Origin of the sequence: Mycobacterium sp. IEC1808 (assembly GCF_002101935.1) — a bacterium.
GTDB lineage: Bacteria > Actinomycetota > Actinomycetes > Mycobacteriales > Mycobacteriaceae > Mycobacterium.
In genome coordinates this window covers 1-56,364 of sequence record NZ_LQPV01000021.1, presented here as the reverse complement: position 1 = coordinate 56,364, position 56,364 = coordinate 1, and the positions used below count along the sequence as shown (strand labels likewise).

Genomic DNA, 56,364 nt, shown 5'->3' with positions numbered 1-56,364 from the left:
AGGCGCATCCCAGCGAGCCCAACTACCTGGCGCTGTTCGCCGGCAGCACCCTTGGGGTGACCAAGGACTCGTGCCCGGTCGACGGCGGCGCCACCCCCAACCTGGCTTCCGAACTGCTGGCCGCCGGGTACAGCTTCGCCGGTTACGCCGAGGGCCTGCCCGCGCCGGGTTCGACGGTGTGCAGCGCCGGCAAGTACGCGCGAAAGCACGTGCCGTGGGCCAACTTCAGCAATGTGCCGGCCGCCAACTCGCTGCCGTTCTCGGCCTTCCCGATGGGCAACTACGCCGCGCTGCCGACGGTGGCGTTCGTCATTCCCAACAACGACGACAACATGCACGACGGCTCGATCGCGCAGGCCGACGCGTGGCTGAGCCGCGAGCTGTCGGGCTACGCCAACTGGGCGGTGGCCAACAACAGCCTGCTCATCGTGACGTGGGACGAGGACGACGGCGGCCCCCGCAACCAGATCCCGACCGTGATCTACGGCGCGCACGTGCAGCCGGGAAACTACAACGAGCAGATCAACCACTACAGCGTGCTGTCCACGCTGGAGCAGATGTACGGGCTGCCGAAGACCGGCTACGCGGCCGGCGCCGCGCCGATCGCGACGATCTGGGCCTAGATCGATTGCCCGGGGCCGGGTGGCCGCGCCGCCCGTCGCTATTGTGTGCCGCATGGCTGCTGACCTCGTGCCGATCCGCCTGAGCCTGTCCGCCGGTGACCGCTACACCGTGTGGGCGCCCCGCTGGCGCGACGCCGGAGACGAGTGGGAGGCGTTCCTGGGCAAGGACGAGGACCTGTACGCGTTCTCCTCCGTCGCCGACCTGGTCGCGTTCGTGCGCTCCGGCGCCGACAACGACCTGACGGACCACCCGGGCTGGGCGGACCTGACGTCGGCGCACGCGCACACCTTCGAGCCCGGCGAGGACCGGCAGTTCGATCTGGTCGTCGTCGAGGAACTGGTGTCGGAGAAGCCGACCGAGGAGTCGGTGAACGCGCTCGCCGGCGTGCTGGCGATCGTGTCGTCGATCGGATCGGTGTGCGAGCTGGCGCCGGTGTCGAAGTTCTTCAACGGCAACCCCAACCTGGGCACGGTGGCCGGCGGCATCGACACCTTCACCGGCAAGGCGGGCCAGAAGCGCTGGAACGCGATCGCCGAGGTGATCGGCCGCAGCTGGGACGACGTCCTCGCCTCGATCGAGGAGATCATCAGCACGCCCGAGGTCGACGAGGACGCGTCGGCCAAGGCCGCCGAGGAACTGGCCGAGGAGCGCGAAGAGCCCGAAGAGGAGGCCGAGGCCGACGAAGAGGAAGCCGTCCAGGACGAGGACACGGGCCTGGACGAAGACGACGCCGAAGACGAAGAGGTCGAAGAGGAAGAGCCACAGGAGGCCGAGGAGGAAACCCGCGCGCCCGGCGACACCGTGGTGCTGGGCGGCGACGAGGACTTCTGGGTGCAGGTCGGCATCGATCCGATCCGCATCATCACCAGCTCCGGGACGTTCTACACGCTGCGCTGCTACCTGGACGACCGGCCGATCTTCCTGGGCCGCAACGGGCGGATCAGCGTGTTCGGCTCGGAGCGGGCCCTGGCCCGCTACCTGGCCGACGAGCACGACCACGACCTGGCCGACCTGAGCACCTACGACGACATCCGCACGGCCGCCACGGACGGCTCACTGGCGGTGGACATCACCGACGAAAACATCTACGTGCTGAGCGGGCTGGCCGACGACTTCGCCGAGGGGCCCGACGCCGTGGACCGCGACCAGCTCGAGCTGGCCGTCGAGCTGCTCCGCGACATCGGCGACTACTCCGAGGAGAGCACGGTGGACAAGGCGCTGGACACCGCCCGGCCGCTGGGCAAGCTGGTGGGCCACGTGCTGGAGCCGGACTCGGTCGACAAGCCCACACCCCCGTACGCGGCCGCCGTGCGCGAGTGGGAGAAGTTGGAGCAGTTCGTCGACGGGCGGCTCCGGCGGGAGTAAGCCGCCAAAAAGGCGCGAAATGCGCCGCGTTTGACGGGCCACCGAGACTGCTCTTTACTGGCGCAGGTGTCGCTTCCCGGCATCGGCCCACTGCCCCTGTACGGATTCCAGCGTCCGGGCCTGCTGCTCTTCGGTCTGATCCCGCTGGCGCTGCTGGCCGTCTACGTCGTGGTGCAGGCCCGCCGCCGGCAGCGGCTGCGCCGCTTCACCGAGGCCGAGGTGCCGCAGTCGTGGTGGCGGCACGTTCCCATCGCGGTGGCGCTGCTGTCGCTGTTCCTGTTGACCGTCGCCCTGGCCACGCCCACGCACGACATGCGCATCCCGCGCAACCGCGCCTGCGTCGTGCTGATCATCGACATGTCGAACTCGATGCGCGCGACCGACGTCGAACCCAACCGGCTCAAGGCGGCCGAGCAGGCGGCCAGCCAGTTCGCCAGCCAGCTGACGCCGGGCATCAACCTCGGGCTGGTCGGCTTCGCGGGCACGCCCTACCTGCTGGTGCCGCCAACCCCGCAGCACGAGGCCACCCTCGAGGCCTTGAAGAAGCTCGAGTTCGCCGACGGGACGGCGACCGGGGAGGCGATCTTCACCGCGCTGCACGCGGTCGGCGCCGCGGCCATCACCGGCGGGGACACGCCGCCGCCCGCGCGGATCGTGCTGCTGTCCGACGGCGGCGAGAACAAGCCGACCGACCCCAGCGACCCGCACGACGGCGCCTTCACCGCGGCGCGGCTGGCCAAGGACCAGGGCGTGCCCATCTCGACGATCTCGTTCGGCACCAAGGGCGGGGAGATCGAGATGAACGGGCAGCGCGTCGCCGTCCCGGTGTCGACCGACCAGATGCGCAAGATCGCCCAGCTCTCCGGCGGGCAGTCCTACACCGCCACCAACATCGGCGAGCTGAACAAGAGCTACAACGCCATCGAGAACGACATCGGCTTCCGCACGGTGCCCGGCCCCGGCAGCGCCGGCTGGCTGCGCCTGGGCGTCGTCGTCGCGCTGATGGCGGCGGCGCTGGGGTTGCTGATCAACCGGCGCCTGCCGGTCTGAGCGATCAGGCGGGCAGCCGCCGGTTGAGGAACAGGCCGGCCAGGACGGCGCCCGCCAGCAGCACCGCGCCCAGCATCATCCAGGCCAGGCTGGCGTCGCCCTTGACGGTCTGGTAGCCGATCTGGCGCTGCAGCGTCGAATAGACGCTCTCCAGCGATTCCAGGCTGTCCGCGTGGAACGCCTGGCCGTCGGTGATCTTGGTGATCTCCTGCAGCGTCTGGTCGTCGACGGGGACCGGGATGGTGGCGCCCTCGTACTCGACGGTGCCGTAGGGCGTGCCGAAGGAGATCGTCGAGATCTGCACCTCCTCGGCCTTGGCGGCCCGCGCCGCGGTGAAGGCGCCCTGCGGCGCGTTGGGGTCCAGCGGCACGTTTTCGGCGCCGTCGGATTCCAGCACGATCCGCGCGGGTGGCGGCCCTTCGCCGCCGCCCATCACCGAGCCGACCGTGGCAATCGCCTGCAGCGCCGTGAAGATGCCCTCCCCCGTCGCGGTTTTCGGCGCCGGCTTCAACCCGTCGATCGCCGCCTTCACCGCGGCGCGGTTCGTCGTCGGCGACACCAGCAGCGAGGCGTTGGCGGCGAATTCGACCAGGCCCAGGTTGATGGCCGGCGTCAGCTCATCGGCGAATTTCTTGCCGGCCTCCTGCGCGGCGGCCAGCCGGTTGGGGGCGACGTCGGTGGACGCCATGGATTCCGAAACGTCGATGACCAGCACCACCACCGCCCGGTTGAGCGGAATCCGGATGTCCGACGTCGGCCCGGCCATGGCGGTGGTCAACAGCACCAGCGACGCGGCGAGCAGGATCGTCGGCACGTGCCGCCACCGGCCGGAGCGCAGCGGCGCGACCCGCTCCAGCACCTCCATGTTGGCGAACCGCAGCACCCGACGCCGACGGGCGAACTGCACCACGACGTAGATCCCGGTCAGCAGCGCCACGGCCAGCAGGAACAGGAAGAACCAGGCGTTCTGGAAGCCCGTCAGCGACACGGGTCCCAGCAGCGGCAGCTTCATGTCCAGCCACCCTATTCGTCAAACGACGAGGCTGCATGGACTCAGCCGGCGACCAGATCCCGGCGCTGGGTGAACTTGATGTCCAGGCTGCGCAAGTGGGTCTGTAGCCCGGCGTCCTGGATCGGGATCAGGTGGGCGGGCGTGTCCGTCTCGTTGTAGTGGGCGTGCCACATGCCCGGCGGGGTGGTGAAGGCGCCGCCGGCCTGCCACTCCACCCGGATCGGGTCGACGATGTCGCCGCGCTCGTCGAGGCGGGTGCCGAGCAGCGTGTAGCAGCCGCTCGGGGGCGCGTCGAGGATCAGGTCCAGCGCGACCGACTGGTGCCGGTGTGGGCGCTGCTCCTGCTGCGGGGGCAGCACGCCGAACATCGCCCACAGCACGTGGGTGATGGTCATCGTCTGCTCCTGGTTGGCGTTGGCCAGCAGCACGCTGACCCGGCTCTTCTCGTTGGCGCCCGGCCGGGCGGCGATCTCCTCCAGCTTCGCCACCGCGTCGGACCGGCAGAACTTGGTGGGACGGAACCGGGGCTGGGTGGCCGTCACGCCGAGGTAGCGCAGCAGGGGCTCGTCGTGCACCCAGTACATGACGGCCTCGGCGTCGGCGTAGAACACCGAATCGTTGCCGGCGGGCAGGGTCAGGAAGTCGCCCTTCTCCCACTTGACGAGCCGGCCGTTGATCGCCGCGAAGCCCCGCCCGTACAGGACGTAGTACAGCTGCGAGGTGGCGTTCGGGCAGGCGTCGATCTGCTCGCCGGCGCGGATGCGGACGAAGTTGGCCAGCAGGGCGGGGCTGGTCGCCGGCCCGGTGTCGATGCCGAGCTGCCCCGACAGGTCCAGCGGGAACACGCCCGTCGGCCGGTCGAGGTAGACCTCCGGACCGAAGCGGGTAATCGGAACCTGCGGGGCATGTCCGGACCCGATCGGGTTGGCGGCCTTCGAGTACTCGAAATAGCAGGCGTCGTCGGCCCAGTCTTCGAACCGGCCCTCGAAGCCGAACTCGGCGACGTTCGTCATGGGCGCGGGGACGGTCGGGTCCAGGTTTGGGACCACCGATTGGTCTGTTCCCAAGGTCGACATGGCAGAAATCCTTCGGCTAAGGTGCGTCTTGTACCTCTAACGTATCTCTCTTGTATCTCAGTGGTCAAGCGAGGGCCCGGCGGCGTTCGTTTGGTGTACCTTCATGGGACACATCTGGGATACGACTTAGCTGCAAGAAAGGCCTCAAAGACGGCATGGTGGCTGTAACCAACCCGCGCGCCGGCACGGCCAAGGACCGCGCCCTCGAGTACGTCAAGGCGCAGGTGCTCACCGGCCAGTTTCCGGGCGGGGAGTTGATCAGCGAGGGCGACGTCGCCGCAGCGCTGGGCATGTCGCGCACCCCGGTCCGCGAGGCGTTCCTCCGGCTGGAGGCCGAAGGCCTGCTGCGATTGTTTCCGCAGCGCGGCGCCCTCGTCGTCCCGGTGTCCCCCGACGAGGCCCGTTCCGTGATCGAGGCGCGGCTGATCCTGGAACAGTTCGCGACGACGAAGGTGGTGGCGCGCGGCCCCGCCGCCCGCGCCGCGGTGTACGAGCGGCTGTCGGGCGAGCTGGAGCGGCAACGCGACGCCGCCACGGCCGGCGACTGGCGCGAATTCCTGGACGCCGACCGCGCCTTTCACACGGTCACGCAGGAGGAATCCGGCAACGCCATCCTGGCCGGGTTCTACTCGTCGCTGCGGGACCGCCAGATGCGGATGATCGGCGAATCGGCGTTCGGCGACCCGGGCCGGATGACGACGATCATGGACGAGCACCGCGTCATCGCGGAGGCGCTGCGCGACGGCGACCTGCCGGGCGCGCTGAGCGCCGTCCAGAGCCACCTGGCCAGCACCGTGCGGGCGATCGGCATCACCGTCGATCCGCTGTCGCCTTAGCGATAAACATCAGCCCTACAGTGTCAGGACGCCGTCGCCGGCGGCGATCTGGTCGCGCGCTTCGGCCCGGGCGCGCCGCACGGCGTACCAGGAACCCTGGCTCAGCAACAACGCGTCGGTGCCGTCGTTCGGGACGGCTATCAGCCGGTGCCGCCGCGCGCCGAGCAGGCTGGTCAGCAGGGAGATCGGGGAGAGCGCGACGGCGACGCATCCCTCCAGCAACCCCGCGACGGCGGCCCACACCCTCCACAGGAACCAGTTCCACAGCAGGTCGAAGAGGAATTCCAAGACGACGTCGAGCACACCGTCGCCGGACCCGCCGGACGTGTCGTCCCAGCGCCAGTCGTGCCATTGCGGCGTCCAGAACAGGAACAGGTTCGGCTGGATCTTCATGGTGTACCTGGTCGGCGGCCTACCGCCCGGAGCGGGTTCGGATGGCGAACCCCCGGGTCCCGCGACTTGCCGCGCGACCAAGTCGAGGAACGCGTCGACCTCGTCCCGGTGGTATCCGCGCTTTCCGATGGGCGGCTTGGAGAAGGTGACGTCACGGATCTGCTCGGATGTGGGCGCTCCCCGGCCCGGATCCCGCAACGTCGCCTCCAGCCAGTCGAGAAACGCGTCGACCTGGTCCTCGTTGTAACCGCGTTTACCCGTGGGTGGCGGACCGAAGGCGACCTTGCGCACCTGCTCGGGATCCATGAGCAGAGTTTGTACCGCATCGAATTGTGTTACAAGCCGGGTGGTTCGGGGAACCCGCATTCCAAGACGGTGCCCGCAAGGGGCGCCGTAAAGACAACAGGAGCTGCAATGATCGGATCAATCATCCTGGCCATCATCGTGGGCGCGGTCATCGGTTTGGTGGCACGCCTGGTTATGCCGGGCAAACAGAACATCGGCATGATCATGACGGTCGTCCTCGGCGCCATCGGTGGTCTGATCGGCTCGGCCGTGGCCGCGCAGTTCGGATACCACAACGCCAACGGCGGGATCGCCTGGATTCCGTTCTTCGTCGGCGTCGCCGCAGCCGTCGTCCTGATCGCGATCTGGGAGGCCGTGACGGGCCGTCGCCACCGCACCGGGTTGCCGCGCTAGGCGCGGCTAGCCGATCAACACCGCGTACCGCGGTTTGATCACCTCGTCGATGATCGCCAGCCGCTCGTCGAAGGGGATGAAGGCGGACTTCATCGCGTTGATGGTGAACCGCTCCAGATCACTCCACCCATAACCGAAAGCCTCGATGAGCCTCGACATTTCGAGGCTCATCGTGGTGTCGCTCATCAGTCGGTTATCGGTGTTGACGGTAACCCGGAAGCGGGTGCGGGCCAGCAGATCGAACGGGTGCTCGGCGATGCTCTTGACGGCGCCGGTCTGCACGTTCGAGCTGGGGCACAGCTCCAGCGGAATTCGCTTGTCCCGCAGGATGGATGCCTGCTGACCCAGCCGGACGCGGCCGTCCTCGAGGACCTCGATGTCGTCGACGATGCGCACCCCGTGGCCGAGCCGGTCGGCACCGCAGAACGCGATCGCCTCGTGGATGGACGGTAGCCCGAACGCCTCACCGGCGTGAATGGTGAAGCGCGCGTTGTGGTCTCGCATGTACTCGAAGGCGTCCAGGTGGCGGGTCGGCGGGTTGCCGGCCTCGGCGCCGGCGATGTCGAATCCGACCACGCCCTTGTCCCGGAACCGGATTGCCAGCTCGGCGATCTCGCGGGACACCGCGGCGTGGCGCATCGCGGTGACCAGCAGCCGCACCTTGATCTGCCGGCCCGCGGCCGCGCTGGCCTTCTCGCCGGCGGCGAAACCCTCCAGCACGGCGTCGACGATCTCGTCGAAGGACAGCCCGCGGTCGATGTGCAGCTCGGGGGCGAAGCGCACCTCGGCGTAGACGACGGAGTCCTCGGCCAGGTCCTCCACGCATTCGTAGGCGACGCGGTACAGGGCATCGGGGGTCTGCATCACCGCCACGGTGTGCGAGAACGGTTCCAGGTAGCGCTCCAGCGAGCCGCTGTGCGACCGGGTGCGAAACCACTTCGCCAGCTCGTCGACGTCGGTGGCGGGCAGCCCGTCGTAGCCGGTCTGGCCGGCGATGTCGATCACGGTCGACGGCCGCAGGCCGCCGTCGAGGTGATCGTGCAGCAGGGCCTTGGGCGCCTTTTTGATCTGGTTCAGTTCGATCACTGGGCGATCCGATCGATGATCAGCGGCCGGGAAACCGGCGGCGTGTCCTCGACGCTGTAGCCACCGGCCAGCTCGGCCAGCGCGGCGTCGAAGCGTTCGGGGGTGTCGGTGTAGAGGGTGAACAGCGGCTCGCCGGCCGCGACGGGCTCCCGGGGGCGGCGGTGGATCCTGATTCCCGCGCCCAACTGCACCGGATGGCCCGGACGGGACCTGCCCGCGCCGAGCCGCCAACTTGCCAGACCCACTGCCATCGCGTCGATATCGCCCATTGTGCCGCCCCGGTGCGCGGTCACGGTCTCGGAACACGAACCGATCGGCAACGGTACCGACAAGTCGCCGCCCTGGGCCGCGACGAGCCGGCGAAAGCGGTCCATCGCGGTGCCGTCGCGCAGCGTGCGGGCGGGATCGCGGTCGCCGAGGCCGGCGAGGTCGAGCATCTCGGCGGCCAGCCGCAGCGTCAGCTCCACCACGTCGGGCGGCCCGCCGCCGGCCAGCACCTCCAGCGACTCGGCGACCTCGAGCGCGTTGCCGACCGTCGAGCCGAGCGGGCGGTTCATGTCCGTCAGCAGCGCGCGGGTGGGCACCCCGTGCGCCGCGCCCAGCTCGACCATCGTGTGCGCCAGCTCGCGGCTGGCCGCCTCCGAGCTCATCAGCGCCCCGGATCCGACCTTCACGTCGAGCACCAGCGCGCCCGCGCCCTCGGCCAGCTTCTTGCTCATCACCGAGCTGGCGATCAGCGGCAGTGACTCGACGGTGCCGGTGACGTCGCGCAGCGCGTAGAGCTTGGCGTCGGCCGGGGCCAGCTCGCCGGCGGCGAAGATCGCGGCGCCGACGTCGCGGAGCTGTTCTGCGATCCGCCGGGTAGACAGCTGGGCGGTGAACCCGGCGATGGATTCCAGCTTGTCCAGGGTGCCGCCGGTGTGCCCGAGCCCGCGTCCCGATGCCTGGGGCACGGCGGCCCCGCAGGCGGCGACGACGGGCACCAACGGCAGGGTGATCTTGTCCCCGACGCCGCCGGTGGAGTGCTTGTCGACGGTCGGGACGCCCAGGTCGCCGAAGTCCAGCCGCGCGCCCGAGGCCAGCATGGCCGCCGTCCACCTGGCGATCTCGCCGCGGTCCATGCCGCGCCACACGATCGCCATCAGCAGCGCCGACATCTGCTCGTCGGCGACGCGGCCGTGCGTGTACGCGTCGATCACCCAGTCGATGGCGGCGTCGGGCAGCCGCCCACCGTCGCGTTTGGTCCGGATCACCGTCGGCGCGTCGAAGGCTCCGTCAAATGCCCCGTCAAATGTGATGTCGCTCAAGGCAGTTCCCGCGGCAGGTCGGCGGTGAAGGCATCGGGCAACAACTCGCCGAGGCGGCGCGGCCCGGCAGGATGGTCGATCAGCAACTCCGGCCCGCCGTGCTCGAGCAGCAGCTGACGGCATCGCCCGCACGGCATCAGGGCGGCCCCCCGGGCGTCCACACACGCCAGCGCGACCAGCCGGCCGCCGCCGGTGGCGTGCAGGGCGCTCACCACCCCGCACTCGGCACAGAGACCAAGGCCATATGAGATGTTCTCCACATTGCACCCGGTGATCACGCGGCCGTCGTCGACCAGTGCGGCCGCGCCCACGGCGAACCGCGAGTAGGGTGCGTAAGCCCCCGTCGCGGCCCGGATCGCGTTGTCGCGCAGCGCTTTCCAATCGACATCAGGCATATCCACTCCGCTCGCCGACGGGCCGATACAAGACAGCCAGACTAACCCCGACACGACACTTCGCCCGGCGGCTGTACGGCCCGGCCTGCCAGCTGGCAGGGTTAGGCTGACTTGTCCGGCTAACTGTTCTATTAAGGCGGTGGGGACTTGGTGAGCACTGCCGCCGCGCGCAAGCGGCGACCACCCCGGACCCTGTATCGGGGCGACCCCGGCATGTGGGCGTGGGTGCTGCACCGCATCAGCGGCGCGACGATCTTCTTCTTCCTGTTCGTCCACGTGCTGGACGCCGCGATGCTGCGGGTGAGCCCGCAGACTTACAACGCGGTGGTCGGCGACTACAAGACCCCGATCGTCGGCCTGATGGAGTACGGCCTGATCGCCGCGGTGCTGTTCCACGGGCTGAACGGCATCCGGGTCATCCTGATCGACTTCTGGTCGCAGGGGCCCCGTTACCAGCGGCTGATGTTCCTGATCGTCATCGTCGTCTTTTTGCTGCTGATGGTGCCGGCCGGCGTGGTGACCGGCATCCACATCGCGGAGCACCTGCGATGAGCAGCCCGGACCTTCAGCTCGGGCGCGGCCAGACGGCGCCGGTCAAGCAGCGCTTCTACGACCGTCCCGCCAGCCTGGACAATCCCCGCTCCCCGCGGCGGCGCGCCGGCATCCCCAACTTCGAGAAGTTCGCGTGGCTATTCATGCGGTTCTCCGGGATCGCGCTGGTGTTCCTGGCCATCGGGCACCTGTTCATCATGCTGATGTGGGACGACGGCGTGTACCGCATCGACTTCAACTACGTGGCCCAGCGGTGGCATTCGCCGTTCTGGCAGATGTGGGACATGGCGCTGTTGTGGCTGGCGCAGCTGCACGGCGGCAACGGGCTGCGCACCATCATCGACGACTACAGCCGCAAGAACTCCACCCGGTTCTGGCTCAACAGCCTGCTGCTGTTGTCGATGGGGTTCACGTTGGTGCTGGGCACCTACGTGCTGGTGACATTCGACCCGAACATCTCCTGAAAGTCCTGAAAGGAGAGCCTTGATCCAGCAACACCGATACGACGTGGTGATCGTCGGCGCGGGCGGTGCCGGGATGCGCGCCGCCGTCGAGGCGGGGCCGCGGGTGCGGACCGCGGTGCTGACCAAGCTCTACCCGACCCGCAGCCACACCGGCGCCGCCCAGGGCGGCATGTGCGCGGCGCTGGCGAACGTGGAGGACGATAACTGGGAGTGGCACACGTTCGACACCGTCAAGGGCGGCGACTACCTCGCCGACCAGGACGCCGTGGAGATCATGTGCAAGGAAGCCATCGACGCGGTGCTCGACCTGGAGAAGATGGGGATGCCGTTCAACCGCACCCCCGAGGGCCGCATCGACCAGCGCCGCTTCGGCGGGCACACCCGCGACCACGGCAAGGCCCCGGTGCGCCGGGCCTGCTACGCCGCGGACCGCACCGGCCACATGATCCTGCAGACGCTGTACCAGAACTGCGTCAAGCACGACGTGCAGTTCTTCAACGAGTTCTACGCGCTGGACCTGGTGCTCACCCAGACGCCGACCGGGCCGGTGGCCACCGGCGTGGTCGCCTACGAGCTCGCGACGGGCGAGATCCACGTCTTCCACGCCAAGGCCGTCGTCATCGCCACCGGCGGGTCGGGCCGCATGTACAAGACGACCTCCAACGCGCACACGCTTACCGGCGACGGCATCGGCATCGTCTTCCGCAAGGGACTTCCCTTGGAGGACATGGAGTTTCACCAGTTCCACCCGACCGGGCTGGCCGGGCTGGGGATCCTGATCTCCGAGGCCGTGCGCGGCGAGGGCGGCCGGCTGCTCAACGGCGAGGGCGAGCGCTTCATGGAGCGCTACGCGCCGACGATCGTCGACCTGGCGCCGCGCGACATCGTCGCGCGCTCGATGGTGCTGGAGGTCCTGGAGGGCCGCGGCGCCGGCCCGCACAAGGACTACGTGTACATCGACGTCCGCCACCTCGGGGAGGACGTGCTGGAGTCCAAGCTGCCCGACATCACCGAGTTCGCCCGGACCTATCTGGGCGTGGACCCGGTGCACGAGCTGGTGCCGGTCTACCCGACCTGTCACTACGTGATGGGCGGCATCCCGACGACCGTCACGGGACAGGTGTTGCGGGACAACACCTCCACGGTCCCGGGGCTGTACGCGGCCGGTGAGTGCGCGTGCGTGTCGGTGCACGGCGCCAACCGGCTGGGCACCAATTCGCTGCTCGACATCAACGTCTTCGGCCGCCGGGCCGGCATCGCCGCCGTGAACTACGCGCGGGGGCACGACTTCGTCGACATGCCGCCGGAGCCGGAGGCGATGGTCGTCGGGTGGGTGGCCGACATCCTCTCCGAGCACGGCAACGAGCGCGTCGCCGACATCCGCGGCGCGCTGCAGCAGTCGATGGACAACAACGCTGCGGTGTTCCGCACCGAGGAGACGCTCAAGCAGGCGCTCACCGATATCCACGCGCTGAAGGAGCGCTACTCACGAATAACCGTGCACGACAAGGGAAAGCGCTACAACAGCGACCTGCTGGAGGCCATCGAGCTCGGCTTCCTGCTGGAGCTGGCCGAGGTCACCGTGGTCGGCGCGCTGAATCGCAAGGAGTCCCGCGGCGGCCACGCCCGCGAGGACTACCCGAACCGAGACGACGTCAACTACATGCGCCACACCATGGCCTACAAACAGGGCACCGACCTGCTGAGCGACATCGCGCTGGACTTCAAGCCCGTGGTGCAGACCCGCTACGAACCCAAGGAACGGAAGTACTGATGACGGCCGAAACAGAGGTCGAGACTTTGGAGCCGCCCCTGCCGCCGGTTCCCGAGGGCGCGGTGATGGTGACCGTGAAGATCGCCCGGTTCAACCCCGACCAGCCCGATGCCTTCGCGAAAACCGGCGGCTGGCAAAGCTTTCGGGTGCCCTGCCTGCCCAGCGACCGGATGCTCAACCTGCTGATCTACATCAAGAGCTACCTCGACGGCACACTGACCTTCCGGCGGTCCTGCGCGCACGGCGTGTGCGGCTCCGACGCCATGCGCATCAACGGCGTCAACCGGCTGGCCTGCAAGGTGCTGATGCGCGACCTGCTGCCCGACAAACCGGGGAAATCCCTGACCATCACGGTCGAACCGATCCGCGGGCTGCCGGTGGAGAAGGACCTCGTCGTCGACATGGAGCCGTTCTTCGACGCCTACCGTGCCGTGAAGCCGTACCTGATCACCACCGGCAACCCCCCGACGCGGGAACGCATCCAGAGCCCGACCGACCGCGCCCGCTACGACGACACCACCAAGTGCATCCTGTGCGCGTGCTGCACCACCAGCTGCCCGGTGTTCTGGCACGAGGGCAGCTACTACGGCCCGGCGGCGATCGTCAACGCGCACCGCTTCATCTTCGACAGCCGCGACGAGGCCGCCGCCGAGCGCCTCGACATCCTCAACGAGGTCGACGGCGTGTGGCGCTGCCGGACCACGTTCAACTGCACCGAATCCTGCCCACGGGGCATCGAGGTGACCAAGGCGATCCAGGAGGTCAAGCGCGCGACCATGTTCTCGCGCTAGACCCCCCGGGCGCCACGGGTCAGGGCTTGTCTTCGCCGCGGCCGGTCCCGGCCACGTGCGCCGGCCCGACGCGGTCGTCGTCGCGGTCGGATTCCGGCATCTGTGCGGCGGGTTGCTCGTCCGCCGGCGACTGCGTCGCGCCGCCGGGCGTATCCGACGGGCTGGCCGACTTGTAATCCGGATTCGCCGTTGGGCCCGCCGCGCCGCCCGCGCCCTGGGCGTCGACCGCGGCGCCCTGTTGACGTCCCTCGTACGGCGGGACGGCACTCCCCGTGTCTTGCGGAGGCAACTCCCCGGTGCCGCTGTAGGTGTCCGACGCGCTCGGATCGCTCATCGGCGGGTTGGCGTCCTCGTCTACAGTTCCGACCGGACGGTCCCCGGTGCCATGCTCCGGGGTATCCGAACCGGTGTCGCGCGCGCCGCTGCCCAATTCGGGATCGTCGAAGTGCTCCAGGCGCGTGTTTTCTGATTCCTGATCATTTTGAGAGGTCATCACTGTCTCCTCACCCTCTCGAACCCTGCCGCACCGGTTGGCCGGCGGGGTCGAGATCGGGTACCCGGACCTCTTAGTGGGAAACCACTTCGACCTCGGGGAGTGAGCAGCCGGCGGCTCAGCAGAGCTCGTGGTGATGACTTCGGTTGCCGCCCAACCGTTTAGCCCGATACATCGCGGCGTCCGAGGCGCTGATCAACTCCTTCAGCAGCGCTTGTGGGTCGGCCGCGGCGTCGTCCAGGCGGGCGCAGGCGGTGCCGATGCTCGCGGTGACCCCCGCGGTCGAGGCCGAGATGGCCCGGCACATCCGCGCGGCCAACGACTCGGCGTTGCAGCCCGCGGACGTCCCGGCCAACAGAAATTCCTCTCCGCCGCTGCGCGCCACCACCGCCTGGTCGTCGGCAGCGGCCAGCAGCGCCTGGGCGACCTGGACCAGCGCATGGTCCCCCGCGGCGTGGCCGGACCTGTCGTTGAGGGCCTTGAAGTGGTCGAGGTCGATCAGCATGACCACGAGGTGGGAGTCGATGCCCCGGCGGGCCAGCATCATCCCCAGCGCCTCGTGCGCGAACGCGCGCCTGTTGAGCAGGCCCGTCAGCGGATCGCGGTCGGCGCGCAGCAGATCGCCCGCCAGGGCGCGGACCAGGATCAGAATGGCCAGCGGCAGGGCGATGTTCACCTCGATCACCAGCCACAAATCCACCCCCGCGAGGCTGGGGTGTCCCAACCTGGCCAGCGACAGCGCCTCCCAGGAGCCCACGGCGGCGGCCACCGCGAAGTTGTACAGCACGAATCCCGTGGCGTGAAAGAACGCCATGTAGGCGCCAAAGGTCGCGAAGGCGACGCACCCGATCAGCGCGGCCAGCGGGTTCGGGTGGGCGAGGCACGCGAGGGCGACGGCCGTATTGCAGGTGATGGCGAAAATGAGTGACTGCGTGCGCGTGGGCCAGCGGCTTATCCACAGCACCACCCCCGCCACCCCGCCGCCGACGGCGGCCCACATCATCGCCACCGGGACCGCTCCGTGCGGACCGTCCGGGCCGGCCAGCAGCGCGAGCAGGCACAACACCATCGACGCCGAAATGAATGCCAGCACGGCCCGGGTGGCACCGCTGATGCCCCGCGACGCAAGGTAACCGGAGAGCCAGTCGTACTGGTCGGCCCGCCACCACCGGCTAAACAGCGCGGTCATCGTCAACTTCCAATCGCTACCACCCGGTCGAGACAGTAGCCGCATACCGCAGGTATGTGTCACACTTTCGCACCCCATCCCGTCTGAGGGGTATGACACAGAAAACCCGCATCGAGCCCCTGCCACCCGACCGCGCCGGGCTGCTGACCCGCGCCATGTACCGGGTGGCCAAGCGCCGCTACGGTCAGGTTCCCGAGCCGTTCGCCGTGTCCGCGCATCACCGCAAGCTGATGATCGCCGGCGCCGTGCACGAAACGATGGTCGACCGGGCGTCCAAGACGCTTCCGATCAGCGTGCGCGAGCTGGCGGTGTACTGGACCGCGCGCCAGATCGGCTGCTCGTGGTGCGTCGACTTCGGCTCCATGCTGCAGCGCCTGGACGGCCTCGACATGGAGCGCCTCAGGGAGATCGACAATTACGCCACCTCACCGGCATTCAGCGACGACGAACGCGCGGCCATCGCCTACGCCGACGCAATGACGGCCGACCCGCACACCGTCACCGACGAGCAGGTCGCCGACCTGCGCGCCCGCTTCGGCGACGCCGGCGTGTTCGAGCTGACCTACCAGATCGGCTTGGAGAACATGCGGGCGCGGGTGAACTCCGCGCTGGGCATCACCGAGCAGGGCTTCAATTCCGGTGGCGCGTGCCGCATCCCATGGATTACGGATTCCGACGAGGCTCCGGCGCAGCGCTAGAGTGGCGGCATGCGCGTCTGGGACTTGGGCCCGGGTCGGCTCATGGTGGCCGGCGCATTCTCCGATCTCGCGCCGCACCACCACCCCGCGGTCCAGGTCACGGTCGGCACCGAGGGTCCGTTGACAGTTGCCCGCGCGGGCGACCGGCGCGACGTCTGCCGGCTGGTCGTCGTCGGCAGCGGTGTCCGGCATGCGGTGCGCTCCGAGGCGAAATCCCGGGCGTTGACGCTGTACTTCGGGCTGCAGACGCCGCAGGGCGTCGCGCTGAATGCGGCGGCGCGCCACGGTGTCTGGGTCGCCGAGCACGGACGATCGCTGGCCGAGGCGACGGCCGTGTCGCTGGACGGGGACGGCCCGCACGCCGCGGCGGATTTCCTGGTCGCCCGGCTGTGCGGACGGCAAGACGGGCCGCGGTCCGTGCACCCGCAGTTGCGGCAGGCGATCGAGGTCGTGTCGAGCCGGGTGCCGGACCACATTGACGTGGCATCGGTCGCGGATGCCGTTGCGCTGTCACCGGATTACCTCGGGCGCCTGTGCCGGCAACAGACCGGCGTGTCGATGTCGGCGACGATCCGCTGGGCGCGGCTGATGACCGCCATGGGCCACCTCATCGAGGGACGCTCCGTCACCGACGCCGCCCACCTGGCCGGGTTCGCCGACGGCTCGCACGCCAACAGAGTGTGCTGGGAGATGACCGGTTCGGCCCCACACGAGCTCGCGCGGGCGGTTCGCGAATCCGTTTGACGGATCCGTACAAGCGTTCCCGTCGCGGGTGACCCACGCTTGGGACATGCCCGCGATGTCAGCATTCGAACGCGCCTTCTGCTGCGGCGCCGTCGGTCGTTCCGGCAGCCCGCTGATGGCGCGTCAGCTGCACGCCCAGCGACTGGGCCGCGACGTGCTGGAGATCGGATCCGGGGCCGGATCCGTTGCCCGAAAAGCCCTCTCGAAGAACACCGAACTTGCCTGGGTCGCAATGGACATCGACCCGCACATGACGCGGGCCGCCGCCGCACGGCTGCGGGAATTCCCCAACGCGTCGACGCGGACGGCCGACGCCACCGCGATGCCCTTCCCCGACGAGTCCTTCGACTCCGTCGTCAGCTGCCTGATGCTGCATCACATCATCGACTGGGAACGCGCGGTCGCCGAGGTGGCCCGGGTATTGCGGCCGGGAGGGGCCTTCGTCGGCTACGACCTGGTGCGCACCCCACTGGCCGGCCTGTTTCACCGGTTGGACGGCTCCCCGCATCGGCTGATCGTGCCGCACGACTTCCGGGTCGAATGCGAAAAGAACGGGCTCGCCGTCGCATTGCGGTCTGGGCTGCTCGGCCACGTCATGCGGTTCTCGGCTAGCAAGGAGGAAACACCATGGCATCGTTAGGCATTCGCGCTGCCGTGGTCCGGGCCATCTTCGCGTTGCCCACGCCAGTCCGCAGGCTGCTGGCGGGACCACCGGTGCGCATCGACGGGCAGGAGATGGCGCTCGACGCGCAGCTGATGCTTCGCCTCAAAAACTCGTCGGGCTCCGACGTTTTCACCGATCCCGTCGAGCAGGCCCGCGCGCGGTATGACGAACTGCCCCGGCTCATGAGTTACCAATCACCCCTGCCCATCCCGACGCGGGAGATCGCCATCCCCGCCGAGCACGGCAACATCCCGGCCACCCTTTACACCCCCGCGGGCCTGCCCGAGCCGTCGGAGCTGCTGGTGTATTTCCACGGCGGCGGCTTCTCGGTCGGCTCGCGAATAAGCCACGACCCCGTCGCCCGCTACCTGGCATGCCACGCCGGCGTGCGCGTGCTGTCGGTCGAATACCGGCGCGCACCCGAGCACCCGTTCCCCGCCGCCGTGGCGGACGCGATCGCCGCGTTCGAACACGCGCACCGCCACGCCGCCGACCTGGGTGCGGACCCCGGCCGCGTCGCGGTCGGGGGCGACAGCGCCGGCGGCAACCTGGCGGCCGTGACCGCGCAACAGGCGGTGCGACGCGGCGGCCCCATCCCGGCGTTCCAGCTGCTGATGTATCCCCCGACGGACCTAGCCGGCCGCCGGCCCTCGCACGACCTGTTCGCCGGCGGCTCTACCTTCACCGACCGGAACCTGCGGTGGGCGCTGGCCAATTACATTCCGGCGCAGACCGATCCGCGCGACCCGCGGCTGTCACCGCTGCACGGCGACGCCACCGGCCTGCCGCCCGCCTACATCGCAGCGGCGGGTTTCGATCCGATCCGCGACGACGCGGTCGCCTACGCGGACAAGCTGCGGGCCGCCGGCGTCCCGGTCGCGCTCAGCCGGCAGCCGGATCTGCCGCACGCGTACCTCAACTTCGTCGGCCTGGGCGGCCGGTTCGCCGAGGCCGCCGCCGAAGCCGCCGGGGCGCTGCGCCTGGGCCTCGCCGTGGCCTCAGGACCGACCGGCCAGGGGCGAGCCGGTGAACTTGTCGGGGTTGGCGATATCCCATAGCGCGCAGACCTTTCCGTCGCGCACCGTCATCGCCAGGATCCGCGGCCGCATCTCCCAGTGCCCGTCGTCGCCGGGGCTCCCCGCGGTGTAGGCGCCCAGCTCGCCGTTGACCAGCGCCAGCTGATTCGCCGTGAAGAAAGCGTCGCCGTAGCGGCGGGCCAGGCCGAAGATGAACCGGGCCACCTTGTCCGATCCCTGAATGACGTGAACGGCGGTGGGCGCCTTGCCATTCGAATCGCCGGTGAACGTCACGCCCGGATGCAGCAGCGAGACGACCGCCTCCAGGTCGCCGGCGGCGATGGCGGCCATCAGCCGGCCGACCACCTCGTTGTGCGCGGGATCGGGCGCCCCGGATATCGGAGCCGGTTCCGCCGCGACGGCTTTGCGGGCCCGTGACGCCAGCTGGCGCGCGGCGGCCTCGCTGGTGCCCAGCACCTCGGCCACTTCCGCGAAGGGCACGGCGAACCCGTCGTGCAGCACGAACGCGACCCGCTGATCGGGCGACAAGCGCTCCAGCACGACCATCGCCGCGAACCGGGCGTCCTCGCCTGCCACCACCGCGGACAACGGGTCCGCCCCGTCAAAGCCGGTGACCACCGGCTCGGGCAGCCAGTTGCCGGTGTAGGTCTCGCGGCGGTGCGCGGCCGACCGCAACCGGTCCAGGCCGAGCCGGCTCACCACGGTGGTCAGCCAGGCCCGCAGGTCGTTGATCTCGCTGTCGTGCTTGTCCCAGCGCAGCCAGGCGTCCTGGACGATGTCCTCGGCGTCGGCCACCGTGCCGGTCAGCCGGTAGGCGACAGACATGAGATGCGGTCGCAGCGCCTCGAACTCGCCAACCTGCTGCGCCGCGGTCATATCGCGAGGCTACGCTCGCGGACGAGATGACTGACAACCTGTGGCTGCACTTCGCCCGGCACGGTCCCGGCATCGCACCGCCGATCATCACCCGCGGCGAGGGCGTCAGGATCTTCGACGACCGCGGCAAGGGCTACCTCGACGCGCTGTCCGGACTTTTCACGGTCCAGGTCGGCCACGGGCGCGCCGAACTCGCCGAGGTCGCCGCCCGGCAGGCGAGCACGCTGGCGTACTTCCCGCTGTGGGGCTACGCCACCCCGCCCGCGGTCGAGCTCGCCGAGCGCCTCGCGCGCTACGCCCCGGGCGACCTGAACCGGATCTTCTTCACCACCGGCGGCACCGAGGCCGTCGAGACCGCCTGGAAGGTGGCCAAGCAGTACTTCAAGCTGACCGGCAAACCCGGTAAGCACAAGGTGATTTCGCGGGCGGTCGCCTACCACGGCACCACCCAGGGCGCGCTGGCGATCACCGGACTGCCGAAGTACAAGGCGCCGTTCGAACCGGTAACCCCGGGCGGCTTCCGGGTGCCGAACACGAACTTCTACCGCGCGCCCGAGCCGTTTGCCAACGACCCCAAGGCGTTCGGGCGCTGGGCCGCCGACCGGATCGCCGAGGCGATCGAATTCGAGGGACCCCAGACCGTCGCCGCGGTGTTTCTGGAGCCGGTGCAGAACGCGGGCGGCTCGATCCCGCCTCCCCCAGGCTATTTCGAGCGGGTGCGCGAGATCTGCGACGCCTACGACGTGCTCCTGGTCTCCGACGAGGTGATCTGCGCCTTCGGCCGGATCGGGTCGATGTTCGCCTGTTCATCAGACATCGGAGACTTCGGCTACGTGCCCGACATGATCACCTGCGCCAAGGGGCTGACGTCCGGCTACTCGCCGCTGGGCGCGATGATCGCCAGCGAGCGGTTGTTCGAGCCGTTCGACGACGCCAAAACCATGTTCCCGCACGGCTATACGTTCGGCGGGCACCCGGTATCGGCGGCGGTGGCGCTGGCCAACCTCGACATCTTCGAGCGCGAGGGCCTGGGCGAACGCGTCAAACAGAACGCGCCCAGCTTCCGCGCCACCCTGGAGAAGCTCTACGACCTGCCCATCGTCGGCGACGTGCGCGGCGAGGGGTACTTCTACAGCGTCGAACTGGTCAAGGACAGGGCCACCAAGCAGACCTTCACCGACGACGAACGCGGGGCGCTGCTGCCCCGGGTGTCCGCGGCGCTGTTCGAGGCCGGGATGTACTGCCGCACCGACGACCGCGGCGATTCGGTGATTTTGCTGGCGCCGCCGTTGATCAGCGGCCAACCCGAGTTCGACACCATCGAGGCCACCCTGCGCGGCGTGCTCAGCGAGGAGTCGGGCCGGCTGTAGCGAGGACCCGCTTGACCTCGTACGCGGCCAGCAGCACCTCGCGGGAATGGGCCGTGGTCGGGTCGCTGCCCAGCCGGGTCTGCGCGTTGCACAGCCAGGTCAGCGCGGACTTCAGGTCGGCGCCCTCCGCGCTGTCGCGATGCGACTTCAGCTCTTCCAGGATTCGCTCGTGCCCGGAACTGCGAACCTGGGTGCCCTTCTCGACCTGCTTGAGCAGTTGCTCCAGCGACCGCGGGCCATCGCCGTCGCGCCGCCATTTCGACCAAAACCCGTTGCTTTGAATGGTGTCAGCGTACTGGGCCGCCGCCGCACCCCCGCACGCGGGCGGCTTTGTAACATCCGCCCCATCAGTCACAGCGCGGCACCCGGAATTTCGGTGCCGGATCGCCTAGTCTGCTCACACAATGACCCTGTTACGTTCCGCGTCGTGCCTGGCAGCGACGCTTTTCCTGGTGGGCGCCCTGGCCGCCGCGCCGATCGCTGCGCCGCTCGCGTCCGCCGAACCGACCCCGGGCCCCAACGCCGGGCCGCCCAACTGCCCGTATCAGGTGAACACCCCGCCCGCGGTGGACTCCTCGGAGGTCCCGACCGCCGGTGACCCGCCGATCCCGCTGGCGGTGCCCCCCAAGCCGGTCGGCGGCGAGGCCCTGGGCGGTTGCGGCGTCGTCGCGGCACCCGGGACGCCGCCGCTGCCGGGCGACGTGTCGGCCGACGCCTGGCTGGTGGCGGACCTGGACAGCGGCGCCGTGATCGCCGCCAAGGACCCGCACGGCCGGCACCGCCCCGCCAGCATCATCAAGGTGCTGGTCGCCATGGCGTCCATCAACGCGCTGCCGCTGAACAAGTCCGTTCAGGGCACCGCCGACGACGCGGCCGCCGAGGGCACCAAGGTCGGCGTGACCGAGGGCGGCGTGTTCACCGTCAACCAGTTGCTGCACGGCCTGTTGATGCACTCCGGCAACGACGCGGCGCACGCGCTGGCGGTGCAGCTGGGCGGGATGCAGCAGGCGCTGGAAAAGATCAACGTGCTGGCCGCCAAGCTCGGCGGCCGCGACACCCGGGTGGCGACCCCGTCCGGGCTGGACGGCCCCGGCATGAGCACGTCGGCCTACGACATCGGCCTGTTCTACCGCTACGCCTGGCAGAACCCCACCTTCGCCGACATCGTCGCGACCCGGACCTTCAACTTCCCCGGCCACGGCGACCATCCCGGCTACGAGCTGGAAAACGACAACCAGCTGCTCTACAAGTACCCGGGCGCGCTGGGCGGCAAGACCGGCTACACCGACGACGCCGGGCAGACGTTCGTGGGCGCGGCCAACCACGACGGGCGGCGGCTGATGGCGGTGCTGCTGCACGGGACGCGGCAGCCGATCGCGCCGTGGGAGCAGGCGGCGCACCTGCTGGATTACGGGTTTTCCACGCCGCAGGGCACCCAGGTCGGCACGCTGATCGAACCCGACCCGTCGCTGATGCCCACCCGACACGACGGCGCCGCCGACCGACAAGGCGCCCAGGCCGCCCCGCTGATGCCGTCAGCGGACGCGCTGCCGGTGCGGGTGGGTGTCGCCGCGATCGGCACCGTCATCGTGTTTAGTTTGATCATGGTCGCACGCTCAATGAACCGCCGACCGCAGCACCGTTGAGATCACGGCGGGGGCTGCCGCTCGGACTCACCGCCGCCAGCGTCGGCGTCATCTACGGCTACGACCTGTCGATCATCGCCGGCGCGCAGCTGTTCGTCACCGACGACTTCGGGCTCACCACCCGGCAGCAGGAGCTGCTGACGACGATGGTGGTGATCGGCCAGATCGTCGGCGCGCTCGGCGCCGGTGTGCTCGCGAACGCCATCGGCCGCAAGAAATCGGTGGTGGCGATCCTCGTCGCCTACGCGGCGTTCGCGCTTCTCGGTGCGTTCTCGGTCTCGCTGCCGATGCTGTTGGCGGCGCGCTTCCTGCTGGGACTGACGATCGGCGTGACGGTGGTGGTGGTGCCGGTCTACGTGGCGGAGTCGGCCCCGGCCGCGGTGCGGGGCTCGCTGTTGACGGCCTATCAACTTGCGATCGTCAGCGGACTCGTCGTCGGCTACCTGACGGGTTACCTGCTGGCCGGCGCGCACGCCTGGCGGTGGATGCTGGGACTGGCCGCCCTGCCCGCAATGCTGCTGCTGCCCTTGCTGATTCGGATGCCCGACACGGCCCGCTGGTATGTGCTCAAGGGCAGGGTCGACGACGCCCGCGCCGCGCTGCTGCGCGCGGAGCCGACCGCGAACACCGACGCAGAGCTGGCCGAGATAACAACCGCGTTGAGCGAAGGCAGCGGCGGCTTTTCCGAGATGCTGCGACCGCCGTATCGGCGGGCCACCGTATTCGTGGTCACGCTCGGCTTCCTGATCCAGATCACCGGCATCAACGCGATCATCTATTACAGCCCCCGGATATTCGAGGCAATGGGCTTCACGGGCAATTTCGCGCTGCTGGCCCTGCCGGCACTGGTGCAGATCGCCGGGCTGGCGGCCGTCGGCACGTCGCTGCTGCTGGTCGACCGGGTGGGCCGGCGCCCAATCCTGTTGTGCGGCATAGCCATGATGATCGCGGCCGACCTCGTCCTGATGGCCGTGTTCGCCCAGGGCCGCCTGGGCGGCGCCGGCCTGGTCTTCGGGTTCGCCGGCATCCTGCTGTTCATCTTCGGCTACACCGCGGGTTTCGGCTCGCTGGGCTGGGTGTACGCGAGCGAGAGCTTCCCGACGCGGCTGCGCTCCATCGGTTCCAGCACCATGCTCACCTCCAACCTGGTGGCCAACGCGATCATCGCCGCCGTTTTCCTGACGCTGTTGCATTCGCTGGGCGGCGCGGGGACTTTCGCGGTTTTCGTGGTCCTCACGCTGATCGCCTTCGGCTTCGTCTACCGGTATGCCCCGGAAACCAAGGGACGCCAGCTCGAGGACATCAGGCACTTCTGGGAAAACGGCGGCCGATGGGACTGATCTCGGCGGGGACGATGATTCTCGACGGGCAGGTCTGCCGGCCGGGATGGCTCGAGACGTCCGGCGGGCGGATCCGCGCGTGCGGCGCCGGCCCACCGCCCGGGCCGGCCGACCGGAATTTCCCGGATTGCGTTGTGGTGCCGGGCTTTGTCGACATGCACGTGCACGGCGGCGGCGGCGCCTCCTACACCGAGGCCTCCATCGCGCCCGACACCATCGACGCGGCCGCAGACTTTCACAAGCGGCACGGCACCACCACCACGCTCGCCAGCCTGGTCACCGCCGCGCCGGCCGAGCTGATCGCCGGCGTCCGCGCGCTCGCCGCGGCCACCGAGCGGGGCACCGTCGCGGGCATCCACCTGGAGGGGCCGTGGCTGAGCCCGGCCCGGTGCGGCGCGCACGACCCCACCCGGATGCGCCACCCCGACCCCGCCGAGATCGACGCCGTGCTCGCCGCCGGCGGCGGCGCCGTCCGGATGGTCACGCTGGCGCCGGAACTGCCGGGAGCCGACGACGCGATCCGGCGGTTCCTGGACGCGAACGTGGTTGTGGCCGTGGGCCATACCGACGCGACCTACGAGCAGACCCAACGCGCCATCGCCGCGGGCGCCACGGTAGGCACCCACCTGTTCAACGCGATGCCGCCGCTGCACCACCGCGAACCGGGGCCCGCCCTCGCGCTGCTGCGCGACCCGGGGGTGACCGTCGAACTCATCGCCGACGGCGTGCACGTACACCCCGAGGTGGCGCGCGCCGTCGTCGCGGCCGCGGGGCCCGACCGCGTCGCGCTGGTCACCGACGCGCTGGCCGCGGCCGGCTGCGCCGACGGGACGTTTCGGCTCGGCGCGGTGCCGGTCGACGTCGTGTCCGGCGTCGCGCGGGTGCACGGAACGACCACGATCGCCGGCAGCACCGCCACCATGGATCGGCTCTTCCGCGACGCGGCCGCCTCGGACGCGGGAGACGCGGGGCTGGCCGCCGCCGTGCGGATGACGGCGACGACGCCGGCGCGCGCGCTGGGCCTCGAGCGGGTGGGCGCCCTGCGGACGGGCCACGACGCGAATCTGGTTGTGCTGGACGGCGCCTCGGAGGTGAGCGCCGTCATGGTGCGCGGCGAATGGTCGGCGGGTTAGCGGATCGCGTAGTCACTCAACGGAAAGCTTGACGCTTCCTCGACCGCGTTTTCCGTCGGCGTCGGCCGCAGCAGACTCGCTTCGCCGCTGCTGTTGAAGTAGTACGAGCGCGAAGTGGCGCAATTGCCGGCGTAGAAAATCGTGTCGTCGAGGAGCTCGGTCATCTGGTCCAGGAAGCGGGTGTTTGCTTCCTCGGTCACCTCGAACTCGGTCGCGCCGACCCGCTGCAGCTCACCGAAAAGCCGGTCCATGTGCCGCATCTGGTACTCCACGTTGTTGAAGACCGAGAGGCCGCAGAACCCGTACGGACTGGCCAGGCTCAGGTAGTTCGGGAAGTACGGGACGGACATCCCCTGATAGGCCTGGAACCTGTTCTCGCGCCACCACTTTCCGAGGTTTCGGCCCTGCCGGCCGATCATCTCGATCGCCGGGAAGTTGGCGTCCCACAAATCGAAACCGGTGGCGAGCACCAGGGTGTCGATGACGGTCTTGCGCCCGTCGGCGGTGACGATGCCGTCGGGCTCGATCCGCTCGATGCTGTTGGTCTCCAAGTGCACGTGCGGTTCGGTGAAGGTGCGGTAGTAGCTGTTGGACCACGTGGGCCGTTTACAGCCAAAGTCGTAGTCGGGCGTTAGCTTGCGGCGCAGCTCCTTGTCCCGTATCGAGACGAACCGGCTGATCTTGGCCAGGTCCGCGGCGACGATGGTCAGCCGTCGGAACGTGCGGAAATGCAGCACACCCGTCACGATCATGATTTCGAAGAAGAAGTCGGTCAGATGCCGAACGAGCCGCTGCACCTTCGGCGCCCGGGCGAACACCCGCTGCAGCCAGGCGGGAATCGCGAAGTCGATCTTGGGAACCACATGGATCGCCGTCCGCTGATACACGGTCAGGTCGGCGACTTTGCCGGCCAGCACGGGGATCAACTGCACCGCCGTCGCCCCGGTTCCGATGATTGCCGCGCGGCGGCCCTCGAGGTCGTAGTCATCGTCCCAGGCCGTGGTGTGGATGACCTTGCCGGCGAAACTCTCGATGCCGGGAATGTCCGGGGTACGCGGCTGCGACAGGAACCCGGTCGCGGTGATCAGGAAACGCGCCGTCAGCGTTTCGCCGCCCGCCAACTCCACCCGCCACCTGTGCGCGTCCTCGTCCCAGCGCGCGCCTTCGACGACCGTGTTGAACCGCATGTAGCGGCGCACGTCGTATTTGTCGGCTACGTGCTCGGCGTATCGCTTCAATTCGGGGCCGGGGGCGAACAGGCGGGACCAGTACGGGTTGGGTTCAAACCAGTACGAGTAGGTGGTGGAAGCGATGTCGACGGCCAGGCCCGGGTACCGGTTGACATGCCAGGTACCACCGAGGTCGTCCTCGCGGTCGAGGATGACGATGTCCTGGTACCCGAGCCGATTGAGCTGGATCGCCGCACCGATGCCGCTGAAGCCCGCACCAACGATGACGAACTCGAATTCGCCCGTACTCATGGGACAGGTAGCTCCTTGTGTGACGCAGGTCACCGCGCGCTGCGCAGCTGCTCGCGTACCGAGTGTAAAGCAGGAGTCATTTTCCCTGCGTGAGCAGCCGGCGGGCCAGCCGGGAGAACGCCCACGCCCCGGCGGCTCCCAGGCCCACCGCGGTCAGCGTCTGACGCGTGGACAGTCCCTCGTCCAGCTGCACCCGCGGGGCGATGATCGCGGGCGGCGGGGGGTCCACGTGCTTGGCCCGCGGGTCGTCGGACGCGGTGGCGGCCCACGCGGCGGCGAACAGCACCAGGTATGCGGTGACGTAGGAGAAAACCATGAGGCCCAGCACCGGGCCGAAGGCGACCCCAGCGGGGCTGCGCAGCACCGCCCTCAGATAAAGCGACGCCACCTGCTTGAACGCCTCGAAGCCGATCGCCGCCAGCAGGCCGGCCCGCATCGAGGCGACCGGGTCGACCTTCTCGCGCGGCAGCCGGGCGATCATCCAGGCGAACAGCAGCCACGACACGAACAACGAGATCACTATCGAGAACAGCCGGAACAGCCAGTCGAACACCGAAAACTGCGGTATGCCAAGCCATCTCAGCACCGCGCCCATCGGCGCCTCGTGCCCGAGCGTGCTGAGCGCCACGGTGGCCAGCGCCACGGTGAACGTCCCCACCATCGCCAGCAGGTCGGAGAGTTTGTTGCGCAGGAACCCCGGCGACTCGATGCGCTTGTCCCACCACATCTCGGTCACCGCGCCCCGCAGGTGCGATATCCAGCCCACGCCCGCCCAGGCGGCGGTGGCCAGCCCGATCAGTCCGACCGAGGTTCGCGCGTCGATCGCCGAATTCATCAGGTCGACCAGCTGTTGCGAAAGCGCGCCGGTCACCGCGGACCGGATGTGGTCGTCGATCGTGCTCAGCAGCTGCGGGCGGCGCGACAGCAGGAACCCGAACGCCGCGAAACCCACCATCAGCAAGGGGAATAACGCGAAGATCGTGTAGTAGGTGAGGCCGGCGGCGTAGAACCCACCGTTGCGCTCATCGAAACGCTGATAGGCGCGCATAACGTGGTCGAGCCATCGAAACCGGGCACGCAGCCGATCCAGGATGCCTGGCTTGGCCGGCTCGCTCATGCGTAACCCTATTCCGGTACCGGAAGGAACCCCAACCGATCGTAAACCCGCCGAACGGTTTTCCCGGCGACCTCCTCGGCGCGCTGCGCCCCGGCCGCCAGCACCGACTCCAATTCGGCACGGTCGGCCATCAATTCGTCGACGCGCGCCTTGATCGGACTCACGAATTCGACCACGGCCTCGGCGGTGTCCTTCTTCAGGTCGCCGTAGCCGCGCCCGGCGTAGCCCTCGACGAGCTTGTCGATGCCGACCCCGGTGACCGCCGACTGGATGGTCAGCAGGTTCGACACGCCCGCCTTGGCCTCGGTGTCGTAACGGATCTCGCGCTCACTGTCGGTCACCGCGGAGCGAATCTTCTTGGCCGACAACGCCGGATCGTCGAGCAGGTTGATCAGCCCGGCATCGGTGGCCGCCGATTTGCTCATCTTCGACGTCGGGTCGGCCAGGTCGTAGATCTTGGCGGTCACCTTGGGGATGAGCACGTCGGGGACGACGAAGGTGTCCGGGAAACGGCTGTTGAACCGCTGCGCGACGTCGCGCGCCAGCTCGAGGTGCTGGCGCTGGTCCTCGCCCACCGGCACCAGGTCGCTGTCGTAGGCCAGCACGTCGGCCGCCTGCAGCACCGGATAGGTGAACAGGCCGACCGTGGTCGAGTCGCTGCCCTGGCGCGTGGACTTGTCCTTGAACTGTGTCATTCGCGACGCCTGGCCGAAGCCGGTGAAGCACCCCAGCACCCACGCCAGCTGGGTGTGGGCGGGCACGTGGCTCTGCACGAAGACCGTGCTGCGCTCGGGGTCGATGCCCAGCGCCAGGTACTGCGCGGCGGTGACCAGGGTGCGCCGTCGCAGCGCCTCGGGATCCTGCGGGATGGTGATGGCGTGCAGGTCGACGACGCAGAAGAACGCCTCATGGTCGTCTTGCAGCGCCACCCACTGGGTGATCGCGCCCAGCGCGTTACCGAGGTGAAGCGAGTCGGAGGTGGGCTGCACGCCGGAGAAGAGCCGGCTGGATCCGGTAGCGGTGCTCATGATTCCCCGATCTTTTCACGCGCGGACCGGCCGTTGTTTGCAGTACCGGCGGTACCGCCATTACTGTCGGGCTGTATGGGGAGCAACGTGGGGAGCCGTCCGCCGATCCACCTAGGTTCCGGAGAAGGGTCCCGAGAACCGATCCTCCTGCTGCACCCGTTCCTGCTGTCGCAGGCGGTGTGGGAGGACGTGGCGCGGCAGCTGGCCGACACCGGCCGCTACGAGGTCTTCGCCCCGACGATGGCCGGCCACAACGGCGGCCCGAAGGCCGGGACCTGGTTCCTGTCGTCCGACGTGCTCGCCGACCACGTCGAGCAGCAAATGGACGAACTGGGCTGGAAGACCGCCCACATCGTGGGCAACTCGCTGGGCGGCTGGGTCGCCTTCGAGCTGGAGCGCCGCGGCCGGGCGCGCAGCGTCACCGGCATCGCCCCGGCCGGCGGTTGGACGCGCTGGACCCCGGCGAAGTTCGAGGTGATCGCCAAGTTCGTCCTGGGCATCCCCCTGCTGGTGGCGGCCTGGGCGTTCGGCCCCAAGGTGCTGCGCCTGCCGTTCAGCCGGCAAATGGCCACCTACGCGATCAGCGCCAAGCCCGACGGCGTCAGCGACGCTCAACTGCTCGGCTGCATCGATGACGTCGCACATTGCCCGGCGTACTTCCAGCTGCTGGTCAAGGCGCTGTTGCTGCACGGCCTGCGGGAGGTCGCGCAGAACGCCGTCCCGGCCCATCTGGTGATCTGCGAGAAGGACCGGATCCTGCCGTCCCCCCGGTTCAGCCGGCATTTCACCGACCAGCTGCCCAAGGACAGTCACCAGGTCACCAAGCTGGAAGGCGTGGGACACATTCCGATGTTCGAGGCGCCCGAGCGCATCACCCGGGTGATCACCGAATTCATCGAGGAGCATTGCCCGGTCGCGGGCCGCGAGGAGTCAGCCGGCTAGGGCCTTTTCCAGGTTCTCGGCGATGGAGTTCAGGAACTCCTCGCTGTTCTGGTACTCCTGCTCGGGGCCGATGAGGATGGCGAGATCCTTGGTCATCTTGCCGTCCTCGACGGTGGAGATGACGACCTCTTCGAGCTTCTGGGCGAACTCGATCACCTCGGGGGTGTCGTCCAGCTTGCCGCGGTGCTGCAGGCCCCGCGTCCAGGCGAAGATCGAGGCGATCGGGTTGGTCGAGGTCGGCTTGCCGGCCTGATACTGCCGGAAGTGACGGGTGACGGTGCCGTGCGCGGCCTCGGCCTCGACCGTCTTGCCGTCGGCCGTCATCAGCACGGACGTCATCAGCCCCAGCGAGCCGTAGCCCTGCGCGACGGTGTCGGACTGCACGTCGCCGTCATAGTTCTTGCACGCCCACACGTAGCCGCCCTCCCACTTGAGGCAGGCCGCCACCATGTCGTCGATGAGCCGGTGCTCGTAGGTCAGGCCCTCGGCTTCGAACTGCTCCTTGAATTCCTCGTCATAAATGCGCTGGAACTCGTCTTTGAACATGCCGTCGTAGGCCTTGAGGATGGTGTTCTTGGTGGACAGGTACACCGGCCACTTGGCGTTCAGGCCGTACGCGAACGAGGCGCGCGCGAAATCGCGGATGGAGTCCTTGAAGTTGTACATCCCCATCACGACGCCGCCGTCCTCGGGGATGGACACCACCTCGTGCACCATGGGCTCGCTGCCGTCGGCCGGCGTGAATGTCAGCGTGACGGTGCCGGGCTTGTCGACCTTGAAGTTGGTCGCGCGGTACTGGTCGCCAAAAGCGTGCCGGCCGATGACGATTGGCTTGGTCCAGCCCGGAACCAGGCGCGGCACATTGGAGATCACGATCGGCTCGCGGAAGATGGTGCCGCCCAAGATGTTCCGGATGGTCCCGTTGGGCGAGAGCCACATCTTCTTCAGGTTGAACTCGTGGACCCGCGCCTCGTCCGGCGTGATGGTCGCGCACTTGACGCCGACGCCATGCTTCTTGATCGCATAGGCCGCGTCGATCGTCACCTGGTCGTCGGTGCGGTCGCGGTGTTCCATGCCCAGGTCGTAGTACTCCAGGTTGATGTCGAGATGGGGCAGGATCAGCATGTCCTTGATGAGCTTCCAGATGACGCGGGTCATCTCGTCGCCGTCGAGCTCGACCACTGGGCCCTTGACCTTGATCTTGGATTCGTCAGACATATCGAGTTCGACTTTCTTCTCGCGGCTCTCAGCCCTTGGCGGCTTGCGAAGCTGCCAGCGCCTCGTTGAACGTTTTGCTCGGCCGCATTACGGCAGTCGTCTTCTCCGGGTCCGGGCGATAGTAGCCGCCGATGTCGACCGGCTCGCCCTGCGCCTCCGCGAGTTCCGCCACGATCGCGTCCTCGTTTTTGCTCAACTCCTCGGCCAGCGCGGCGAAGTGCTCGCGCAACTCGTCGTCATCGGATTGCGCGGTGAGTTCCCCGGCCCAGTACAGCGCCAGGTAGAACTGGCTGCCGCGGTTGTCGAGTTCGCCGGTCTTGCGTGACGGGCTCTTGTTGTTCTCCAGCAGCTTGCCGATCGCCGCGTCCAGCGTCTTGCCGAGCAGCTTGGCGCGCGGGTTGTCGGTCTTGATGCCGACGTCCTCGAAACACGCTCCCAGAGCAAGGAACTCGCCGAGGGAATCCCAGCGCAGATGATTTTCCTCGACCAGCTGGTGGACGTGCTTCGGCGCCGAACCGCCCGCCCCGGTTTCGTACATTCCGCCGCCGGACATCAGCGGCACGATGGACAGCATCTTGGCGCTGGTGCCGAGCTCCAGGATCGGGAACAGGTCGGTGAGGTAGTCGCGCAGGATGTTTCCGGTCGCGGCGATGGTGTCCTGCCCGCGTATCGCGCGCTCGATCGTGTACCTCATGGCCCACACCTGCGGCATGATCTGGATTTCCAGGCCCTCGGTGTCGTGCTCCTTGAGGTACTTCTTGACCTTGTTGCGCAGCTCGACCTCGTGCGGCCGCTCGGTGTCCAGCCAGAACACCACCGTCATGCCCGAGTTCCGCGCCCGGGTGACGGCCAGCTTCACCCAGTCGCGGATCGCCTCGTCGGTGACGATCGGCATCCGCCAGATGTCGCCTTCTTCCACGTTCTGCGTCAGCAGGACTTCCCCGGTGTCGAGGTCGACGATGTCGGCGACGCCGTCTTCGGGGATCTCGAATGTCTTGTCGTGCGAGCCGTATTCCTCGGCCTGCTGCGCCATCAGGCCGACGTTGGGGACGGTGCCCATGGTCGTCGGGTCGAACTGCCCGTGGGTTTTGCAGAAGTTGATGATCTCCTGGTAGATGCGCGAGAAGGTCGACTCGGGGTTGACGGCCTTGGTGTCCTTCTGCCGCCCGTCGGCGCCCCACATCTTGCCGCCGGCGCGGATCATCGCCGGCATCGACGCATCGACGATCACGTCGCTGGGCGAATGAAAGTTGGTGATGCCCTTGGCCGAATCGACCATCGCCAGCTCGGGGCGGTGTTCGTGGCAGGCGTGCAGGTCGCGGATGATCTCCTCGTGCTGCGTCGCGGGCAGCGATTCGATCTTGTCGTAGAGGTCGACCAGCCCGTTGTTGACGTTGACGCCAAGCTCGTCGAACAGCTCCTGGTGCTTCGCGAACGCCTCCTTGTAATAGACCTTCACGGCGTGGCCGAAGACGATCGGGTGGGAGACCTTCATCATGGTCGCCTTCACGTGCAGCGAGAACATCACGCCGGTCTCGTAGGCGTCCTGCATCTGTTCTTCGTAGAACTCGACCAGGGCCTTCTTGCTCATGAACATGGAATCGATGACGTCGCCGTCGCGCAGCTCGACCTTCGGCTTGAGCTCCAGGGTCTCCCCACCCTTGGTCCGCAGCACCATCTTCACGTTGCGCGCCCGGTCCAGCGTCATCGACTTCTCGCCGTGGTAGAAGTCGCCGTGTCGCATGGTGGCGACGTGGGTGCGCGAGGCCGGCGACCACTCCCCCATGCTGTGCGGGTGCCTGCGCGCGTATTCCTTGACGGCCTTGGGCGCACGCCGGTCCGAGTTGCCTTGCCGCAGAACCGGGTTCACAGCGCTGCCCAGGCATTTGCCATACCGGGCGCGAATTTCCTTGTCCTCGTCGGTTTTCGGGCTCTGCGGAAAGTCCGGGATCTGGTAACCCTTGCCCTGCAGCTCCTTGACGGCGGCGATCAGCTGGGGCACCGAGGCGCTGACGTTCGGCAGCTTGATGATGTTGGTGTCGGGCCGCTGCGTCAGCTCGCCCAGTTCCGCCAGGTCGTCGGGCACCCGCTGTTCTTCGGTCAGGTAGTTGCCGAACTCGGCGAGGATCCGAGCGGCCACGGAGATGTCACTGGTCTTGATCTTGATGCCCGCCGGCTCGGCGAAGGCTCGCACGATCGGCAGGAACGCGTAGGTCGCCAGCAGCGGCGCCTCGTCGGTCAGCGTGTAGATGACGGTCGGCTGTTCGGCGCACACGGTCCATCTCCCGGCGTCATTGGATCGGTTCTCAGCGTTCTGGTTGCCACGTTATCAAGGGTGTTTGGACAGGTGTCGACCCGCAGGCGAGCCGGTCTGTTGGCATCTGTGTTGGCATCTCTGTTGGCATCTCCGTTGGCATGGGCGAGCCGCTATGAGATAGGCTTCACATCGGTCATGAGCGCCAGCGCTAAGCCCCGGCTTGCTGGCCGGCAACCCTCCAACCGCGGTGGGGTGCCCCGGGTGAAAGACCAGGTCTAGTAGCCACAGGCTGCGCGGCAAGCGCGGGTCCGCCATACCGGACCCCTGACTAGAGGGGAAACGTGATGCGCATTCATCAAGCTCATTCGCGTCGTTTTGTCTGCCGTCGGTAATTCGACCGCGCACTTCCCGCTACCCGAATTCATGCCCTTCTGAGAAGAAAGCACACCGCAGTGAGCTCTGAAAACAACGAAACCAGCCCCGAGGCAGATCCGACCGCGCACTGGTCGTTCGAGACCAAGCAGGTCCACGCCGGCCAGAGTCCCGACCCCGCGACCAACGCCCGCGCCCTGCCGATCTACCAGACCACGTCCTACGTCTTCAACGACACCACGCACGCCGCCGCGCTGTTCGGGCTCGAGGTCCCGGGCAACATCTACACCCGGATCGGCAACCCGACGACCGACGTCGTCGAGCAACGCATCGCCGCGCTCGAGGGCGGGGTGGCCGCGCTGTTCCTGTCCTCCGGCCAGGCGGCTGAGACATTCGCCATATTGAACCTCGCGAGTGCTGGAGATCACATCGTGTCCAGCCCGCGGCTCTACGGCGGCACCTACAACCTGTTCCACTATTCGCTGCCGAAGCTCGGCATCGAGGTCAGCTTCGTCGACGATCCCGACGACCTCGATTCGTGGCAGGCCGCGGTGCGCCCGAACACCAAGGCGTTCTTCGGTGAGACCATCTCCAACCCGCAGATCGACATCCTCGACACGCCCGGGGTTTCCGGGGTCGCCCACGCCAACGGCGTGCCGCTGATCGTCGACAACACCATCGCGACGCCCTACCTGATCCAGCCGTTCACCCAGGGCGCCGACATCGTGGTGCACTCGGCCACCAAGTACCTGGGCGGGCACGGCGCCGCCATCGCCGGCGTGATCGTCGACGGCGGCACCTTCGACTGGACGCAGGGCCGCTTCCCCGGATTCACCACGCCCGACCCCAGCTATCACGGCGTGGTATTCGCCGAGCTGGGGCCGCCGGCGTACGCGCTCAAGGCCCGCGTGCAGCTGCTGCGCGACCTTGGGTCGGCCGCCGCGCCGTTCAACGCTTTCCTGGTGGCGCAGGGCCTGGAGACGCTGAGCCTGCGCGTCGAGCGGCACGTCGCCAACGCGCAGCGGGTCGCCGAGTTCTTGGAGGCCCATGACGGCGTCGTGTCCGTCAACTACGCGGGGCTGCCCAGCTCGCCCTGGTACGAGCGGGGAAAGAAGCTGGCGCCCAAGGGAACCGGGGCCGTGCTGGCGTTCGAGCTGGCCGGCGGCATCGAGGCGGGCAAGGCGTTCGTGAACGCGCTGCAGCTGCACAGCCACGTCGCGAACATCGGCGACGTGCGCTCGCTGGTGATCCACCCGGCGTCGACCACCCACGCCCAGCTGAGCCCCGAGGAGCAGCTGTCCACCGGCGTCAGCCCCGGCCTGGTGCGGCTGGCCGTCGGCATCGAGGGCATCGACGACATCCTGGCCGATTTGGAGCTCGGCTTCGCCGCGGCCCGCAAGATCGGTGCCGGGGCGGCCGACCCGCAGGCCGTGGCGGCGTTCTGAGGGGTTTCGACATGACGATCTCCGACGTCCCGACGCAGACGCTGCCCGCCGAAGGCGAGATCGGCCTCGTCCACATCGGCTCGCTGACCACCGAAAGCGGTGCGGTGATCGACGACGTCTGCATCGCGGTGCAGCGCTGGGGCGAGCTGTCGCCGACGCGCGACAACGTTGTGGTGGTGCTGCACGCGCTCACCGGCGATTCGCACATCACCGGGCCCGCCGGGCCCGGGCATCCCACGCCCGGCTGGTGGGACGGCGTGGCCGGGCCGGGAGCGCCGATCGACACCGACCGCTGGTGCGCGGTGGCCACCAACGTGCTCGGCGGCTGCCGTGGCTCCACCGGCCCCAGCTCGCTGGCCCGGGACGGAAAGCCTTGGGGCTCAAGGTTTCCGCTGATCTCGGTGCGTGACCAGGTGGAGGCCGACGTCGCCGCGCTGGCCGCCCTGGGGATCGACCGGGTGGCCGCCGTCGTCGGCGGATCCATGGGCGGCGCAAGGGCTTTGGAGTGGATCGTCGGCCACCCCGACCGGGTGCGGGCGGGGCTGCTGCTCGCGGTCGGCGCGCGCGCCACCGCGGACCAGATCGGTACGCAGGCCACGCAGGTCGCGGCCATCAAGGCCGACCCGAGCTGGCACGGTGGCGACTACTACGAGACCGGGCAGTCGCCGGACGCCGGGCTGACCATTGCCCGCCGCTTCGCGCACCTGACCTACCGCGGCGAGGTCGAGCTGGACACCCGCTTCGCCAACGCCAAGCAGGGCGGCGGGGACGGCCGCTACGCCGTGCAGAGTTACCTGGAGCACCAGGGCGACAAGCTGTTGGCCCGCTTCGACGCCGGCAGCTACGTCGTCCTGACCGAGGCGCTGAGCAGTCACGACGTCGGCCGCGGCCGCGGCGGCGTCGAGCGCGCCCTGCGCGGATGCCCGGTGCCGGTGGTGGTCGGGGGCATCACCTCCGACCGGCTCTACCCGCTGCGGCTGCAGGAGGAGCTGGCCGAGCTGCTGCCCGGCTGCTCCGAGCTGCACGTCGTCGACTCCATCTGCGGGCACGACGGGTTCCTGGTGGAGTCCGAGGCCGTCGGCAAGTTGATCCGAAAGACGCTCGATTTGGCGGACTCGGCTGATCGGGGTCGGCGGTGATCCGCTCCAGCCAGGAACGCTCGCTCTCGTTCGGCTCCGCGGCCGCCGCCTATGAGCGTGGCCGCCCCTCCTATCCACCGGAGGCGATCGACTGGCTGATCCCGCGCGGCGCGCGCCGCGTGCTCGATCTGGGCGCGGGCACCGGCAAGCTGACCACCCGGCTGGTGGAGCGTGGCCTGGACGTGGTGGCCGTCGACCCGATTCCGGACATGCTCGAGGTGCTGCGCTCCTCGCTGCCGGAGACCCGCGCCCTGCTGGGCACCGCGGAAGAGATTCCTTTGGAGGACAACAGCGTTGACGCCGTGGTCGTCGCGCAGGCGTGGCACTGGGTGGATCCCGAGCGCGCCATCCCGGAGGTGGCCCGGGTGCTGCGGCCCGGCGGGCGGCTCGGACTGGTGTGGAACACCCGCGACGAGCGGCTGGGCTGGGTGCGCGAGCTGGGCGAGATCATCGGCTCCGACGGGGACCGGGGCCGCTTCGACGTGTCGTTGTCGGCGTCATTCACCGAGCCCGAGCGGCATCAGGTCGAGTGGACGAATTACCTTACGCCGCAAGCGTTGATCGACCTGGTGGCGTCGCGCAGCTACTGCATCACCTCGCCGACCGAGGTCCGCACCCGCACGCTCGACCAGGTGCGCCAGTTGCTGGCCACCCATCCGGCGCTGGCGAATTCGAACGGTCTGGCGCTGCCGTACGTGACCGTGTGCATCCGGGCTGCGTTGGCCGCGTAGTTCGTTTACGTCACGAGAAGAGGTTCGGCAGCGGGGGCAAGCCTTGCAGCACGCCCTGGGAGAAGTACGGCCCCGCGTTCGGCGTCAGGGACGAGTAGCCGTCGTTGACGATCGGTTCCAGGAACGAGTTGAGGTTGTCGACGATCGGTTGCGGGACGCCAATCTGCTGAAGCGGCAACAACATTGGCAGGGTCGGTGACGGGACCATGTAGGTGGTGATGGTGCCGCCGAGGGAAGTGGTTGTGCTGGACACCTGCACCGCGTCCGACATCGAGGCCAGCGATGTGGTGTTGTGGTGGTAGATCCCGGCGGCCAGCGCGTTGACCCACGCCGGGATGTTCCAGGGCCGGTCGGGCGGGTTGCCGAAAAAGTCGTACTGGCCGAACACCACGCTGACGTCGTATTGGGTGTTCGGCAGCCCCTGCGACGTGTAGTCGACGAAGGGCACGGTCACGCCGTTCGGCAGGTAAATGTGGAACAGGCCGGTCTCGGGGCCGTTGAACAGGGCGAACTGCAGGGCGCTGTGCGGTGGAGCGGTCGGGTCTGCCGCCAGGGCGGCCAATTCGCGGTTGACGACGAGCGTTCCCTCCGACAGCGCGGCGATGCGCACCGGTGCACCGCTGCCGTTCGCGAAGGCATTGAAGATCTGGTCGTTAAGCGCCCGCTGCCCCATGGCGAGGGCCTCGTTGACGCCGGGAGCGGCCAGGCTCCCGCTGATGAAGCCGATGCTGGCCGGGTAATTGACCACCTGAGAAGTGGTGCCGGGGAACCAGTTCTCGCCGATGGCGTGGTTCAGCAGGTCGTACCCCTGCAGGATCGACACGGAAATGGGGCCCGGGATGCTGCCCGCATAGAGCAACTGCCCCAGGTACGGCAGCTCGGTGATGAAGTTCGGGTAGTACAGCGGTCCCGCGCCGGGAACCGTGATCCGCGTACCCGCCGCTGCGCCCGGGATGAGCGGGGACCCCAACAGCGACTCGGCCGTTGCGATCTCGGTGCTCAGATACGTGCCGGCGTTGGCCTGCAGGGTGAGCACGAACTTTTCGTGCAGCTGCGTCGCTTGCGCGGTGATCTCGTGGAATGCCAGGCCGTGCGCGCCGAACAGGCCGGCGATGCTCGTCGACACCTCGTCGGCGCCGGCCGCCAGCAGCGACGTCGTGGAGTTCGCGGCCGCTGCGTTCGCCGCGTCGACCGCGGACCCGATCCCGGCCAGATCCTCGGCAGCAACCGACAACCATTCGGGCGTGGCGAGGACATACGACACCTGGTGCCTCCTTGCCCCCGATCGGTGGCTGTGAGGCTACTACCGGCCGGGACGCTAGGCGGGGCTTTCGTCTTCCTCGTCGTCGCCGTCGTCGTCGTCATCCTCGTCTTCCTCGTCGGTATGGAGGAGTTTTTCGGGGTGCCAGTAGGTGTTGGTGCGGGGTTGGCCGTGGTCGAGGTGGGGTGGGGGGATCCATTCGGTTTCGCCGTTGGTGTTTTTGCGGGTAGTCCAGCCGTCGGGGTGCAGCATGCGGTGTTGGCAGCCGCAGGCGAAGGTGAGGTCGTTGACGTCGGTGGTGTGGCATTGCGCGTAGTCGGTGACGTGGTGGACTTCGCTGTAGTAGCCGGCCACCGTACATCCCGGGGCGCTGCAGCCGTGTTCCTTGCCGTACAACACGATTCGCTGGGCCGGGGAGGCCAGCCGTTTGGTGTGATACAGCGCCAGGGCTTTGCCGTTGTGGTCGAAGATGGCCAGGTAGTGCCGGGCGTGGCGGGCGAGGCGGATGACGTCGCTCATGGGCAAGATGCTGCCCCCACCGGTCAACCCGCGTCCGGCGGCGGCTTCGAGTTCGGCCAGGGTGGTGGTGACGATGATCGAGGCGGGCAGCCCGTTGTGCTGGCCCAGCGTGCCCGAGCAGAGCAGCGCGCGCAGGGCGGCGGTCAGCGCGTCGTGGTTGCGTTGGGCGGCGCTGCGGGCGTCTTTGTCGATGGCGTCTTGAGACGGTGAGCCGTCGACGGTGGGGGTGTGGTCGAGGGGGTTGCACATGCCGGGGGCGGCCAGCTTGGCCAGCACCGCTTCGATCGTGGCGCGCAGTTCGGGGGTGATCAGCCCGCGCAGCTCCGACATGCCGTCGGATTGCTGGTTGCCCAATGTGAGGCCGCGCCGCCGGGCCCGGTCGGCGTCGGTGTAGGTGCCGTCGGGGTTGAGGCAGTCGGCCAGTGTGTCGGCCAGCGCGCCCAGGTGTTCGGGACGAAACCGGGTGCCCTCGCTGGCCAGTTTGGCTTCGGCGTGTTCGCGGGTGTCCTGATCGATCCAGCCGGGCAGCTGATGCCAAAACTTGCGAATCACCGCCACCTGCCCGGTGCCCAGCTCACCAGCGCGTTGCGCGGCGGCCGTGGCGGCCAGCACCGGCGCCAACCGCTCACCGGTCAGCCCGTGGCGCGGGCCCAGATCGGCGGCCTCGTTGACCCGTCGCGACGCCTCGGCGCGGGTGATCAACGCCGCCTCGGCAATCGCATGAGACAGCTTGCCGCCCAACTCCTCCGCAGTCGCCTGACGGGCAACGGCATTGATGATCGGATGTTCTAGGGACGGCAGCCGCCGGCGCATCTTCTCGAAACGCTTGAGCAACGCGAGGTGCTCGCGGGTGGTCAACGCCTCGCAGTCAAACGCGGCCAAGGCGTCGAAGTCGGCGTCCCAGCGATCCAGGGCGGCCGACAACGCCTCCCGGTCAACGACACCGTCCGAACTCATACCGCCAAACTAACCACCCCCACCGACAAAAACCGCCGCCCCGAGACGCCTGAAACCAAAGTGGCGCAAGTTTTTTGAAATAGTCTGCGTGGTGCAACAATCAGCGCACACTGGGGCCAGTGAAACAAAAGTGGCCCGAGTTGTTGCCTCAGCGAGGCGCTGGCTGGAACAGCTCCACGAGGTTGCCGGAAGGGTCCTGAATCAGGACCTGTTGCCCGCCGGGGCCGCTGAAGATGTCGTTTCGGAAACTTACACCGGCCGCCCGCAGCCGCTCGGCCTCGGCCGAGATGTCTTCGACGACAAGCTGTATGCGGTTCCAGCCGCCGGGTTCCGGCGTGGCGCCGTCGGGCATCGGACGCGCCGCGGAGCTCTTGGGACCGGCCAGCAAGAGTTGCAGCGCGCCACGCACCACGGCGGCAAACGCGGGCACGGCGTCCAGGTCGACGCTGAAACCCAGGTGGGTGGTGTAGAAGTCGACGGCGGCCCGAACATCGTCGACGAGGTAGCGAACGCGCGCGAGTTCGACCATCAGACGTTCAGCCCCGAGTACATCACCCGGTTGGGGTCGTACTTCTGCCGCACAGTGGATAGCTGCGAGACGTTCGGGCCGAAGTAGCGCGACGGCGAGCTGTTGGCCTCCAGGTAGTTGACGTAGCCGCCGACCGAAAACTGTTGCACTGCTTGGTGTGCGGAACTCAGCCACTGCTGCGCGGCGGCCACCTGGTTGGCGGCGGGCTCGACGTACCACTGCAGCAGCACCGACTGCTGGCGCCACGGGAAGGCCGTGTTCCCGGCCGGCACATCGCCGACGGCGCCGTCCAGCGGGTCGATCAGCACCGCAGCCTTGCCGCCGGAGGCGGGCCACTGCCCGATCGCGGTCGCAACGGCATGCGCCGCAGCGGAATTCATCGTCGCGAGCACATCGGATCCGGCCACGAACCCCACCGGCGAGGCCGTCGAGCTGCCGCCGGCCAGATACGTCACCAGGTCCATGTGGCCGAGGGTCTTGTTCACGACGGCGGTCGGCGCCACCCCGACGGCGGACTTGATGGCGTCGACGACACCGGAACCGGCGCCCGCCGGGCAGGTCGCCAGCACGTGGCAGTTCGGCTGGCTGCCCACCGAGAGATCGACTATCCCCCAGGTGTTTCGGTCCGCGGCGCTCAGCCAAGACTGCCAGCCGGCGAGCACCTGCACCGCCGACGCCGGCGGGAAGTCCAGCCGGACGACGTCGCTGTCGGCGGTCGCGAAGGTGGCGAACGTCATCGACGTCGTGACCCCGAAATTGCCACCGCCGCCACCGCGCAACGCCCAGAACAGATCCGGATGATCGTTGGCGGACGCGGTGACCACGTCGCCACTGGGCAACACCACCGTGGCCGACTGCAGGGCATCGCAGGTCAACCCCGCGTGGCGGCAGTCGGCGCCCACCCCGCCGCCCAGCGCCAGTCCCCCGATGCCGACGCTCGGGTAGGTGGCGGTGGGGATCGCGCGCCCGGCGCCGGCCAGGCCTTGGTGCACCGCGTAAAGCGTGGTCGCCGGCGTGACCGTGGCATTGCCGGCGCCGTCGACGTTCACCGCGCCCGGGAGCCCGCGCAGGTCGATGACCATTGCGCCGTTCGGACTCGACGCGCCGATGTACGAATGCCCGCCCCCGCGCGGGGCGATCTTGAGCCCGTTGGCCGTCGCGAACGCGACCGCCTTCTGCACGTCCGCCTGCGACGACACCTTGACCACCGCCGCCGGATTGGAGTTGTTGTAAAGCGAGTTGAAAACCTGCTTGCCCGTTGAGAATTGGGCGCCGCTGGCGGGCAGTAACACGTTGCCCCCGATGGAGGACGCCAGGCCGCCCCAGCCGGTGGCGGGGTCGGCGGCGGCGCGCGCGCTGCCGAAAACCGCTCCGGTCGCCAGCATTCCGACGGCGCCGCGAATGAATGTCTGACGCGAGATGCCCCGGTGATTCGTCGCCATGGGCCGGATTCTGGTCCAATCGGCCACTGAAAATCCGGCCTCCGCCCGAGTGTCAGGTCACAGTGTGGCCTCGATCCGCCGCCGCCCTCCGCGGCACTGCGCGGCCCAATAAGCGACGTCGCGCCCGCGATCCCCTCACGAAACGCTTATTGTGCAAACCTTTATCGCACCGTGTTGTAAATGTGACACAACTAGACCAGAGTTCCACAAGTGACTGGAGTGCCCTCAGAGCACCCGGCAATAGACGGGGAGGTTGGCATGAAGGCACTTACAGCGGAGACCCAGCGGTGGATCTGGGTGTTTCGTCACCAGCCGCTGACCATCCGCCTGCTGGCCGCGACTGCGGCCCTGCTCACCGTCGCCGCCGCCTTAGCGGCGCCGGCCGAGGCGGACCCGGCCGCCGACGACGCCTTCATCGACGCGCTGAACCACGCTGGCATCGATTTCGGCGAACCCGGCAACGCGATGTCGGTCGGCGAGTCGATCTGCCCGATGCTCGCCCAGCCGGGCGGGAACTTCGCCGCCGTCGCGGCCACCGTCAGCCACCGGGGCCTGTCACCTCAGATGGCAAAGCTGTTCACCACCATCGCCATTCAGTCGTACTGCCCGCAGGAGATGGCCAACATCGCCAGCGGCAACCCGGCCGCCGGCATTCCCGGGGGCCTGCCCGGGCTGGCCGGTGGCATCCCCGGTGGCATCCCCGGTGGCATCCCCGGCATCCATCAGATCCCCGGAATGCCAGGCGGTTAGCCCCCGGCTAGACCGATGGTGGCGACCAGCTGCGCCCGGCTACGCCGCGCTTGCGATCGCCACTAGCCCGACGGTGGCGACCCGCTGCGCCCGGCTACGCCGCGCTTGCGATCGCCACTACCGCGTTCCCAGCGGGTCGATCGTCGACGCGATATAGACCATCGCCGCGGCCACCGTCGCGGTGGTCAAGAAGTCGATCCCCCGGCTGCGCACCACCAGAAGGCCGGCCCGCTCGTCGGACAACACCAACCGCAGCACCGCCGCCACGCCGACCCCGATGCCGATCAGCAGGGCACCGCGGCGCCAGAAGTTGGCCGCCGCCAAGACGAATGCCGCGGCGAAGATCAGCTCGACCAACAGGATCGGCCACTGGGCCCGTAGCATCGCGCGCACGCGTTACTGCCGTCCCTCGGCCAACTCGACGACGTTGGTCAACAGGAACGCGCGGGTTAGCGGCCCGACGCCACCGGGATTCGGCGACACATGACCGGCCACCTCCCACACGTCGGGGTGCACGTCGCCGGCGAGCTTGCCGTCCACCCGACCGACGCCCACGTCGACGACGGCGGCGCCGGGACGCACCATGTCGGCGGTCAGCATGTGCGGCACGCCGACGGCGGCCACGATGATGTCCGCCTGCCTGGTCAGCGCCGGCAGGTCGCGAGTCTTGGTGTGGCACAACGTCACCGTGGCGTTCTCCGAGCGGCGCGTCAGCAGCAGGCCCAGGGGGCGCCCGACCGTCACGCCGCGGCCGATGACGACCACGTGCGCCCCGGCGATCTCGACGTCGTAGCGCCGCAGCAGGTGCACGATGCCGCGCGGGGTGCACGGCAGCGGCGCCGGATCCATCAGCACCAGCCGGCCCAGGTTGGTCGGGTGCAGCCCGTCGGCGTCCTTGCGGGGGTCGACGCGCTGCAGCGCCGCGTTCTCGTCCAACTGTTTCGGCAGCGGCAACTGCACGATGTAGCCGGTGCACTCGGGGTTGGCGTTCAGCTCGTCGATGGTTTCGTTGAGCTGGGCGGTGCTGATGTCGGCGGGCAGGTCGCGGCGGATCGACGTGATGCCGACCTTGGCGCAGTCCGCGTGCTTGCCGCGCACGTAGGCCTGCGACCCGGGGTCGTCGCCGACCAGGATGGTGCCCAGGCCGGGGGTGCGCCCCGCTGCCGTCAGTGCGGCCACCCGCTGGGTGAGGTCGACGAAAATTTCGTCCCGGGTGGCCTTGCCGTCCAGCGTGATTGCGCCCACGCCTGACAGTCTGGCATGCGCAACGCTGTGCCCGATGATGGCGACCCGCTTCGCCCGGCTACCGCCGATGATGGCGACCCGCTTCGCCCGGCTACCGCCGATGATGGCGACCCGCTTCGCCCGGCTACGCCGCGCTTGCGATCGCCATTACGCCGCGCTTGCGATCGCCATTACGCCGCGCTTGCGATCGCCATTAAGCTCCTCGCATGTCTACCCCTCCAGACGTGTTCAGCCCGGGCAAGCTGGGGCCCATCACGCTGCGCAATCGCACCATCAAATCCGCCACCTTCGAGGCGCGCACGCCCAACGCCCTGGTGAGCGACGACCTGATCGAATACCACCGGTTGCCGGCGGCCGGCGGCGTCGGGATGACGACCGTCGCCTACTGCGCGGTGTCCCCCGGCGGCCGCACCGAGGGCAACGGCATCTGGATGCGCCCGGAGGCGGTGCCCGGGTTCCGGCGGCTGACCGACGCGATCCACGCCGAGGGCGCCGCGGTGAGCGCGCAGATCGGCCACGCCGGTCCGGTCGCCAACGCCAAGTCCAACAAGGCGACCGCGCTGGCGCCGGTGCGGTTCTTCAACCCGATCGGGATGCGCTTCGCCAAGAAGGCCACCCGCGACGACATCGAGGACGTCATCCAAGGCCACGTCAACGCGGTCCGGCTCGCGATCGAAGCCGGCTTCGATGCGGTCGAAATCCATTTGGGCCACAACTATCTGGCGAGCGCGTTCCTGTCCCCGCTGATCAACCGGCGCAACGACGAATTCGGCGGATCGCTGGAGAACCGGGCCAAGGTCGCCCGCGGCATAGTCATGGCCGTGCGGCGCGCGGTGGAGAAGGAGGGCACGCCGATCGCGGTCACCGCCAAGCTCAACATGTCCGACGGGGTGCGCGGCGGCATCAGCACGAAGGAATCGCTGATCACCGCCAAGTGGCTGCAGGACGACGGCGGCCTGGACGCGATCGAGCTCACCGCGGGCAGTTCGCTGGTCAACCCGATGTACCTGTTCCACGGCGACGCGCCGGTCAAGGAATTCGCCGGCGCCTTCAAGCCGCCGCTGCGCTGGGGCATGCGGATGACGGGCAAGAAGTTCCTGCGCGAGTACCCCTATCACGAGGCCTATCTATTGCGCGACGCCAAGCTGTTCCGCGCCGAGCTCACGATGCCGCTGATCCTGCTCGGCGGCATCACCAACCGGGAAACGATGGACCTCGCGATGGCGGAGGGATTCGATTTCGTCGCGATGGGCCGGGCCCTGCTGGCCGAGCCGGACCTGATCAACCGGATCGCCGCCGACGGCGCCGCGCACAGCGTGGATTCGGCGTGCACGCACTGCAATCGGTGCATGCCGACGATCTACACGCGCACCCGATGCGTGGTCACCGGCGCGCCGGACGCTTTGGCGAGCTCAGGGTCTTGAGTGTGAGCTCACGGCCTTGAGTGTGCTCATGGGGCGGGGATTTCCGGCGGTTTCCACCCAGGCTTCACAATGAAAGCCCAGGCTTCACAACCGAGGGCCACGCTTCACAATCAATGCCGGGGCTGAAGGTCACCGGAGCGCCGGACGCGGTCATTCAGCCCACAGGGTGAAAACAGGTGCACCCGCTACAGTTGTGGCAATGAGTGCACCACCCCCGCCTGCGTTAACCGTTCGTCATGACGGGTCGGAGCGCACATTCGCCGCCGGTCACGACGTCGTCGTGGGACGGGACCTCCGGGCCGACATGCGCATCACGCACCCGCTGATCTCGCGGGCGCATCTGTTGCTGCGGTTCGACCAGGGCAGGTGGCTGGCGATCGACAACGGTTCGCTCAACGGCACTTTCGTCAACGGCCGCCGGGTGCCGGTGGTCGACATCCACGACGGCCAGAGCATCAACATCGGAAATCCCGACGGGCCGCAGCTGACCTTCGAGGTGGGCCGCCACCAAGGGCTGGCGGGTCGCCCGCCTCGCACCGAGTCGATGGGCATCCCGGTGGCCCAGCCGGGGGCGGCGTGGTCCGGTCAACCGGGCCCTCCCGTCGCCGCTCCGCCCGGCCCCCCGCCCGGACCCCCGGGTCGGCAACCGAACTGGGCCGCGCAGGCGGCGCGACGCCCGCAGGTCGCCGCGCCCCCGCCGCCCGGCCAGCCCATGTACCCGGCCGCCGGCGGGCGCCCGCCGTATCCGACCAGCGCGCCGCCACCCCCCAATTTCCAGCCGCACCCGCAGATGTCCGCCGTGGGGTCCGCGCCGGCGGCGCCGGAAACCCAGATGTCTGCCAACCTGACCAAGCCGCCCGAGGTGGCGAACCTGGCGACCAAGATGTTCCAGGCGTTGCTGCCGTCCCGCTCCGGGGCGATGCCGAAGTCGTCTGACGCGATCACGATCGGTCGTTCCACCGACAACGACATCGTGATCCAGGACGTCCTGGCGTCGCGCCATCATGCGTTTTTGACCCAGACGCCGCTGGGCACCGAGATCCGCGACGCGCACAGCGTCAACGGCACCTTCGTCAACGGTGTCCGGGTCGGGTCCGCGATCCTGACCGAGGGCGACGTGGTCACGATCGGAAACGTCGACCTCGTCTTCACCGGCGACACCCTGGTCCGCCGTACCGAGGCGGCGACGCGCACCGGCGGGCTGGAGGTGAACGCCGTCACGTTCACCGTCGATCACGGAAAGCAACTGCTCGACCACATCTCGCTGACCGCGCGCCCCGGGACGCTGACCGCCATCATCGGCGGGTCGGGCGCCGGAAAGACGACGCTGTCGCGCCTGATCGCCGGGTACACCACCCCGAGCACCGGCACCGTGACGTTCGAGGGCCACAACATCCACGCCGAATACGCGTCCATGCGCAGCCGGATCGGGATGGTTCCCCAGGACGATGTCGTGCACCGCCAGCTGACGGTCAACCAAGCGCTGGGTTACGCGGCCGAACTGCGGCTGCCCCCCGACACCAGCAAGGCCGACCGCGAGCAGGTCGTCGCGCAGGTCCTCGAGGAACTCGAGCTGACCAAGCACGCGGACACCCGCGTCGACAAGCTCTCCGGCGGCCAGCGCAAGCGCGCGTCGGTGGCGCTGGAGCTGCTCACCGGGCCGTCGCTGCTGATCCTCGACGAGCCGACGTCGGGCCTGGACCCGGCGTTGGACCGGCAGGTGATGATGATGCTGCGCCAGCTCGCCGACGCCGGCCGCGTGGTGCTGGTGGTCACCCACTCGGTGGCCTACCTGGACGTCTGCGATCAGATACTGCTGCTGGCGCCGGGCGGAAAGACCGCGTTCCTGGGGCCGACCAGCCAGATCGGCGCGGCGATGGGCACCACCAACTGGGCCGACATCTTCGCGAACGTGGGCGCCGACCCCGACGAGGCCAACCGCCGCTTCCTCGCCGAAAACCGGCCGCCGGAGTTGCAGGCTCCCTCCGATGCCAGCCCGGGCGACCTGGGCGAACCGGTGCACACCGACGTCCTGCGCCAGTTCTCGACGGTGGCGCGCCGCCAGGTGCGGCTGGTCATCTCCGACCGGGGCTACACGGTGTTCCTGGCGCTGCTGCCGTTCCTCATCGGCATCCTCACCCTGACCGTTCGCGGCAAGACCGGGTACGGCATGGGGGACCCCCTGAGCAACTCGCCCAACCAGCCCGACCAGATTCTGGTCATGCTGACCGTGGGCGCGGTGTTCATGGGCACCGCGCTGACCATTCGCGACCTGGTCGGCGAGCGTCCCATATTCAGGCGTGAGCAGGCGGTCGGCCTATCGACCGCGTCGTACCTGGCCGCCAAGATCGTGGTGTTCAGCGCGTTCGCCATCGGGCAGGCGGGCATCACGACCGCGATCTCGGTGATCGGCTGGGGCCAGCCGATCGCCAAAGCCGTGATGTTGGGCAACGTCAGCTTCGAGCTGTTCTTCGACGTCGCGCTGACGTGCGTGGCCTCGGCGCTGTTGGGCATGGCGCTGTCGGCGATCGCCAAGTCCCAGGACCAAATCATGCCGTTCCTGGTCATCGCGATCATGTCGCAGCTGGTGTTCTGCGGCGGGTTGATCTGGGTGACCAACCGCCCCGTGCTCGACCAGTTGTCGTGGGCCACGCCCGCAAGGTGGGGTTACGCGTCGGCGGCGTCGACGATAGATACGCACCGGCTCGTCGTCGGCCCGACCGACCCGAAGGACCAGCACTTCGATCACAAGCCGAGCGCGTGGCTGTTCGACATCGCGATGCTCGTCATGTTGTGCGTCGTCTACAGCGCCATCGTGTGGTGGAAGCTCCGGCTGAAGGGGCACTCGTCGGCCCGCCGCAGTCTGTCGAGGAACCGGCGCAAGCGCTGATGGGCCGGCCCGGGCAGCCAGTGCTGACGGTGCGGTCCCAGCGATCCGAAGGTAATTTCGCGCCGGGTCGCGACGTGGTCGTCGGCAGTGACCTGCGCGCCGATCTGCGCGTGGCGCACCCCCTGATCGCCCGGGCGCACCTGCTGCTGCGCTTCGAGGGCAGCCGGTGGGTCGCGGTCGACAACAACTCGATGAACGGGGTCTTTCTCAACGGCCGGCGGGTGCCGACGGTGGACATCCACGACGGCCAGGCCATCAACATCGGCAAGCCCGACGGACCGCGGATCACGTTCGAGGTTGGGCACCACCAGGGCACCGTCGGGGTACTGCCGCCGACGGAGACGCTCCAGACGATCCCGCCACCCAGCGGCCCGCTGCCGGTACGCCCGCGGCCGCCCCAGCCGCCGCCTCGCCCGCCCGGCGACGCCGTCCAGCGCACCACCGCGATCCCGATCCTCCGGCCGCCCGCGGCCACCGACGACGCAAACCCGCCCACCCAGATGGGCGTGAGCGGCGAGGTCGCCGAGTTCCCGACCACGCGGGTCAGGGCCCCTGTCGCGCGGATCGGCCGCTCGCTCGACAACGACATCGTCGTCCACGACGTGCTGGCGTCGCGCCATCACGCCTTCCTGACCGCGACGCCGGTCGGCACCGAGATCCGCGACGCGAACAGCATCAACGGCACCTTCGTCAACGGGATCAGGGTCGGATCCGCCGTGCTCGCCGAGGGCGACGTGGTCACCATCGGCAACGTCGACTTGGTGTTCAGCGGCGGCATGCTGGTCCGCCGCCAGGAGGTGGCGGCGCGGTCGGGCGGCCTGGAGGTGCGCGAGGTCAACTTCGCGATCAACGGGAAGAACCTGCTCGAACGCGTCTCGGTGACCGCCAGGCCCGGCACCCTGACCGCCATCATCGGCGGTTCGGGCGCCGGCAAGACCACGCTGTCGCGGCTGATCGCCGGGTACTCCACCCCGACCTCCGGCTCGGTAACGTTCGAGGGCCACGACATCCACACCGAGTACGCGTCGCTGCGCACCCGGATCGGGATGGTCCCGCAGGACGACGTCGTGCACCGGCAGCTGACGGTCAACCAGGCCCTCGGCTACGCCGCCGAACTCCGGCTGCCGCCCGACACCAGCAAGGCCGACCGCCAACAGGTGGTGGCGCAGGTGCTCGACGAACTGGGGCTGACCAGGCACGCCGACACCCGGGTGGACAAGCTCTCCGGCGGCCAGCGCAAGCGCGCGTCGGTGGCGCTGGAACTGCTCACCGGGCCGTCGCTGCTGATCCTCGACGAGCCGACGTCGGGCCTGGACCCCGCCCTGGACCTGCAGGTGATGACGATGCTGCGCCAGCTCGCCGACGCCGGGCGGGTGGTGCTGGTGGTCACCCACTCGCTGACCTACCTCGACGTCTGCGATCAGGTGCTGCTGATGGCGCCGGGCGGCAAGACGGCCTTCCTGGGCGCGCCCGGCCGGATCGGTGACGCCATGGGCACCACCAACTGGGCCCAGATCTTCGCGAAGGTGGGCGCCGACCCCGACGAGGCGAACCGGCGCTTTTTGGCGCAGAACAAACCCCCGCCCCCGGTCGAGTCGGCGCCCGCCGATCTGGGCACCCAGGCCCGCACCAGCGTGCGGCACCAGTTCTCCACGATCGCGCGGCGCCAGGTCCGCCTCGTCGTGTCCGACCGCGCCTACTTCACGTTCCTGGCGCTGCTGCCGTTCGTCCTGGGCGCGCTGTCACTGACCGTCCCAGGGAACACCGGGTTCGGCGTCGCCCAGCCGACCAGCGGGACGCCCGACGAGTCCGCGCAGATCCTGACCCTGATGTCGATCGCGGCCGTCTTCATGGGCACGGCGCTGACCATCCGCGACCTGATCGGCGAGCGCGCGATCTTCCGGCGCGAGCAGGCGGTCGGCCTGTCGTCGGGGGCCTACCTGGCCGCCAAGCTCACGGTGTTCTGTGCGTTCGCGATCGTGCAGGCGGCGATCGTGACGGGCATCGTGCTGCTGGGCAAGGGCGCGCCGACGCAGCCGGCGGTGTTGCTGGGCAACCCCAGCTTCGAGCTGTTCGTCACCGTGGCCGCGACGTGTGTGGCCTCGGCGGTGCTCGGGCTGGTGCTGTCGTCGCTGGCGCGATCCAACGAGCAGATCATGCCGCTGTTGGTGGTGTCCCTGATGCTGCAGCTGGTGCTCGCCGGCGGGATGGTGCCCGTGACGGGACGGATCTTCCTCGACCAGCTGTCCTGGGTGATGCCCTCGCGCTGGGGTTACGCGGCGTCGGCGTCGACGGTCGACCTGCGGGCGCTGGTGCCGGGTTCGCTGCTCGCGCAGGACGCCCACTGGGTGCACACCCGCGGCGCGTGGCTGTTCGACATGGGGATGCTGGTCGCGCTGTCGGCGGTCTATTCCGCGATCGTGCGCTGGCGCATCCGGCTCACGCGCTAATCCTTGGCGTCGAAGCGCAAGCCGTGCGCGAGCGCGAACGCCATCGCCTGCGGAACGTCGACGCGGGCGCCCGACAGCGAGGCGGTCCGCCACACCGACGGGTCCACGACGGCGCCGCGCAGGTCGGCGTCGTCCAGCCGGGCGCCCGTCGTCCGCGCGCCGGACAGGTCGGCGCCGCGCAACACGGCCTTGCGCAGGTCGGTCTCCACCAGGCTGGCCTCCCGCAGCCGGCAGCCGGAGAGGTCGACACCGCGCAGGTCGTTGCCGCCGAGCACCGCGAGGGTGAAGTCGACCTCATCGAACGTGATCGGGCGCATCCGGCAACCCACGAACACCGAGCCCAGCATGCTGCACTGCGCAAAGGTGCTGTGCCACAACAGGGTTCGTTCGAACTTGCAGTTGCGAAACGCCGACCCCCGGTGGTCGGACTCGGCCAGGTTGGCGCCGCCGAAGTCGCAGTCGCTAAACACCACCCGTTCGGTGCGCAGCCGGCTGAGGTCCTCGTCGCGAAAGTCCGTGCCGTCAAAGGGGCCGGCATTCGCATCGGTCCAGTGCTGCAATTCAGCTCGCGGCCAGGGTTTCCAGCGCGTATTCGCTGACGGCTATCAGCGCGTCGGTCGCCGAGCGGCGGTCCCTGGCGTCGACGGTGATCACCGGGATGTGCCGGGGCAGCGTCAGCGCCTCGCGCACCGCCTCGACGGGATAGCGCGGCGCGCCGTCGAATTCGTTGACCGCGATCAAGAACGGCAGCTTGCGGTGTTCGAAGAAGTCGACCGCGGCGAAGCTGTCCTGCAGGCGGCGGCAGTCGACCAGGACGACCGCTCCGATCGCGCCGCGCACCAGGTCGTCCCACATGAACCAGAACCGACGCTGACCCGGTGTGCCGAACAGGTAGAGCACCAGCTCCTCGTCCAGCGTGATGCGGCCGAAATCCATTGCAACCGTGGTGGTCTTCTTGTCCGGGGTGGCCTCGAGCATGTCGACGCCTTCCGATGCGTCGGTCAGCATCGCCTCGGTGCGCAGCGGCATGATCTCCGAGACCGCCCCGACGAACGTGGTCTTGCCGACCCCGAAACCGCCTGCGATCACAATCTTCGTCGAGGCGTGCGCGCGGGAACCCCGCGCGTCAGAGTGCGCGTAAGCCACGCAGGGTCCTTCCTATGAGTTCGTGGCGCTCGTCGCGGGTCGAACGCTCGCTCAACGTCCTGTGCACCCGAAGGTAGCCGGACAGCACCAGATCACCCACCAGGACGCGCGCGACCCCGACCGGTAAATCCAGCCGAGCCGAAATCTCCGCGACCGACGGGCTGTTGACACACAGTTCGATGATCTTGCCTCTCGCATCGTTCGGTGGCCACCGGTGAGCCAGGCCGGCGTCCAACGTCTGTATTGGCGCTTCCAACGGAAGGTCGACGTCGGTGCCGGTCCGCCCGGACGTCAGCGTGTACGGACGGACCAGGTTCGCCTCACGTGGTGCCGGCCAGTGCTCGCGTCTGTCCATCGCGGGTCACTGGTACTGCTCTGCGGATCGGCGGGTGGACTCAACCACTCCGCCCACCCGTTCGACGAGTACGGCCATCTCGTAACCGATCTGGCCGATGTCGCAGGACGCCACCGCCAGCGTGGCCAGATGCGAGCCGTCGCCGACCCGCATCAGCAGCAGGTAGCCGTTGGTCATCTCGACCACGGACTGCAGCACCTGCCCGCCCTCGAACAGCTGCGCGGCGCCGGTCGCGAGGCTGGCCAGGCCGGAGGCGACCGCGGCCAGCTGGTCGGCCCGCTCGCGCGGCAGGTGTTCGCTGGCCGCGACCGGCAGCCCGTCGACCGACACCAGCAACGCGTGCGCAACGCCGGGGACCTCGCGGGCGAACTTCGTCACCAGCCAGTCCAGCGAGTTGTCCGCAGACGTCATCCCTGATCAGATCCTTCACTCGTCTCGCGGGCATGCGACCGTCCGGAACGCACGCCGCCGAAGTGGCTGCTGAACGAGGCCCGCACCGCCTCGGGGTCGCGCCCCGCGGCGGAGTGCCGCGCGAGGCCGTTGGATCCCACCAGGGACCCCTCGTCGCCGTCCGGCCGCTCCTCTTCGGCCGTGTCCGTCCCGTTCGCGGCGCCGGGCACCAGCCGGGCCCCGGGCTCGCGGACCGGCAGCCCGTGCTCGGTTTTCGCCTCGACGGGCTTGTCCTCGGCCGCGGCGGCCAACGACCAGCCCCGGTCCCAGACCGACTGCCAGTCCAGGTCGGGGCTGTTGACCAGGTCGTGCGGGTCGCCCAGCATCTCCGACAGCATCCGACGGTAGATGACGTCGTCATCGGCCGGGGCGGCCGGCGCCTCCGGGGCCTTCGGGATGCCCGGGGCCGAGGCGACGGGAGCCGGGGTTTCCCGGGGAGTCGCGGCGGCCTGGGCGCGCGCGGCGAAGAACGCCGACGTGTCCGACACCGCCGCGGGCTTGGCCGGCCTCTGTTCCGGCTCGGGCTCGGGTTCCGGCGTCGGCTCCGGCTGCCCGCCCTCCCACCACGGGGTGGCCAGCTCGCGGCGGTCCCGCCGCGGCAGCTGCGCGACCGGCTGGGGAACCTCGGGCACCTCTGAAACGTCCGCGATTCCGCTGGACCCCGGGTTGCGGCGCGGCAACAACGTGACCGGCGGTCCCGACGCGTCGGCGCCGTTCTGGCCGGCGGGCTCGGGCGCGGCCGGCGCGCCCGCGGGGTCCGTCGTCGCCATGGCGTTGGCGAGCTGGGTGCTCGGCGACGACACCGATCCAGGCCGTCCCTGCGGCCCCGCCGAACCGGCCAGCACCGAGGGCGGCAGGTAGACCTCGGCCGTGGTGCCGGCGCCCGCCTCGTTGCCGGCCGGGCCGCGCAGGCCTACCCGGATGCCGTGCCGGGCCGCGATCCGGCCCACCACGAAAAGCCCCATATGCCGGGCGTTATCGGGCGTGACGTCGCTGCCGGACCGCAGCCGCATGTTGGCGATGCGCCGATCGGCGTCGTTCATGCCGAGGCCGGAGTCGGAGATCCGGAGCATGACTCCCCCGTCACCGCCGCGTCCGGCGGAGATCCGGACCGTCGTCGTCGGCGGCGAGTAGCGCAGGGCGTTGTCGATCAGCTCGGCGAACAGGTGGATGACGCCGCCCGCCGCCGCGCCGACCAGCGCGCAGTCGGGCAGGCCGGACAGCTCGACGCGGCGGTAGTCCTCGACCTCGGACACCGCGGCGTTGATCACCGTGGACAGCGGCACCGGGTCGCGCTGGTCGCGGGCCAGCTGTGCGCCCGCGAGCACCAGCAGGTTGGCGCTGTTGCGCCGCAACCGCGCAGCCAGGTGATCCAGCCGGAACAGGTTGTCCAGGCGTTCGGGGTCCTCCTCGTTGCGCTCCAGCCGGTCGATCAGCATCAGCTGCTGGTCGACCAGGGAACGGTTGCGCCGCGACATCGTCTCGAACATGTCGTTGACCAGCAGGCGCAGGCGCGCCTCGTCACCGGCGAGTAGCAGCGCCTGGGTGTGCAGCTCGTCGACCGCGTGGGCGACCTGACCGATCTCCTCGGTGGTGTACACCGGCAGCGGCTGCGGAATCGGTTCGGCGCCACCGGCTTTGACCCGGGCGACCTCCTCCTCCAGGTCGGTGTGGGCGACCTTGAGCGCGCCGTCACGCAGGACGCGCAGCGGGCGCACCAGCGCGCGCGCCACCAGCAACACGACCAGCAGCGCGATCACGATGACGGCCAGCACCAGCGCGGTGTCAAGGATCGCGGCGTTGCGGCGATCGGTGGCCTCCGCGTGCACGGACTTGGTCACCGACGCGGTGGTGTCGTTGATGACCTGCTCGGCGATCCCGTCGGTGGTCTCGATCGAGCGCAGCAGGTCGGGGTTGTCGACCAGCGCGCTGGCCGGATCCGACATGATCGCCATCCGGGTCACCATCTGCTGCTGCAGCGTCTTGGCCTCGGCCGACCCGGCGCCGAGCACCTCGCTCATCCCGAACAGCGTCGACGGCTCGGTGCCGGCCAGGGTGATCATCGAGGTCCGCAGCTGCGGCTCGGGAAGGTCGGCCCCGCGGGTCACCAGGATCTGCTGCATCGTCATCTGCCCGCGGGCGCCGACGGCCCGGCTCAGCGCCTGGGCCTGAGCGCGGATCCGCTCGTTGCCGACGTGCACCGACGCGTTGATCACGTCCTCGGCCGTCAGCAGGATCGGGGCGTAGGTCGTGACCCGGTCCCGCAAACCGATGCTGTTGTCGGCGACCTTGTCCAACAGCCCCGCGCCGCCGTTCAGCAGCGTGCTCACCCCGGACCGGACGTCGGGGGTGACGTCGGTGTCTGCCAGCCGCTGCTGCAGCTCGTACTTGCGCGCCTCGTAGTTCTTCTTGGCGCCCTCGACGTCGCGCCCGGTGGAGCTCGCCAGCAGCGCGACGTCCAACGCCGACATGTATTTGGTGATCGCCGGCAGCACGTCGGCGCGGGCGGCGGCCAGCCGGAGGCCGCTGGCGTTGGCCATCGCGTCCTTGATGCGCAACCCCCCGAACACGGTCGCCAATAGCAGCGGTACCAGCACAATCGCCAGGACCTTGAGGCGGACGGGCCAGTTGCTGGGCGACCAGCGGGGCGGGCGTTTGGCCCGCCGGCCGTCGGCGACGGGGGCTTCGGTGTATTGCGGCGCGTCCGCCTCGGCCGCGTGGGCCGGGCGGGTGAACATGGTCACTTGTCTGCGGCCGCGCGACGGGCCGCTGCGCCAATTATCAGCGCTCGGTGAAACGAGAGGCTCATGAGACTTTCCTGCTTAATTCCGCCTACCCCACGCAGTCGGCGCCAGCGATAAACACCTGGCAATCCGACGAGTATGACAGCCCGCGGCCGAGGTCTCCACAATTCCTACTGAGTACGCAGAGCCCTCCAAGGTTGGCTCGCGCACGGGGATGCAAGTCTGGCAAACAAATTGGCCTGTCATGATCGGCAGATGTTCCGGCTGATGTTTGTCACCCCGCGCATCGCTCCCAACACCGGCAACGCCATCCGGACCGCGGCCGCCACCGGCGCCGAATTGCACCTCGTCGAACCGCTCGGCTTCGACCTGTCCGAGCCCAAGCTGCGGCGCGCCGGCCTGGACTATCACGACCTCGCGTCGGTCACCGTGCACGCGTCGCTGCGCGCCGCCTGGCAGGCGCTGGCGCCGGAGCGGGTGGTCGCCTTCACCGCGCACGCGACGACGTCGTTCGCCGACGTCGACTACCACCCCGACGACGTGTTGATGTTCGGGCCGGAACCCGACGGGCTGGATGCGGCGACCCTGGCCGACCCGCGCATCACCTTTCAGGTGCGCATCCCGATGCTGGCGGGCCGGCGCTCGCTGAACCTTTCGAATGCGGCGGCCGTTGCCATCTACGAGGCCTGGCGGCAGCAAGGATTCGCCGGCGCGGTCTAGAATTCCAAGTCATCGCGCGGCCCATTTGCTCGAGGAGGGCAGCGATGTCGCACGTGGTGGTGGTTCCGGCGGAGGTGGCGGGGGCTGCTTCCGGTGCGGCGAAAATCGGATCCGCGCTGCGGGCCGCCAACGCCGCGGCGACCGCACCGACGGCGGGGTTGCTGGCCGCCGGTGGCGACGAGGTGTCGGCGGCCGTGACGGCGCTGTTTTCCGGGCACGCCCGCGCCTATCAGCAGATCGCCGCGCAGATGGCCGCGTTTCACGACAATTTCGTGGCGACGCTGGGCGCCAGCGCGAGCGCGTTCGCCGATGCCGAAGCGGCCAACGCCACCCCGCTGCAGACCCTGGAGCAAGACGCCCTGAACGCGATCAATGCGCCCACCGGGACGCTGCTGGGGCGCCCGCTGATCGGCAACGGCGCGCCCGGCACCGCGGCCCACCCCAACGGCCAGCCCGGCGGCTTCTTGTTCGGCAACGGCGGCGCCGGTTTCTCCGAACCGGCCAACTCCGGCCTGGCCGGAGGCAACGGCGGAGCCGCCGGCTTGATCGGCAACGGCGGCATGGGCGGGGCCGGCGGCGCCGGTGCGGCCGGTGGCGCCGGCGGTCACGGCGGCTGGCTTTCCGGCAGCGGTGGCAACGGCGGCGCCGGCGGGAACGCGGCGGTCGCCGGCGGCGCCGGGGGCAACGGAGGCGCGGGCGGCGCCGCCGGCCTGTGGGGCAACGGGGGCGCCGGCGGCCAGGGTGGCGCCGGCCTGGCGGGGGCGAACGCCGTCAATCCGGCCCCCATCACCGACCCGGCCCTCAACGGCGCGGCCGGCGTCACCAACGTCAACCCAAACGGCACTGTCACGGGCACCACCGGCGGTGCCGGGACGCCGGGGGGCGCGGGTGTCAACGGCGGCACCGGCGGCGCCGGCGGCACCGCGGCCGACAACGTCGCGAACAGCTTGCTTGCCACGGGAGGCATGGGCGGCGACGGTGGGACCGGCGGTGCGGGTGGCGCGACCGGTGGCCAAGGCGGCGGCGGCGGTACGGCCGCGTCCTTCTTCGGCAGCGCCACCGGCGGCAACGGCGGCAACGGCGGCGCGGGCGGCACCGGAACCAACGGCCAGGCCGGGGGCGCGGGCGGCGCCGGGGG

The 56,364-nt window shown here is 69.1% G+C and carries 52 protein-coding genes, 1 pseudogene and 1 riboswitch (1 of these 54 only partly in view); of the genes and pseudogenes, 27 read left to right on the top strand and 26 right to left on the bottom strand.

Going from position 1 to position 56,364, the window contains the following annotated elements:
- From AWB92_RS13850 to AWB92_RS13840, 3 genes are all read left to right on the top strand, one after another.
- Nucleotides 1-623, top strand: the 3' portion of a protein-coding gene (locus AWB92_RS13850) for an alkaline phosphatase family protein (protein WP_239645642.1). Its footprint begins 190 nt before the window's first position; 623 of the gene's 813 nt are visible here — the last part of the coding sequence; the start codon falls outside the window, past its left edge; its stop codon occupies nt 621-623.
- A 52-nt stretch (nt 624-675) separates the two neighbouring features.
- Nucleotides 676-1,989 (top strand): primosomal protein, encoded by a 1,314-nt coding sequence (locus tag AWB92_RS13845; RefSeq protein ID WP_085186394.1) that lies wholly within the window; start codon nt 676-678, stop codon nt 1,987-1,989.
- Nucleotides 1,990-2,055: 66 nt separating this feature from the next.
- Entirely contained in the window at nt 2,056-3,039 is a 984-nt protein-coding gene (locus AWB92_RS13840; RefSeq protein WP_085186392.1) for a VWA domain-containing protein, read from the top strand.
- 4 nt (nt 3,040-3,043) lie between these two features.
- Here the strand turns inward: AWB92_RS13840 and AWB92_RS13835 are convergent, their stop codons facing one another.
- Both AWB92_RS13835 and AWB92_RS13830 read right to left on the bottom strand, forming a co-directional pair.
- Complete coding sequence (locus AWB92_RS13835) at nt 3,044-4,051, bottom strand: VWA domain-containing protein (RefSeq protein WP_085186390.1); 1,008 nt, start codon at nt 4,049-4,051, stop codon at nt 3,044-3,046.
- Between the two features lie 41 nt (nt 4,052-4,092).
- Nucleotides 4,093-5,127, bottom strand: coding sequence for a cupin (locus tag AWB92_RS13830; RefSeq protein WP_085186389.1), 1,035 nt, complete (start codon nt 5,125-5,127; stop codon nt 4,093-4,095).
- 158 nt (nt 5,128-5,285) lie between these two features.
- Between AWB92_RS13830 and AWB92_RS13825 the strand changes: the two genes are divergently transcribed.
- On the top strand, nt 5,286-5,963 hold the full coding sequence (locus AWB92_RS13825) for a GntR family transcriptional regulator (protein ID WP_085186424.1): 678 nt from the start codon (nt 5,286-5,288) through the stop codon (nt 5,961-5,963).
- A gap of 15 nt (nt 5,964-5,978) precedes the next feature.
- Here the strand turns inward: AWB92_RS13825 and AWB92_RS31055 are convergent, their stop codons facing one another.
- Nucleotides 5,979-6,662 (bottom strand): DivIVA domain-containing protein, encoded by a 684-nt coding sequence (locus tag AWB92_RS31055; protein WP_172405457.1) that lies wholly within the window; start codon nt 6,660-6,662, stop codon nt 5,979-5,981.
- Between the two features lie 108 nt (nt 6,663-6,770).
- On the opposite strand from AWB92_RS31055, the gene AWB92_RS13815 reads away from it, so the two are divergent.
- Nucleotides 6,771-7,055, top strand: coding sequence for a GlsB/YeaQ/YmgE family stress response membrane protein (locus tag AWB92_RS13815; RefSeq protein ID WP_085186387.1), 285 nt, complete (start codon nt 6,771-6,773; stop codon nt 7,053-7,055).
- A 6-nt stretch (nt 7,056-7,061) separates the two neighbouring features.
- On the opposite strand, the gene AWB92_RS13810 is transcribed toward AWB92_RS13815, so the two are convergent.
- Genes AWB92_RS13810 through AWB92_RS13800 form a run of 3 tightly spaced genes read right to left on the bottom strand, consistent with a single transcriptional unit; the run spans nt 7,062 to nt 9,843 of the window.
- Nucleotides 7,062-8,141 (bottom strand): adenosine deaminase, encoded by a 1,080-nt coding sequence (locus AWB92_RS13810; RefSeq protein ID WP_085186385.1) that lies wholly within the window; start codon nt 8,139-8,141, stop codon nt 7,062-7,064.
- Nucleotides 8,138-9,439, bottom strand: a complete 1,302-nt coding sequence (locus tag AWB92_RS13805) for a thymidine phosphorylase (RefSeq protein ID WP_085186420.1) — start codon at nt 9,437-9,439, stop codon at nt 8,138-8,140. Before AWB92_RS13805 ends, AWB92_RS13810 begins: the two co-directional genes overlap by 4 nt.
- 5 nt (nt 9,440-9,444) lie before the next feature.
- On the bottom strand, nt 9,445-9,843 hold the full coding sequence (locus AWB92_RS13800; protein WP_085186383.1) for a cytidine deaminase: 399 nt from the start codon (nt 9,841-9,843) through the stop codon (nt 9,445-9,447).
- A gap of 213 nt (nt 9,844-10,056) precedes the next feature.
- Here AWB92_RS13800 and sdhC point away from each other — a divergent pair, with 213 nt between their 5' ends.
- The 4 genes from sdhC to AWB92_RS13780 are packed head-to-tail and all read left to right on the top strand — an operon-like array spanning nt 10,057 to nt 13,424.
- Nucleotides 10,057-10,395, top strand: a complete 339-nt coding sequence (gene sdhC, locus AWB92_RS13795) for a succinate dehydrogenase, cytochrome b556 subunit (RefSeq protein ID WP_068106765.1) — start codon at nt 10,057-10,059, stop codon at nt 10,393-10,395.
- Nucleotides 10,392-10,859 (top strand): succinate dehydrogenase hydrophobic membrane anchor subunit, encoded by a 468-nt coding sequence (locus tag AWB92_RS13790; protein ID WP_068106762.1) that lies wholly within the window; start codon nt 10,392-10,394, stop codon nt 10,857-10,859. The genes sdhC and AWB92_RS13790 overlap by 4 nt, the downstream gene beginning before the upstream one ends.
- Before the next feature lie 19 nt (nt 10,860-10,878).
- Nucleotides 10,879-12,633 carry a succinate dehydrogenase flavoprotein subunit gene (gene sdhA / locus AWB92_RS13785; RefSeq protein ID WP_085186381.1) on the top strand — a complete coding sequence of 585 codons (1,755 nt, stop codon included), beginning with the start codon at nt 10,879-10,881 and terminating at the stop codon, nt 12,631-12,633.
- Nucleotides 12,633-13,424, top strand: coding sequence for a succinate dehydrogenase iron-sulfur subunit (locus AWB92_RS13780; protein ID WP_068106758.1), 792 nt, complete (start codon nt 12,633-12,635; stop codon nt 13,422-13,424). Before sdhA ends, AWB92_RS13780 begins: the two co-directional genes overlap by 1 nt.
- 19 nt (nt 13,425-13,443) lie before the next feature.
- On the opposite strand, the gene AWB92_RS13775 is transcribed toward AWB92_RS13780, so the two are convergent.
- Together AWB92_RS13775 and AWB92_RS13770 are read right to left on the bottom strand one after the other, a co-directional pair.
- Nucleotides 13,444-13,917 (bottom strand): hypothetical protein, encoded by a 474-nt coding sequence (locus AWB92_RS13775; protein WP_241523450.1) that lies wholly within the window; start codon nt 13,915-13,917, stop codon nt 13,444-13,446.
- A gap of 118 nt (nt 13,918-14,035) precedes the next feature.
- Entirely contained in the window at nt 14,036-15,106 is a 1,071-nt protein-coding gene (locus AWB92_RS13770) for a GGDEF domain-containing protein (RefSeq protein WP_068186193.1), read from the bottom strand.
- Nucleotides 15,107-15,198: 92 nt separating this feature from the next.
- Between AWB92_RS13770 and AWB92_RS13765 the strand changes: the two are divergent.
- The 4 genes and pseudogenes from AWB92_RS13765 to AWB92_RS13750 all read left to right on the top strand — a co-directional run.
- Nucleotides 15,199-15,804 (top strand): annotated as a pseudogene (locus AWB92_RS13765) (carboxymuconolactone decarboxylase family protein); the annotation flags it as partial.
- Nucleotides 15,805-15,813: 9 nt separating this feature from the next.
- Nucleotides 15,814-16,548: a helix-turn-helix transcriptional regulator gene (locus AWB92_RS13760; RefSeq protein WP_085186378.1), complete on the top strand. Its 735-nt coding sequence runs from the start codon at nt 15,814-15,816 to the stop codon at nt 16,546-16,548.
- A 46-nt stretch (nt 16,549-16,594) separates the two neighbouring features.
- Complete coding sequence (locus AWB92_RS13755) at nt 16,595-17,188, top strand: class I SAM-dependent methyltransferase (RefSeq protein ID WP_085186415.1); 594 nt, start codon at nt 16,595-16,597, stop codon at nt 17,186-17,188.
- Nucleotides 17,176-18,270, top strand: coding sequence for an alpha/beta hydrolase (locus AWB92_RS13750; protein WP_085186376.1), 1,095 nt, complete (start codon nt 17,176-17,178; stop codon nt 18,268-18,270). Before AWB92_RS13755 ends, AWB92_RS13750 begins: the two co-directional genes overlap by 13 nt.
- Here the strand turns inward: AWB92_RS13750 and AWB92_RS13745 are convergent.
- Nucleotides 18,211-19,125, bottom strand: a complete 915-nt coding sequence (locus tag AWB92_RS13745; RefSeq protein WP_085186374.1) for a sigma-70 family RNA polymerase sigma factor — start codon at nt 19,123-19,125, stop codon at nt 18,211-18,213. The genes AWB92_RS13750 and AWB92_RS13745 overlap by 60 nt on opposite strands.
- 26 nt (nt 19,126-19,151) lie before the next feature.
- Between AWB92_RS13745 and AWB92_RS13740 the strand changes: the two genes are divergently transcribed.
- Entirely contained in the window at nt 19,152-20,495 is a 1,344-nt protein-coding gene (locus tag AWB92_RS13740; RefSeq protein ID WP_085186372.1) for an aspartate aminotransferase family protein, read from the top strand.
- Here AWB92_RS13740 and AWB92_RS13735 read toward each other — a convergent pair.
- The gene (locus AWB92_RS13735) at nt 20,470-20,721 is read right to left on the bottom strand and encodes a hypothetical protein (protein ID WP_068106779.1); all 252 of its coding nucleotides are present in this window, start codon (nt 20,719-20,721) and stop codon (nt 20,470-20,472) included. The two genes, AWB92_RS13740 and AWB92_RS13735, sit on opposite strands and share 26 nt — an antisense overlap.
- A 178-nt stretch (nt 20,722-20,899) precedes the next feature.
- Between AWB92_RS13735 and AWB92_RS13730 the strand changes: the two genes are divergently transcribed.
- The 3 genes from AWB92_RS13730 to nagA are packed head-to-tail and all read left to right on the top strand — an operon-like array spanning nt 20,900 to nt 24,614.
- The gene (locus AWB92_RS13730; protein WP_085186370.1) at nt 20,900-22,141 is read left to right on the top strand and encodes a D-alanyl-D-alanine carboxypeptidase family protein; all 1,242 of its coding nucleotides are present in this window, start codon (nt 20,900-20,902) and stop codon (nt 22,139-22,141) included.
- A complete protein-coding gene (locus AWB92_RS13725; protein WP_085186368.1) occupies nt 22,138-23,481 on the top strand; it encodes a sugar porter family MFS transporter in 1,344 nt (447 codons plus the stop codon). The genes AWB92_RS13730 and AWB92_RS13725 overlap by 4 nt, the downstream gene beginning before the upstream one ends.
- Complete coding sequence (nagA, locus tag AWB92_RS13720; RefSeq protein WP_085186366.1) at nt 23,472-24,614, top strand: N-acetylglucosamine-6-phosphate deacetylase; 1,143 nt, start codon at nt 23,472-23,474, stop codon at nt 24,612-24,614. The genes AWB92_RS13725 and nagA overlap by 10 nt, the downstream gene beginning before the upstream one ends.
- Here nagA and AWB92_RS13715 read toward each other — a convergent pair.
- From AWB92_RS13715 to trpS, 3 genes are all read right to left on the bottom strand, one after another.
- Nucleotides 24,611-26,095, bottom strand: a complete 1,485-nt coding sequence (locus AWB92_RS13715; protein ID WP_068106727.1) for an NAD(P)/FAD-dependent oxidoreductase — start codon at nt 26,093-26,095, stop codon at nt 24,611-24,613. The genes nagA and AWB92_RS13715 overlap by 4 nt on opposite strands.
- Before the next feature lie 76 nt (nt 26,096-26,171).
- Nucleotides 26,172-27,212: an inner membrane protein YhjD gene (gene yhjD, locus AWB92_RS13710; RefSeq protein ID WP_085186365.1), complete on the bottom strand. Its 1,041-nt coding sequence runs from the start codon at nt 27,210-27,212 to the stop codon at nt 26,172-26,174.
- An 8-nt stretch (nt 27,213-27,220) separates the two neighbouring features.
- On the bottom strand, nt 27,221-28,240 hold the full coding sequence (trpS, locus tag AWB92_RS13705) for a tryptophan--tRNA ligase (protein WP_085186363.1): 1,020 nt from the start codon (nt 28,238-28,240) through the stop codon (nt 27,221-27,223).
- A 75-nt stretch (nt 28,241-28,315) separates the two neighbouring features.
- Here trpS and AWB92_RS13700 point away from each other — a divergent pair, with 75 nt between their 5' ends.
- A complete protein-coding gene (locus AWB92_RS13700) occupies nt 28,316-29,182 on the top strand; it encodes an alpha/beta hydrolase (protein ID WP_085186361.1) in 867 nt (288 codons plus the stop codon).
- On the opposite strand, the gene AWB92_RS13695 is transcribed toward AWB92_RS13700, so the two are convergent.
- Entirely contained in the window at nt 29,171-30,400 is a 1,230-nt protein-coding gene (locus tag AWB92_RS13695) for an NADP-dependent isocitrate dehydrogenase (protein ID WP_085186359.1), read from the bottom strand. The genes AWB92_RS13700 and AWB92_RS13695 overlap by 12 nt on opposite strands.
- Nucleotides 30,401-30,428: 28 nt before the next feature.
- Nucleotides 30,429-32,675: an NADP-dependent isocitrate dehydrogenase gene (locus AWB92_RS13690; RefSeq protein WP_085186357.1), complete on the bottom strand. Its 2,247-nt coding sequence runs from the start codon at nt 32,673-32,675 to the stop codon at nt 30,429-30,431.
- A gap of 173 nt (nt 32,676-32,848) precedes the next feature.
- A riboswitch (SAM riboswitch) is annotated at nt 32,849-32,966 on the top strand.
- A gap of 143 nt (nt 32,967-33,109) precedes the next feature.
- Between AWB92_RS13690 and AWB92_RS13685 the strand changes: the two genes are divergently transcribed.
- From AWB92_RS13685 to AWB92_RS13675, 3 genes are read left to right on the top strand one after another with little or no spacing between them, the layout of a single operon-like run.
- The gene (locus tag AWB92_RS13685) at nt 33,110-34,474 is read left to right on the top strand and encodes a bifunctional o-acetylhomoserine/o-acetylserine sulfhydrylase (protein ID WP_085186355.1); all 1,365 of its coding nucleotides are present in this window, start codon (nt 33,110-33,112) and stop codon (nt 34,472-34,474) included.
- A gap of 11 nt (nt 34,475-34,485) precedes the next feature.
- The gene (locus AWB92_RS13680) at nt 34,486-35,613 is read left to right on the top strand and encodes a homoserine O-acetyltransferase (protein WP_085186353.1); all 1,128 of its coding nucleotides are present in this window, start codon (nt 34,486-34,488) and stop codon (nt 35,611-35,613) included.
- Nucleotides 35,610-36,344 (top strand): class I SAM-dependent methyltransferase, encoded by a 735-nt coding sequence (locus AWB92_RS13675; protein WP_085186351.1) that lies wholly within the window; start codon nt 35,610-35,612, stop codon nt 36,342-36,344. The genes AWB92_RS13680 and AWB92_RS13675 overlap by 4 nt, the downstream gene beginning before the upstream one ends.
- 10 nt (nt 36,345-36,354) lie before the next feature.
- Here the strand turns inward: AWB92_RS13675 and AWB92_RS13670 are convergent, their stop codons facing one another.
- The 4 genes from AWB92_RS13670 to AWB92_RS13655 all read right to left on the bottom strand — a co-directional run bounded on the left by AWB92_RS13670 (nt 36,355) and on the right by AWB92_RS13655 (nt 41,052).
- Nucleotides 36,355-37,608 carry a PE-PPE domain-containing protein gene (locus AWB92_RS13670; RefSeq protein ID WP_085186349.1) on the bottom strand — a complete coding sequence of 418 codons (1,254 nt, stop codon included), beginning with the start codon at nt 37,606-37,608 and terminating at the stop codon, nt 36,355-36,357.
- 54 nt (nt 37,609-37,662) lie between these two features.
- The gene (locus tag AWB92_RS13665; protein ID WP_085186347.1) at nt 37,663-39,081 is read right to left on the bottom strand and encodes an HNH endonuclease signature motif containing protein; all 1,419 of its coding nucleotides are present in this window, start codon (nt 39,079-39,081) and stop codon (nt 37,663-37,665) included.
- Nucleotides 39,082-39,229: 148 nt separating this feature from the next.
- Nucleotides 39,230-39,610 carry a VOC family protein gene (locus AWB92_RS13660; RefSeq protein WP_085186345.1) on the bottom strand — a complete coding sequence of 127 codons (381 nt, stop codon included), beginning with the start codon at nt 39,608-39,610 and terminating at the stop codon, nt 39,230-39,232.
- Nucleotides 39,610-41,052, bottom strand: coding sequence for an FAD-dependent oxidoreductase (locus AWB92_RS13655; protein WP_085186343.1), 1,443 nt, complete (start codon nt 41,050-41,052; stop codon nt 39,610-39,612). Before AWB92_RS13655 ends, AWB92_RS13660 begins: the two co-directional genes overlap by 1 nt.
- A gap of 258 nt (nt 41,053-41,310) precedes the next feature.
- On the opposite strand from AWB92_RS13655, the gene AWB92_RS13650 reads away from it, so the two are divergent.
- The gene (locus tag AWB92_RS13650) at nt 41,311-41,802 is read left to right on the top strand and encodes a DUF732 domain-containing protein (protein WP_085186341.1); all 492 of its coding nucleotides are present in this window, start codon (nt 41,311-41,313) and stop codon (nt 41,800-41,802) included.
- A gap of 117 nt (nt 41,803-41,919) precedes the next feature.
- Here the strand turns inward: AWB92_RS13650 and AWB92_RS13640 are convergent, their stop codons facing one another.
- Complete coding sequence (locus AWB92_RS13640) at nt 41,920-42,186, bottom strand: DUF3017 domain-containing protein (protein WP_068129850.1); 267 nt, start codon at nt 42,184-42,186, stop codon at nt 41,920-41,922.
- 12 nt (nt 42,187-42,198) lie between these two features.
- On the bottom strand, nt 42,199-43,047 hold the full coding sequence (locus tag AWB92_RS13635) for a bifunctional methylenetetrahydrofolate dehydrogenase/methenyltetrahydrofolate cyclohydrolase (RefSeq protein ID WP_085186339.1): 849 nt from the start codon (nt 43,045-43,047) through the stop codon (nt 42,199-42,201).
- Nucleotides 43,048-43,253: 206 nt separating this feature from the next.
- Between AWB92_RS13635 and AWB92_RS13625 the strand changes: the two genes are divergently transcribed.
- From AWB92_RS13625 to AWB92_RS13615, 3 genes are all read left to right on the top strand, one after another.
- The gene (locus AWB92_RS13625) at nt 43,254-44,471 is read left to right on the top strand and encodes an NADH:flavin oxidoreductase (protein WP_085186335.1); all 1,218 of its coding nucleotides are present in this window, start codon (nt 43,254-43,256) and stop codon (nt 44,469-44,471) included.
- A gap of 199 nt (nt 44,472-44,670) precedes the next feature.
- Nucleotides 44,671-47,361, top strand: coding sequence for an FHA domain-containing protein (locus AWB92_RS13620; RefSeq protein ID WP_085186332.1), 2,691 nt, complete (start codon nt 44,671-44,673; stop codon nt 47,359-47,361).
- Complete coding sequence (locus AWB92_RS13615; RefSeq protein ID WP_085186330.1) at nt 47,361-49,811, top strand: ATP-binding cassette domain-containing protein; 2,451 nt, start codon at nt 47,361-47,363, stop codon at nt 49,809-49,811. Before AWB92_RS13620 ends, AWB92_RS13615 begins: the two co-directional genes overlap by 1 nt.
- Here the strand turns inward: AWB92_RS13615 and AWB92_RS13610 are convergent.
- From AWB92_RS13610 to AWB92_RS13590, 5 genes are read right to left on the bottom strand one after another with little or no spacing between them, the layout of a single operon-like run.
- Nucleotides 49,808-50,371 (bottom strand): pentapeptide repeat-containing protein, encoded by a 564-nt coding sequence (locus AWB92_RS13610; protein WP_085186328.1) that lies wholly within the window; start codon nt 50,369-50,371, stop codon nt 49,808-49,810. The two genes, AWB92_RS13615 and AWB92_RS13610, sit on opposite strands and share 4 nt — an antisense overlap.
- Nucleotide 50,372: 1 nt before the next feature.
- On the bottom strand, nt 50,373-50,957 hold the full coding sequence (locus AWB92_RS13605; protein WP_085186326.1) for an ATP/GTP-binding protein: 585 nt from the start codon (nt 50,955-50,957) through the stop codon (nt 50,373-50,375).
- Nucleotides 50,938-51,312, bottom strand: coding sequence for a DUF742 domain-containing protein (locus AWB92_RS13600; RefSeq protein WP_068187500.1), 375 nt, complete (start codon nt 51,310-51,312; stop codon nt 50,938-50,940). The genes AWB92_RS13605 and AWB92_RS13600 overlap by 20 nt, the downstream gene beginning before the upstream one ends.
- Nucleotides 51,313-51,318: 6 nt before the next feature.
- On the bottom strand, nt 51,319-51,723 hold the full coding sequence (locus AWB92_RS13595; protein ID WP_085186324.1) for a serine protease inhibitor: 405 nt from the start codon (nt 51,721-51,723) through the stop codon (nt 51,319-51,321).
- On the bottom strand, nt 51,720-54,500 hold the full coding sequence (locus AWB92_RS13590; RefSeq protein ID WP_085186411.1) for an ATP-binding protein: 2,781 nt from the start codon (nt 54,498-54,500) through the stop codon (nt 51,720-51,722). Before AWB92_RS13590 ends, AWB92_RS13595 begins: the two co-directional genes overlap by 4 nt.
- Nucleotides 54,501-54,761: 261 nt before the next feature.
- On the opposite strand from AWB92_RS13590, the gene AWB92_RS13585 reads away from it, so the two are divergent.
- Nucleotides 54,762-55,226, top strand: coding sequence for a tRNA (cytidine(34)-2'-O)-methyltransferase (locus AWB92_RS13585; protein ID WP_085186322.1), 465 nt, complete (start codon nt 54,762-54,764; stop codon nt 55,224-55,226).
- A gap of 44 nt (nt 55,227-55,270) precedes the next feature.
- On the top strand, nt 55,271-56,364 hold a 1,094-nt coding region (locus AWB92_RS13580), incomplete at its 3' end, for a PE family protein (RefSeq protein WP_085186320.1).

Bases quoted from the DNA above. Each gene is read 5' to 3' on its own strand.
- AWB92_RS13845 (WP_085186394.1), top strand. From the start codon at position 676: ATGGCTGCTGACCTCGTGCCGATCCGCCTGAGCCTGTCCGCCGGTGAC.
- AWB92_RS13835 (WP_085186390.1), bottom strand. From the start codon at position 4,051: ATGAAGCTGCCGCTGCTGGGACCCGTGTCGCTGACGGGCTTCCAGAAC.
- AWB92_RS13830 (WP_085186389.1), bottom strand. From the start codon at position 5,127: ATGTCGACCTTGGGAACAGACCAATCGGTGGTCCCAAACCTGGACCCG.
- AWB92_RS31055 (WP_172405457.1), bottom strand. From the start codon at position 6,662: ATGGATCCCGAGCAGGTGCGCAAGGTCGCCTTCGGTCCGCCACCCACG.
- AWB92_RS13815 (WP_085186387.1), top strand. From the start codon at position 6,771: ATGATCGGATCAATCATCCTGGCCATCATCGTGGGCGCGGTCATCGGT.
- AWB92_RS13800 (WP_085186383.1), bottom strand. From the start codon at position 9,843: ATGCCTGATGTCGATTGGAAAGCGCTGCGCGACAACGCGATCCGGGCC.
- sdhC (WP_068106765.1), top strand. From the start codon at position 10,057: ATGTGGGCGTGGGTGCTGCACCGCATCAGCGGCGCGACGATCTTCTTC.
- AWB92_RS13790 (WP_068106762.1), top strand. From the start codon at position 10,392: ATGAGCAGCCCGGACCTTCAGCTCGGGCGCGGCCAGACGGCGCCGGTC.
- AWB92_RS13780 (WP_068106758.1), top strand. From the start codon at position 12,633: ATGACGGCCGAAACAGAGGTCGAGACTTTGGAGCCGCCCCTGCCGCCG.
- AWB92_RS13775 (WP_241523450.1), bottom strand. From the start codon at position 13,917: ATGACCTCTCAAAATGATCAGGAATCAGAAAACACGCGCCTGGAGCAC.
- AWB92_RS13770 (WP_068186193.1), bottom strand. From the start codon at position 15,106: ATGACCGCGCTGTTTAGCCGGTGGTGGCGGGCCGACCAGTACGACTGG.
- AWB92_RS13760 (WP_085186378.1), top strand. From the start codon at position 15,814: ATGCGCGTCTGGGACTTGGGCCCGGGTCGGCTCATGGTGGCCGGCGCA.
- AWB92_RS13755 (WP_085186415.1), top strand. From the start codon at position 16,595: ATGCCCGCGATGTCAGCATTCGAACGCGCCTTCTGCTGCGGCGCCGTC.
- AWB92_RS13750 (WP_085186376.1), top strand. From the start codon at position 17,176: ATGGCATCGTTAGGCATTCGCGCTGCCGTGGTCCGGGCCATCTTCGCG.
- AWB92_RS13745 (WP_085186374.1), bottom strand. From the start codon at position 19,125: ATGACCGCGGCGCAGCAGGTTGGCGAGTTCGAGGCGCTGCGACCGCAT.
- AWB92_RS13740 (WP_085186372.1), top strand. From the start codon at position 19,152: ATGACTGACAACCTGTGGCTGCACTTCGCCCGGCACGGTCCCGGCATC.
- AWB92_RS13730 (WP_085186370.1), top strand. From the start codon at position 20,900: ATGACCCTGTTACGTTCCGCGTCGTGCCTGGCAGCGACGCTTTTCCTG.
- nagA (WP_085186366.1), top strand. From the start codon at position 23,472: ATGGGACTGATCTCGGCGGGGACGATGATTCTCGACGGGCAGGTCTGC.
- AWB92_RS13715 (WP_068106727.1), bottom strand. From the start codon at position 26,095: ATGAGTACGGGCGAATTCGAGTTCGTCATCGTTGGTGCGGGCTTCAGC.
- yhjD (WP_085186365.1), bottom strand. From the start codon at position 27,212: ATGAGCGAGCCGGCCAAGCCAGGCATCCTGGATCGGCTGCGTGCCCGG.
- trpS (WP_085186363.1), bottom strand. From the start codon at position 28,240: ATGAGCACCGCTACCGGATCCAGCCGGCTCTTCTCCGGCGTGCAGCCC.
- AWB92_RS13700 (WP_085186361.1), top strand. From the start codon at position 28,316: ATGGGGAGCAACGTGGGGAGCCGTCCGCCGATCCACCTAGGTTCCGGA.
- AWB92_RS13695 (WP_085186359.1), bottom strand. From the start codon at position 30,400: ATGTCTGACGAATCCAAGATCAAGGTCAAGGGCCCAGTGGTCGAGCTC.
- AWB92_RS13680 (WP_085186353.1), top strand. From the start codon at position 34,486: ATGACGATCTCCGACGTCCCGACGCAGACGCTGCCCGCCGAAGGCGAG.
- AWB92_RS13665 (WP_085186347.1), bottom strand. From the start codon at position 39,081: ATGAGTTCGGACGGTGTCGTTGACCGGGAGGCGTTGTCGGCCGCCCTG.
- AWB92_RS13660 (WP_085186345.1), bottom strand. From the start codon at position 39,610: ATGGTCGAACTCGCGCGCGTTCGCTACCTCGTCGACGATGTTCGGGCC.
- AWB92_RS13655 (WP_085186343.1), bottom strand. From the start codon at position 41,052: ATGGCGACGAATCACCGGGGCATCTCGCGTCAGACATTCATTCGCGGC.
- AWB92_RS13650 (WP_085186341.1), top strand. From the start codon at position 41,311: ATGAAGGCACTTACAGCGGAGACCCAGCGGTGGATCTGGGTGTTTCGT.
- AWB92_RS13640 (WP_068129850.1), bottom strand. From the start codon at position 42,186: ATGCTACGGGCCCAGTGGCCGATCCTGTTGGTCGAGCTGATCTTCGCC.
- AWB92_RS13625 (WP_085186335.1), top strand. From the start codon at position 43,254: ATGTCTACCCCTCCAGACGTGTTCAGCCCGGGCAAGCTGGGGCCCATC.
- AWB92_RS13620 (WP_085186332.1), top strand. From the start codon at position 44,671: ATGAGTGCACCACCCCCGCCTGCGTTAACCGTTCGTCATGACGGGTCG.
- AWB92_RS13615 (WP_085186330.1), top strand. From the start codon at position 47,361: ATGGGCCGGCCCGGGCAGCCAGTGCTGACGGTGCGGTCCCAGCGATCC.
- AWB92_RS13600 (WP_068187500.1), bottom strand. From the start codon at position 51,312: ATGGACAGACGCGAGCACTGGCCGGCACCACGTGAGGCGAACCTGGTC.
- AWB92_RS13595 (WP_085186324.1), bottom strand. From the start codon at position 51,723: ATGACGTCTGCGGACAACTCGCTGGACTGGCTGGTGACGAAGTTCGCC.
- AWB92_RS13590 (WP_085186411.1), bottom strand. From the start codon at position 54,500: ATGTTCACCCGCCCGGCCCACGCGGCCGAGGCGGACGCGCCGCAATAC.
- AWB92_RS13585 (WP_085186322.1), top strand. From the start codon at position 54,762: ATGTTCCGGCTGATGTTTGTCACCCCGCGCATCGCTCCCAACACCGGC.